Raw genomic sequence first — 57,671 nt, forward strand, 5'->3', positions numbered from 1 at the left:
TTAGTCCATCTCTCTCCTACGAATTGGAAAACAAACGGACTTTATTCTCCCATCAGTCCATCTCTCTCGAACCAATTGGAAAGCAAACAGGCTTTCCCCCCATTCGCTCGTCTCGTTTGCCTCTACAGAGCAGTTCAAACAAAAGTTGTACTCTCGGTCAATGAAGATTATTACCAGTTAATTAAAAAACTGGAACATAACTATTCTACTATGGATAAAATAGCTATGTTCCAGTCCTATATTTAAACTTGTCTATCAATAAAGATGTTTATCAAAAAAGCTGTTCATGGCTTCAAGGTAACCTTCGCGGTCGAGGACGATGGATTCGCCGTGGTTTGCTCCGGGTACGATCAGCATCTCTGTATCTGTTTTCGTATGTTCAACAAGTGTTTTCGTCATTTCGGTTGGAACGAAGGTGTCTTTTCCACCGTGAATGTAAAGGATCGGTACCTGAGCTTTTTCAACCTGATCAAGTGCAGATGCTTCTTTCAATGAATAACCTGCTTGAAAATCCGTTACCATTCCCATTGTTGGAAGGATCGGGAAGCTTGGTAGATTAAACATACGATCCAACTGATAATCAAATAAATCATAGACACTAGAATACGGACTGTCCGCTACGGCAAGCTTCACATTATCTGGCAGTTCTTCTCCAAGCGTCATTAAAACCGTTGCCGCCCCCATCGATACACCGTGAAGTATTATTTCTGTATCTTCACCGAGTTCAGCAATAATCCGATCAATCCAAGCGACATAATCAAGCCTGTCATGCCAACCGAAACCATAATAATCTCCTTCGCTCAAACCATGCCCACGGCTATCTGCGGTAAACATATTAAACCCAAGCTCTTCATAATAATATTGTCCAAATAAAGCCATATCCTGAGCGCGCCCAAGATAACCATGCGCGAAGACAACCGTCTTATTTGTCGGTTCTTCTGCTTCTAAAAAATAACCTTGAAGTGTAAGTCCATCGAACGACTCCATTTGCCAATATTCAAAGTCCTGGGTATCGGCCCACGAACGCCAATCCCCTTTCGTAAATACATCCATCGCCTCAGCAGAAACTTCCAAATCTGCGTTTCCAGTCAAGAATTCCTTTGTTCCCCGTTCAATCGCCAATTTATAAAAGAAGACTCCAGCTCCAACATCCAATATCACTAGAATGACAAGTAAGATTCCGACAACTTTCAACCAACACTTCTTTCTCTTCAAACTCTTGCTCCTCTCGATTTCTATTAGTCTATTATATTAGAAAAAGAAGGTATCCGCCACACCTCCTGGGCAAATACCTTCCATTTATCGTTGAATGTTTTAAAAGTGTTCAAATACATGTTTAAATATGTATTTTTTCTTTACGAGTTATCGATGCCGCGAAAAAAGCGATGCCAAACAAAATGAGCTGGCTGATTAAAAGCATCACGCCACCTTGCATTTGTTCTTCTTCCGGATTGAACGGCAAGAGGGCTGCTGCAAATTCGGGCGGTAATTCTTTTATATTTGGCATACAGACCGTGAGGGATTGCATAAACAATTCAACATCTGTATAAACAAGGTAGAGACTCTTGTCTGATAACAACAAAACCAGGCTATACGGTATAAAGAAAAGAATGCAGAATAGGATATACAGCTGTTTTTTCTTGGTGTTTAAAAAGCGCTGTGACACAATCGGCATCCATAATAGAATTCCTGCGATAAGCAATGCAAGCATAAAGAAATAATTAATATATAAATCCAGTCGTGCAAAATTAAATACACTTGCAATATGGTAAGTATAGAAAAGGATAAAGAAGCTTAAAAATCCGACAATCGGTTTTGCTAAAAAGTTAAGTGTTTTATCTAAGATGTTAATTTTCTTTGCATGTTCAAATATCTCTATTTTAAAACCAATGATAATCAATGGAGGCGCTACAAGCACCAATAATACAAGCTGAATAATATGATAACTATATTTAATTCTTGCAATTACATTAATCGGACTGCCAAGCGCTGCAAATACAGCAATCATACCTGCGACAAACATAATTTGTTTCCCAACCGGATATTTTTTATTCTGTGGCAATAATAAAAAATAAATAATAAAAATAAAACCGATATAAATTAGGATTCCACCATTCCAAAGCGTGGAATAATGAAATTCATCCAAAATAATTTCCAGCATAGATTCACCTTCTCCTGTGAATTTATGTCTATAGTATAGCGTAATTTTCCGGAATCCTGCCTGTGAACTTCTAACAAACTCATGACAACTAAGTTAGATTATTTCTCAATTATAATCGTCCAATTCACCCCAGAACGGATATGATACGCATCGGCAAAGGACCCCTGATTGATCGCTATTCCCAGATTATCAATGGAATTCACAAATAATAAGGGCTCACCAAGGCGCCTGTCTGCAAATGATCGATCAAAAGTAATTAAATTTTTATATACTTTTGTCGAGTTATGCACAATCGTCACTTCAACCGCGTCTCCATACTCAATGCCTGCTTTTTTAAAAAGTTCGCGATTGATATTCGTCCATAAGTTACCAAAACGGCTATCGAGAATATCAATATTTCCATGAATAATACCGTTTGAATATGTCGCTTCAGGGATTCTTAGCTTTATCACATCGTCAAGTGAGAGTTCCGGACCGACTTCCTCAAAACTAATTACACCAGCCGCAAGTCTTGCTCCCGTAAAGGCATATACATCACGGCCATGGAATGTATACGATTCACCAGATCGGGGGAGGCGATTTATATTTTCATCAATGACGCGAGCCGCAACAATCCCCGTGCTATGTGCAAGATGGGTAAGTGTCCCATTATTCGGTGTTACGATATAATGCCCGTCCTTTGTTTTCGCCACAATGCTTAAACGTTCCGTTCCGACACCAGGGTCGACAACGGAAATAAACACGGTCTCTTCTGGCCAGTAAGCAACCGTTTGGTATAAACGATACGATGCTTCCCAAATATTATATTGCGGGATTTCATGTGTTAAATTAGATATCCTAAGTGTTGAATCAACGGAAAAAGCAACCCCGTTCATTGCACTAACTGCCCCATCATGTAATCCGAAATCTGTTTGTAGAACGATATGTTTATTCAACTAAATCCTCCCCTTCTTCGCAAAACATAAAAAACCCACGTCAATATCATAATTGATAAGGACGCGGGTTTACAATTCGTGGTACCACCTTATTTCACTGTAAGTTCACACTTACAGCCTCATTAAGTACAACATCTATACTTTAGTTTTGATAACGAGTCGCCAACTCGGCACAACCTACTAGATTCCGTTCAGTCTGCAGCTCGGAGGCCATTGTTCGTGACGTCAATTTTGCTTCTTTTCACCAGCCGAAGCTCTCTATCCAAAAATCGACTATCCTACTTTTCCCTCTTCATCGCTATTATTTGCTTTTTCGAATTACTGTTATTATATGCAAAAGACAGAAACATTGCAAGAAAAAATAAGAACACGACGAATTTACTAATGAAGCGTCATGTCCCTTCCTCCTTCTTCCGCTTTAATTTATGGATCTGTTCTAGTAGTTTTTTATATTTCACTCTAACATCTGGTGATTGCACAAGGTAAATGATCAGGCGAACGGTTAGAAATAACATCCAACCAACAAGATAAATATGAATAATGAACGTAATCCGGGCCCAAGTGTTTCCAGCCCCTACCTGTTCCATTAAGTAACTAAATGCACCGGCTTCTTTCTTTTCCCGCTGCGCAACCGTCAACAGGAGTAGAAGAGGTGCCAGCAATGCAAAGATAAGCGATAATACCGAGAGTATCCGGTACTGATACCTTACCCAAAAGATAATTCCGGTACTTAAGGCAAGCACAATAAATATGATGTAAAATATTAAAAAACCACCCATAATCCCACTCCCAACATCTGTAAAACGCTCTTTTTTCTATATCTCGATTATAGGTGGTGAGATCCGTTCTGTCTATGGATCGGAATGAGCATTTTAACCACGATCAAAGTGTTAGCGTCCTTACAAGCTAAGTATGTGATTGTCTTCGCAACGTCTGTACGAACAAACAAAAAAAGGCTAATCTCCAGTAAGGAAATCAGCCTTTTATAATATGTAGGTACAGCCACAATTGCCGTATTTCTGAAATAAAAAGTTTTAAACCACTCACTTTGTTCAAGTGGGTGTTTGCAGAAGCCTTCTTGTCTTCCGTTCAAAGACGGCCCGACATTCCAACTTCGATATAAAACTCCCTATTCATTATTTAGAGGTTAAAACTTAATTCCATACGAACATTGTAGCTTGTAATCATATTCTATACCTTATCTTAAAAAAACGCAATGGTAAAAGTTTACTATTGTTAATTTGGCTGTCTGAGTCCAATAATATCTAGGTTCGTAATGATTCCAATCAAGGGCTCCGTTTCCTTACCACTTTCCGTAATGAGTAAGGCTTCCAGGCGATTCCCTCTGCCAAATTGTTTTTTGAAAATATCGATCGCTTCTAGTACAGATGTATTCTTTGCAATAAAGCGGTAATTATCATTCGTTTCATATTCGAGGACTTCCCCCGCTGTCACTTCCATTGGCATTTTATTTGCTGCGTACATATTGCCGGCGAGCCAAAAAGTGATCGCCCGTTGACTGATCAGCCCCTTGAATTCCTGATGATCATAAACCGGAAACTTTGATATTTTCTTTTCATGAATAAGTGCAAGTAGATTGGTTAATGGTTCGTCATGCTGAAATGAAATGACCTCTTTAATAAACTTCGGTGACACGATCCTTGGTTGGAGCAATTCTTTTTCAATTCGTTCCACCCACTTTACTGTAGACTCATGCGGTTCTGCTATTACATGAGCCATATCGACTTTATTATGAACAATCGCATTTCGTAATTCTGCAAATTCAAGCAGATCATCACTATATCTTCCAACAATCGCATTTCTATTCTTCAACATATGTACCATTTTGGAAAAACCAATATTCCGTCCATTATTAATAATTGCCCGTAACTTCTTCTCGATTCGATTAAAGGCAGTCAAAAATCGTTCTGAATTCTGATACATTCCTATTCTCCTAGACTATTAATAAAGTGAAACTCATTCAGTGGGGGTTTCCTTACCACTCCCACTGAATATTAGTTTCTTATACACTGAAAAATGAGACAGCAACCATACTGTCCCATTAAGCCATATAAATAACAAATGCGATAATCGAGAGAACTGTTGCAACGATATATATCCAAGACATAATAGGTACATTACTGCTCCAAGAAGATGTTTCATATTCCAAAGATCGCTGCAGTTCGTCTTCTATCGTTTGACCACTTTCTTTGTATGCCTTTTGCTTGTGTTCTTCTTCTTTTAAAACCCTATATGTCAGAACCGTTGCAATAACACAAACGACTATAATCAAACCAACTGTAAAAGCATTAAAATCAAGCATCATTTTCCCCCTTAATCAAGGTCCATTGTGACCTGGTCTCCTCCATTCAATGAATAACTTGCTGTAATTTCCGCGTTCAATGAATAAACAACGGAGCAATATTTATTTAACGATAACTCAATCGCCCGGTATAATTTATCTTCCGGGATGTCACCGTTCACTGTGTAATGCAGATGTATATCCTTATAACGACGCGGATGACTTTGAGATCTGTCTCCTTTTGCCTTGACATGGAAGGCCTTCGGTGCAAGTTTCATTTTCTCTAAAATCGAAATAATATCAATTCCGGTGCAACCAATCACCGTTCCAAGCAACATTTCCATTGGAGTCGGTCCGCGCCCCTCTCCACCAAACTCTGGCAATCCATCTGTAATGAATGGATATCCTGAGGGAGTTACACCGCTAAAAGCTCTTTTCCCTTCCCATTCCATCTTTAATTCCACAAGAAGCCCTCCTCCTTCAGTTGAAATATATCTAATAGACCACTGAATTTAATAAGGTATTTCCTGCTTCTATTACAACACAAACGAATTGAAAATACTACACTTTGACCTTAGTTTATCATCGTAATTACAATTATAATATATCTTTCTTCATTTGTAAGCATCCTCATCATAAGCTAAAACAACGGCACTTCGATTTACCTCCAATTGTTCAGCTCATTTTCTTTCAGAAGGTAATTTTTCCTTAAGGGAATTCACCATCTGAAATCTTCCTTTCTAGTTCATCAACGATTTGTAAATATAGTAGCTGTTCACCCTTTCAATGAACTTTCCACATAAATGATGTCTTCTTTCTCCGTTTTGAAATCAATTATTATCATTATAACATTTGGCTTATCATTGACACTCCACTTTGTTTGTCAGATGAGTGACGATTGTAAAGCTTTAAATTGGTGGACGGGAATGGCCGAGCGTATAATATATTGTTAAGAGGTGATTAGTAGTGTGTTTAATTCATTTTCATTTACAAGACCATCCGAATTATAAATTAATTGTTGCCGCAAATCGGGATGAATTCTACGACAGACCTACCGAGAAAGCTCACTATTGGCCTGATGCACCTTTTCTTCTTGCCGGACGTGATATGCTCCAGCAAGGGACTTGGCTTGGCATTACGAAAGAAGGACGATTTGCTGCTCTCACAAATATTCGTGATTTCTCCCTTGAAGGGAAAGATAAAAAGTCACGAGGGCATATTGTGCATGAATTTCTATCGACAACCACTTCTCCTAACCAATTCCTTGAAAAAATCCGTAACGAGCGAGATGCCTATGCCGGATTCAACATTCTCGTTGGTGATACAAGCGGACTCTTTCATTATAATAATGCAGACAATACGATTACTGAAGTGCCAGCAGGGCCACATAGTTTAAGCAACGCAACACTAAACACACCGTGGCCGAAAGTCGTTAAAGGAAGAACAAGGTTGGACGATTATCTACGTCAAACCGACCATGTAAAAACAGACGATTTATTCCATATTCTCGAAAATGAAGAAGAAGCTCCTGATTCAATGCTGCCGAATACGGGTATAGGATTAGAACTTGAACGAAAATTATCCGCATCCTTTATTAAAACGCCTAACTACGGTACTCGCTCAGCAACGGTCGTTCTGATTAACCGGGAGTATGATGTTGTATTTAGTGAACGAACCTATAAAGATGGAGAGCTGACAGCGGAAGAGAATTTCACCTTCACGTTGCCAATTTCCACAAAATAAAGTAATGATAATAATTCCCGTTGCTTTGTGCAAAATAAAGTAACGGGTTTTTGAAAAATTGTCATAAGTAGATGAGTCTTTCGCGTCGTTTATAAGCTACAATAGAGAGACGAAACTAGTTTTTACTATCGAACATAAGTAAAAACTGTTTTTCCTTATGTTCAATAGTACACGAACTTATAAAGAGAGGAAGGGAAAAGCTTATGTTTCATGATCCTGTATTTGCGAGCAGGATGCTGACACTGCTAACATTATCGTTTCATATTATTTATGCAACTATCGGTGTTGGGATACCACTTTTTATTATGATTGCACAGTGGCTTGGAATTAAAAAGAACGATGACCACTATATCCTTATGGCTAGACGCTGGGCTAGAGGATATGTAATTACAGTTGCTGTAGGTGTAGTTACTGGAACGATCATCAGTCTACAGCTTGCCTTATTGTGGCCAAACTTTATGGAACTTGCAGGTAATATCATTGCTTTACCTTTATTCATGGAAGTTTTCGCCTTTTTCTTTGAAGCTATATTCCTTGGTATTTATTTATATACCGGCAACCGATTTAAAAATAAGAAGACTCATTTTCTTCTATTGATACCTGTTGCCATCGGTGCTGGGATGTCAGCGTTTTTCATTACAACAGTGAACGGCTTTATGAACGCGCCGCAAGGGTTTGATATTGTAAATGGAACACTCGTTAATGTTAACCCAGTCCTTGCCATGTTTAACCTGGCATCACCTACGAAGATTGCTCACGTGCTTGCCGCGTCCTATATGACGGCTGCCTTTATATTAGCGGCAATAGCTGCATTTAAACTAATTAAAGGTTCGAAGCATACGTATCATAAAAAAGCATTGCATATGACGATGAAAATCGGGTTAATTTTTGCTGTTGCAGTAGCATTGATTGGTGACTTCTCTGGTAAATACCTGGCAGAATACCAACCAGAAAAACTTGCAGCTGCCGAATGGCATTTTGAAACGGGAGAAGGTGCTCCACTTCTGTTATACGGAGTACTCGATGAAAATCAAGAACCAAAATATGCAATTAAACTTCCTTACGTTTTAAGTATTCTCGCCTTTGGAAGTCCATCTTCTGAAGTGATTGGTCTCGATGAATTCCCTGCAGAGGAACAACCACCGCTTGAAGTGCATTATTACTTCGACACTATGATTACGATTGGTATGGTGATGATTGCAATATCCTTCTTATATTGGCTTGGATCACGGATGAGATACACATTTGTTGAATCAAACTGGTTCCGCTGGCTCATTGTTTTAGGCGGTCCACTATCCATGTTAGCTATTGAATCTGGTTGGTGGCTCGCGGAATTCGGCCGTCAGCCGTGGATCATGCGCGGTATTATGACAGTCAGCGAGGCTGCCACGACAAGTGATTATGTTGGATTAATGTTTGTGCTATTCGCTCTTCTTTACCTTATCTTGGGAATTGGAACAATTGTTATTCTACGTAAAATGTTTGCAAATAACCCGCTCGAAAAAGAATTAGCGAAAGTTCAATCTACACAAGGTGGTGAGCAGTAATGAGTTTAGAAATATTAGGGATTTCCGTACTGTGGACCTTCTTATTTGGATATGTCATCCTCGCTTCCATTGACTTTGGTGCTGGATTCTTCAATGCTTATAGTATATTGATTGGTAAAGAGAAAATCCTATCAAAGGTTATTCAGCGGTACCTATCACCAGTATGGTCCGTGACGAACGTGTTCTTTGTATTTTTCTATATTGGGATTGTTGGATTTTTCCCGAAAACGGCGACTTACTTCGGAACAATCTTACTAATTCCAGGCAGTATCGCTTTGATCTTGATGGCAATCCGCGGTTCCTACTATGCCTTTGAATCGTATCGAGCCGGTCATAAAGGGTATGCCACCATGTACGGTATTGCAGGATTGCTTATTCCGCCAGCTTTATCGGTTGTGCTTGCAATTGCTCAAGGTGGATTTGTAACCATTGAAAATGGAACTCCACAGCTTGACTATTTTGCATTATTTACGAGTCCATTATCCTGGTCCATCGTCGTTCTTGCCATTATAGCTGTATTATACATTTCTGCAGTATTCCTAACATGGTATGCAGATAAAGCGCAAGATGCTGATGCGAGAGACTTGATGCGCAGATATGCGTTAATTTGGGCTATCCCATTAATCGTAGCAGCTTCGGGGATTATTATTGAACTCCGCTACCATAACTACATGTTGTTCGAAAATCTGCTGAACCTATGGTGGATGTTTGCCGTTTCCTTTGTGCTGTGGGCATTGACTACGTGGTTCATTTGGAGAAAAAGAAGTTATACAGCTGCGTTGTGGTTGTTAGTCGGTCAATTTGCATTTGCATTTTTCGCATACGGTATTGCCCATTATCCTTACCTGCTTTACCCGCACTTGACGATTCATGAAGGCTTCACCAACCAAGCAATGGCTATTTCGCTTGTTATCGTCTTCGTACTCGGGCTCGCATTACTGATCCCGTCGATCTATTTATTATTAAAACTGTTCTTGTTTGATGAGGAATATATCCAAGGTAAGAAGGAGTGAACGAAATGTTTAATGATTTTCTAATGTTTGTTGCTCCAGGATTAGTGATTATCATAGCCATCATCCTCGCTTTTATTGTTGCCGACAAAGATGATGCTTTTGGAGATAAGGAAAATTGAACCTCTTATGACTGAAGTTACGAGTGTTCTTGGTTTATTCATAAAGTGAAACTTCAGTCAGTGGGGCTTTCCTTGCCTCCCCCACTGAATGTTAGTTGAACAGAATCAGGGTTTTACGGACTGTATATCCCCCATCTTCACATGTAGGGCTACCCTCATATTTAGAGGTGGGGGTATTACAGACCGTTAATACGTGATATTAAAAAAGTGATTGCCCAAAAGAGCAATCACTTTTTTATTATGCGTGAAAAACGCTTTGTTCAATTTGTTTCAGTTCGTAAAAATAACCTTGCATTTCCAACAATTGTTCATAACTGCCGACTTCAACAACTTTGCCCTCTTCCATAACGACAATTTGATCCATTGTTTCCAGTCCATTCAAGCGATGGCTAATGAGGATAAGTGTATCATGTTTCGCTAGTTCAAATAATTCCTGATAAATATTAAAACTCGTAAGGGAATCCATTGATGACGTTGGTTCGTCAAGTAGCCAGAGATAGGAGTTCTTAAGCATTGTACGGGCAAGCGCCAGCCGCTGTTTTTCCCCTCCCGATAGATTGGCACCTTTTTCAAGCACCGCATCGTCCAGTTTGAACTGGCTTAATTCAACTTTTTCCAATACTTTCAGCAAATGCTCATCCGATACTTCATCCGCAGCGATTTTCAGATTATCTCGGATTGTCCCAAAGAAGAAATGGTTTTCCTGAAGGACGACATTTGCATATTTCCAAATGCTTTCTTGATTCAGCCCGCTAATCTCTTCTCCGTTAATCAGAATTTCTCCTGAATCTGCAGAATTAAAATTTAGCAACAAGCTAAGAATGGTTGATTTCCCAGAACCACTCGGGCCAACGATTGCCGTTTTCGAACCTGCCGGAAAATAGAGCTGAACATCATTCAAAGTTTGTCTTTCTTCTTCTGAATAAGTAAATGATACATCATTAAACGTTATAGCTGGGGAAGAAGTCAAGATTAGGTCTTCCTTCTCTTCTACTTCAACTGGTTCACTACCAACTACTGCTGATAATCTAGCTGCCGCTCTTCTATTATCCTCGAGATGACTAGGGAAAATCGCCATCGATGTCGTGTCTTCAAAGACAGTTAAAGAAATCATTAACAGCATCGCTAAGAAAACTCCATTCAAGCTGCCTGCTGCGATTAAATAAGCACCCATTCCAAGCACAACGACCGAGATGATCAGTGATACAAATGTATTTAATGATTCACTGTAAAGATGATGGACACCCGCTTTCTCCTGTTCCCGAACATAGGTTTCAGCCATTTGCTCAAGTGCTTCCTCTTTTTCTTCCAGCCGCTGATATATTTTCAAATCACGGAAACCGTAGAAGAGCTCTGTCACTTCTGTTGATAATTTTCCGCGTTCCTCTCTTAATCCCTGGTCGACCCGACGCTGCCTGATAGCGAAATACACTGGGACAAGCACCGTCGTTAGAAGAAACCCGACAAAAATAATAATGGCATGCGTAGTAGAAAAATATGCCGTGAAAAATATCGTACAGAAGAACACAAGAAATAGTACAATTGGCGGATAAAAGACCCGCAAGAAGAAGTTCTGTAATGTTTCCACATCCCCGACAATACGGGCAAGCAAGTCCCCACTCCGGAACTTCTGGAAAATCTGTGGAGCAAGCGGCTCTAATCTTTCATAAAAAGATACCCGTAAATTACTAAGCATCGTAAACGTGCCACGGTGCGAGTAATAACGTTCTCCGTAGCGGCTAATGGCGGAGATGATTCCAAAGAGTTTTACCGTACCGACAAGCACCATCAAGGTATAGATTGGCGGAGCGAGTGCTGCTTGGGAAATTAAATACCCACTCGCTGAAAACAATCCGACAGCGGTAATCCCACCGATAAATCCACATATAATCGAGAGGATAATGTCTTTTTTCTCTTTAAATAATAGATGGATCACTGTTGTTAAATCCCTCACTTCCGCTCACCTCCTTGCTCTGCTGAGACCATAGAACGATAATCCGGATTCGTTCTTAACAATTCTTCGTGCTTCCCTTTTGCCACGATCTTTCCGGAATCAAGCAAGACAATCTTGTCCGCATGTTTAATCGTGTGCAGGCGATGCGCTACCGTAATAATGGTTGCATGCTTCGCCAATTCTTCAATCGATTGTTGTAATATCCGTTCGGTTCGTAAGTCGAGTCCTACAGTAGGTTCGTCAAATAGGATAATGGAAGGCCGCTTCAGAAAAGCCCTTGCAAGGGCGACCCGCTGTTTCTCTCCACCGGACAGTCCGCGTCCCGCTTCACCGACCGGAGTGTCATATCCTTTTTCCAAAGAGGCAACGAGCTCTGATATTCCAGCTTTTTCACCTGCCGCCTCAATTTCTACTCTCGCTCTCTCCCCTCTCCCGCCAATAGCTATATTATCCGCAATTGTTCCAGAGAATAAATATGGATGCTGGGAAATATAGCTTATTTCGTTAAACCATGCCTTTTCTTCATACTCTGAGAGAGGTTTTCCATTAACGAGAATCTCCCCCTCTGTATTAGCAACGAGACCTGCGATAACATGCAGCAAAGTGGATTTTCCTGAACCAGTTTTACCAATAATGGCGATTTGTTCATAAGGAGAAATCTCTACCGAAATATGATTTAAAGTAAAACCATTCTCTTCATAACGGAAGCAAACATCCTTTAATTCAATGGCAGGCGGTTTTCTTACCTCAAATACATTACTCCCCCATTCCACCGGCATGTCCGGTGTGTCGAGTTCCTTCTGCAACTTGTTGAAAGCACCACTACTGCCTCTTCCAGTATGAAAAGCATTTCCAAGTTCCTTTAACTTATTGTAAAATTCCGGTGCAAGCAAAAGCATAAGAAAACCGGTGAAAAAACTAATGTTTTGGAAAATGATCAAACGGAATGCAACTTCAAGTGCGATCAATCCCATACTAAGCATCGAAATGAATTCCAGTGCGAACGAGTTCGCGAAAGCCGTTTTGAGAACAACCATCGTAGCATCCCGAAAGTTCAGACTGCTTTCCTCTATTTCTGCTTTTTGTTCTTTTGAGCGACCATATAACTTAAGAGTCGTCAGTCCTTGCAGTGTATCAAGGAACTTTCCTGAGAATGCCGCCATTTTATCGAGCTGTTCCTCCGATTTATCCTTCGTATTAAAACCGATAATTACCATAAAAATCGGGATGAATGGTGCGGTAATTATAATGATGATTCCAGTCGTGAAATGTTCGGCAAAAATCGTAATAAGCAGCATGATGGGAATGATAATAGACTGGATAACTTGGGGGATGTAGCTACTATAATAATCGTCTATTTCATCTACCGTATCCATCATGACACTCACTTTCTCGCCGGACCTTCCGTACATCGCTGCTTGCATATTCGTCTTGGAATATTTACGAAGCAGCTGGCTTCTCAGTCCTTGCTTTACAATTGCTGCAAGACGGACCCCCGTTTTTCCATTTCCATAATTAAATAAAGTTCGTCCGAGCAATGCTGCAAGTAATAAGGCAAGATATGGTAAAAGGTCAGCAAAAGCTGTTCCTTGTAAAAACGCTTCATTTACGATATACACAAGCAAGTAGGCTTGAGCAATAATACTGATCCCACTAAGCAGTGAAAATAAAATCATCAGAATCAGTCTGCCTCTATAGTCTTGTGCCAGATCCTTCCAACTGTGCATGTATTGTTCCTCCTACTAAGAAGTGAAGTCTTTCACATAAGTATAACCGATTCATCACCCCACAGTAAAACAAGAGACCCTACGTTAACAAAGCTGTCGAAATTACAAAAAGGATGAACATTTTCTGTCCATCCCTTTTTGTGCTTACTTTCATAAAGCTTAAGTGCAACTTTCTTCTGGAGGTCCGCAGTCCAGACACCTCTCGCACCTGCTGAGCGGCTGGTGAGCCTCTTCGCGGGCAAGCCCGCTGTGGGGTCTCGCCTAGGCCTATCGACGAACAGGAGGTTCTAATGCCGGCATTGGTCACAGGACGTGACCGTACTTAGCCGGCCTCCCGCAGGAGTCTCGAGGTGTCTGTACTGCTCTGAGGAAAGGCCTAATTTAGAACACTATTTCATATTCTTATCTCATTCGCATGTTCAACTTTCAGTTTTATCTTTCCATTAGTGTTTCATCTAGCTTTATGAGAAAACAACTGAGGGTTATTTTCCCATCAGCATGTTCTTCTTACTTTAATGGGAAAACAACTGGGGTTTTTTCTCCCATTCACATGTTTATCTTACTTAATTGGGAAAGCATCCGTCCACCGGGCAACTGAACGGCGATTAGAGCGCCTTAATTAGTGAAAGAGCAATAGGACTTACCCTGTATGAACGGAATCCACTGTTCAGGCAGCGTATATTCAGTTATTATTCAGTTGAAACTTCCCAAGCTTTCTTTTAGTTTAAGTACTTCTTCTTTTGTCAATGTGATGCCTTTGCCCATTTTTTTGTGATCTGGGGCCCAGTCTCTAAGATCATATTTCGGATCCCTTCCATTCCAGCTGACGAGATTGAGCTCTTTCGTCCAGCCTTTTGGTGATTCGGATAGGACGACAATATTTTCAATGATTTCATATTGGATATCCATTACTCTACCTCTTTCCTATTTAATTACTAAAACTTTACTTGCTGCTCGTTGTACAATCGTGCTGCTGACGCTCCCGAGGAAGAGTCTTTTTAAATTGCTGAGTCCACGATGACCAACAACTACCATATCAATCGCATGTTCTTCTACATAATCACAGATTGCAACTCCCGGATTTCGTTGGGAAAAATCGGTTATGATTTCGGTGTGCACATTAAATCCGTTACCTTGTAACTCTTTTTTTATTTCTTCCAGTTTCGGATAGATGAGCTCGGCATCATTCATCGATAAATTACCACTTGCAGCCGTGCTATTACTCGTAATCCCCGGGGTTACTACCGTCACAATATAAAGATGGGAATCTTCAACTAATTTCGCTTGGATTTTTGCTTCATCAATTGCTTTTCTACTTAATAGAGACGTATCATAAGCAACAAGGATTTTCCGGCCCATGGACTTCTCTCCCTTCCGTCTCTTTATCTTACCAAACAATTAGACATTCTTACAATAACTACACTGGTACTAAAAATGCAATTCATTTTCTTATTTCCCTTGCTTCTAGTATGCTTCATGTATACTACACACAACCATCAGAATGGAGGGATAACGTGAGACAGGTAGTTAGCGATGTCATTCAATTTCGGGGAAGCCATGATGATTTTGGTCGATTTCAAGGAAAAGAATTACAGGACTCTCCCATTTTAAAAGCCCGCAGAAGACAATTGAAAAGCCGGTCAAAACACCATTATATCGTGGATGAAGAAAAAATCAGGCCAATCATCCAATATTTTAGTCCCGGCATCTGGAATGAATTACTCGGGCTTGCCGATGCCCTGGAACTATCTACTGAAGAGGCCCTCCGAGAGTTTGGCGGTTATTATTTTGAATACGGGAAGAGCGGCTGCTCAATATTGACTGGTAATCAGTTTATGATCCGAAACTATGACAATGACCCCATCACCTATGAAGGGCGTTACGTCCTTTATGCACCAACTGATGGCGGATATGCAACGATTGGTCCATCCATGCAAATTACTGGCCGGACGGATGGTCTGAATGAAAAAGGACTCGCCATGGGCTATAACTTTATTAATCGCCTCCGCTCAGATGATGGATTTGTTTGCAATATGATTGGCAGACTCGTACTGGAAAATTGCGCAACCGTTGATGAAGCAATTGAACTGCTAAAGGAAATTCCCCACCGTCACTCCTTCAGTTATTCCCTCGTCGACGCAACCGGAAAAACACTCGTCGTTGAAGCTTCTTCAAATGAAGTCGTAACAAGGGAAGGTACAATCTGTACGAACCACTTCGAGAAATTAACAAAGGAGAATCGTTACCGGATGGACGATTCCTTGCGCCGTTACGAAGCAATGGTCGATCAACAAGCAAATATCGACAATGTATATGATGCGTTTCGCATATTAAATGATGCCGATAAAGGGGTTTTCTCGAAGAATTACGGCGCTTGGGCAGGGACGATTCATACAGCAGCCTATTTACCAGTGCATATGCAAGCTTGGATCTCCTTTGGCCATGATCGCTTGCCACTTATTTTTGATTTCAAGAAATGGCTTGCTGGAGCCGATATAAATGCGAAACAAATCAAGGGTAAGTTGGAATCGACGAACGGATTCATCAATCGTTAAGCTTTTAACCTTCACCTTCATCCTTCATTTTTATTTCTTTTCTCCAAAAATATGATATATTTTAAAGAAAGAATTTTAGAGTGAAGGAGAATGGTATATGAGTTTACAAGATTTACTTGATTTCAATAAAAAATTTGTAGAAGAAAAAAGTTATGAGCCTTACCGGACAGATACATTCCCGAACAAGAAGATGGTTATTTTCACTTGCATGGAATCAAGGTTACTAGAGCTTTTACACCGGGCACTTAACTTGGAGAACGGTGATGCGAAAATCGTTAAAAATGCCGGCGCAATTATCCGTAAACCCTTCGATAGCATTACAAAGAGTATTCTCGTTGCTATTTATAAATTAAAAGCGGAGGAAGTAATCGTCATCGGGCACCATGACTGTGGCATGTCTGATGTAAATATTGAGGCGTTAAAACAAAGTATGATTGATCGCGGAATTAGTGAAGATCGTATTCAAACGTTAGAACATAGCGGTATCCATTTAGAAGAAGAATTTCACGGTTTTACGACGGTAGAAGAATCAGTAATGCAAAGTACAGAAATTATCCGTAATCATCCCTTACTGCCTGAAGGTATCAAAGTGCACGGCCTCGTCATTGACCCTGACACAGGTAAAGTTGATGTAGTAACACGGGATGAAGAATAATAAAAAGACTGAGTTGAAGTTAACATTTCAACTCAGTCTTTTTATTTGTATAAGAAACTATAAAATAAAAATGCTGTGATAACATGGGTATCTAGGGCTAGCCACGTCCGGCTCCAGCGCCCAACAACTATCAAACTTCACACTCCTCCAATCGATAAGTCAACATCAACTCACTGCCGTTCGTTGTGTTTCCTTTATCTCATTCCGGAGTGCTCCAGTTTGTACGTTGCTAAACGGGCGCTTTCGCCTTTGCATTTTATACTCTCCGATCTTTAATATAGAACGACATGATAAGGCCGATTAAGGATATAATTCCTGAGAAGATAAAGGAGATATTTACCCCATGAATCATTCCTTCAATCCCCTCTTCGGGTATCGTGAATGTTGTCATAATCGTTACCGGAAGTGCTGTTCCTATTGAACCTGATACCTGACGGAGTGTATTATTAACTGCCGTTCCGTGGGATATAAGGTCCGTAGGCAATACGTTAAGTCCAGCCGTTGTGACTGGCATCATCACCATCGAAATACCAACCATACGTAAAGCATGCGTGACCGCAATGTACGTAAATGACGTTTCTGGTGTTAAAACTGCAAACATAAATGTCGAAACAGTTAAGATGACCATCCCTGAAATCGCCAGCCATCTTGCTCCGTATCTGTCAAACAGCCGACCTGTAATCGGATTTAACAACCCTTGAATGACCGCTCCAGCAAGGAGAGCAAGTCCTGATTCAAACGCCGTAAATCCGAGCATCGTCTGCATATATAATGGTAATACAATTGCTGCTCCGATTACTGCGATGAACGTAATCATCCCGAGGATTGTCGAAAGAGTAAACATTTTATATTTCATTACCCGGAATTCTAAAATCGGTTGATCTAACTTGAACTGACGGGTAATGAACCAAGCGAGCGTGGTAATCCCTACTCCAAAGCCAATCAGGACTTCCATGCTTCCCCATCCGGCACTTCCAGCAATACTGAATGCATAAAGAATTCCTCCGAAACCGAATGTCGACAGAATAATCGAAAGCACATCCAACTTGGGCTTCGTCTGCTTCGTTACATTTTTTAATATAAAATATGCGAGAATGATGTCAACTATTGCGATTGGAAGAATCATCCAGAACAGCCAACGCCAGGATGCTGCTTCTACAATATAGCCGGAAAGAGATGGTCCGATTGCCGGTGCAAACGCAATAACAAGCCCGAACATTCCCATTGCTGTTCCCCGTTTTTCAATCGGGAAGATAAGCATGAGAATCGTCTGCATAAGCGGCATCATAATTCCAGCACCTGCTGCTTGTAAAATCCTCCCTAACAACAGTACTTCAAAGCTTCCTGATATTGCAGCTGTTAATGTCCCTAATGAGAATAAACTCATCGCTGTTAAAAATAAACTGCGGGTTGTAAACCGTCCGATAAGAAACGCAGTAATCGGAATCATAATCCCATTTACAAGCATGAAAACGGATTGCAACCACTGAACAGTATTCTCCGTCAAATCGAGATCAACCATTATTTTAGGTAATGCCGTTCCAAGTAATGTCTGGTTTAAAATTGCTACAAAGGCACCAGAAATAAGCACAATAACCAATGGTACACGATTGAAATTTTGGACACTTTGATCCTTTGTTAAATTTTCTCCCATATATTTATTCCTTCTTTCCTCATACGAATAGCTACACGTAACTTTATATTTTAGCATTATTTTTCTTTAGAAACAATCTTAACGACCACTAACCCTTTTTACTTTCTTAAAAACTTACGCTGTATTGAAGTAGTTAGTTTAGTTCTTCCCATTTTTGGATAAGTTAATAGATATCACGATGAAAAGGAGTTAAGCCTCTATGAAGAAAATAATGACATTATTTTTGATTCTGCTGCTATCCGCTGTTCTTGCAGCTTGTGGGAATAGTAATAAAGCGACAGAAACACCGAATAACGATACAACAACGGAAGAACCAAATGATGGTGCAGCTGGTGGAGACATAAATGATGATAATCAAACAGATGATAACAACGGAGCCAATAATAACCAAACGAAGGGAGACAGTGATCAGGCCGATTTCTCAAATGATTACGTCTTTACGAGTTTCGATTTAGAAGTTGATATTGAAAATAACGATGATGCAATCGATGTTGATTATGAAGTGGACATAGATGAGAATGAAACCGAAGCATCTTATGAGAACAAACCTGAAAACATCAATTTACGTGGAAACGAAGCAATGGAAGAGCTTGACAACATCTTCACTTCCTTCCAGTTTGATGAAAATACACCAGATGAAGAAGTGATCAACGAAGTGCTCCAAGCTTTCAACATCCCAGAAGATGCTGCCAAAGTCGATTTGGAAATTGAATATGGAGATAATGTGGAAAAAGAATATAGAAGGTAAGAAATAATAAAGTGAAACTTCATTCAGTGGGGTATCCTTTCCCCCCACTGAATGTTAGTTGAACAGAATCAGGTATTTACGGACTGTTTACCCCTCCTTCACATATTGGGCTTCCCTCATGTTTAGTAGGGGGTATTACAGACCGTTAATACGTGATAAAACAATCGCACGGTGCTCTGGGAAGGGCGGTGCGATTGTTTTTGTCGATTTATTATAAAAAACCATTCTCCGTAACCAGATAATCGACGGGGATATCAAATGGCTCAGCTGGTACTTCCTCCACTAATTGGCCTGAATATAGTACCGAAACGGTTCGGTTAGGGAAATCTGTAAGGAAACGGTCATAATATCCCCCACCAAATCCAACCCGATAGCCGCGCTTATCAAATATAAGGCCCGGAACGATAAGTAGATCAATTTCCCGCTTTTCCACCTTTACTGTCTCATGCGGATTCGGTTCACGGAGATTGAAGTAACTTGCTTCCAATTGTTCAAAATCATCAAGCTGATAAAAATCAAGCCTTCTCTCCTCAGGGACACACTTCGGAACCGTGACCGTTTTTCCTTCTTGCCATCCCTTTCTAATCAGGGGTTCCGTATCCCATTCCAAACCACCGGAAACCGTGACCCCGACGGTACTGGCCTGATTCCAAAGGTCAGAGGAAGTGAGATTTTGAACTATTTTCTCCTCAATTTCCGCTCTTTCCACGCTGCTGAGGTTCGTTAATCTATCCTTTGCAAGATTCCTTAAATTGAGCTTATCCAACATCTCGCCCCCTCTTTATCATTAAAATAAACCAACAATTTTCCCTTCCGGTGTAACATCAATATTTTCAGCTGCCGGGATCTTCGGCAAGCCCGGCATTGTCATGACTCTTCCCGTCAAGACAACAAGGAAGCCCGCTCCCGCAGATACTTTCACTTGTTGGATAGTAATATGAAAATCCTTCGGCGCCCCTCGTAATGCAGGGTCATCTGATAAAGAGTACTGTGTCTTTGCCACACAAATCGGGAGCTTATCATACCCAAGCTTAACAAGCCTTGTAATCTCCCGCTCCGCCTCCGCTGAAATCTCAATTCCCCTTCCACCGTACACTTTCTGCACAAGCTTTTCAATCTTTGTTGGGATGGGATCTTCCAGACTATATGGATGACGCAAGGTGCTCTCCGTTTCACAAAGCTTTACGACTTCCCGAGCAAGGTCTTCCGCCCCTTTTCCGCCTTTTGCCCAGACATCGGAAAGAACTACATTCACACCGATTTCTTCACATTTTTTCCTTATCACATGAAGTTCTTCCTCTGTATCTGTCGGGAATTTATTAATCGCGACAACGGAAGGAATACCGAAAACATCCTGCATGTTTTCAATATGCTTAAGCAAATTAGGCAGACCTTCTTCAACTGCTTGAATATTTTCTTCATTCAAATCAGAGGCAGCTATTCCTCCGTGCAGTTTCAAGGCTCGGACAGTTGCCACAATTACAGCCGCATCAGGTGCGATATTAGCCATCCGGCTTTTAATATCAATAAATTTCTCTGCACCCAGGTCCGCCCCGAATCCAGCCTCGGTCACCGTATAATCCGCATATTTCAATGCAAGTTTTGTCGCCATAATACTATTACAGCCATGGGCAATATTTGCAAACGGTCCACCATGGATAAGGGCTGGTGTTTTTTCCAAGGTTTGCACAAGATTCGGCTTTAATGCATCCTTAAGTAAGGCAGCCATCGCTCCGTGAGCCTTGAGTTCGCCAGCTTTCACCGGTTCATCATCGTAATTGTAACCGATAATAATTTCTCTTAGTTTTTCCTTTAGTTCGTTTAGATCATTGGAAAGACAAAGGATAGCCATAATTTCGGAAGCGACTGTAATATCGAACCCATCTTCCCGTGGCACCCCATTCTTCTCCCCACCCAGACCATTCACGATATGGCGGAGTTGTCTATCATTCATATCGACTACACGCTTCCAAGTGATTTTCCGGGTATCAATATTCAATTTATTTCCTTGATGGATGTGGTTGTCGATAAGTGCAGCAAGGAGATTATTAGCAGCTCCGATTGCGTGAAAGTCTCCTGTAAAATGCAGATTTATATCTTGCATCGGCACAACTTGCGCATATCCACCACCGGCAGCACCGCCCTTTATTCCGAAAACCGGACCAAGTGATGGTTCCCTTAAAGCGAGCATTGCTTTTTTACCGATTCGCTTTAAGCCGTCACCGAGACCAACTACAGTCGTCGTCTTTCCTTCACCTGCGGCCGTCGGGTTGATTGCCGACACAAGAATGAGCTTGCCGTCGGGAGCTTCGCGCATTTTTTGTAAAGCGGTAAAATTTACTTTCGCCTTATACTTCCCATACAATTCAATATCACTCTTGTCAAACCCTGCTTGATCGGCAATTTTCGTTATCGGCTCCATTTCAACAGATTCCGCAATTTCAATATCTGTTTGATAGGTCATCTGCTTACTCCTCCTTTATAATCAACCTTGCTAACTATTTTTCATTACTCAAATTGGATTACTTTTATCCCTAGGATGCGCATCCGTTAACCGAGCAACCGAATCGCTATCATGGCTCTAAAAAAAGAAACGGGCGAAGTTATTTTCGCTGCTGAATATAAGCAATTAGCAGTATTTATTCATGTATATTCCATACCATTCGAATTGTATGTATAGTATGTCCTTCTAATTCATCATCAAATTCAGAAATCTTATAAAATCCTTTCCGTTTGTAGAACTGGATTGCTTTTATGTTCTGACGTTCCACATGAAGGGAAATTTTTTCCGCAGCTAATTGATCGCTTCCAATCTCTAATAGGGCACTGCCGATTCCCTTTCCCTGGTATTCCGGATGTAGATAGATCGCGTGTAAGTGAACGCTGTCATCTGAGTATACTTGCGAATAATTAGCAAACCCAATCAGTTCTTGATTGATCAATGCTACATAAAAGTTCGAATTTCTCCGCTGCTTTTTCAACATCTTCACGCTGTACGCCTGATTCAAGAAACTTTCCTGAATTTGTGACGGAATAATTCCTGTATAAGTAGAATTCCAGCTGATTTTAGCAATATCCTGGATTGCCGGAATATCTTTTCTCTTCATCTTCCGAATCGTTAAGTCCATCCTACTCACCTTGCCATTTATTTCCTCGTTCTTCTTCATTTCCGTTTCGCTTTCCGTTCGTGATGCTCTTCAAGTATGGCCTGGCCGACTGTTGAGGCCTCAATTCCTTTCTTCACCCCAGCAGCGATAACAAAGTATAAAATAATAAATGGGACAACAAAGACAAACAAATTTAATAACGATGCCAAAACATTCACAAGCTTACCCCCTCTCTATTATTATACTTATTTCTCCAGCTCTGTTCCATCTATTTCTATCCTTGATTGTTTTGCAAGTTAATCCAGTAATCCGGGTCAGTCATTTGAATTTCTTCTACAATGTCATCAAGATCCATCGGTGTAATAAAATAAATCGGATAATCTTCGTTTGTTTTCTTTGCCGCCTCATAAAAATAACGGACGCTCCCAGGGTACTCTTCATCCATCAGCAAAAGGCTCGCATCACTTTTCTCAACAAACCATGCATCCCGTGCTCGGAATTGGTAAGGACCTTTGTAGTCGCCAACATATAACGGCTTATAAAAGTCTGCTGTCATCACCATTTCCTGATATTTCTCCTGAAGCATTTCAGGCCAGCGCTTGTCCTGATTTTCAAAAGCAGGGAAAATCGCCAGTTGAACTTCATACTCCTCTTCTTTTAAATCAAGCACAACTTCAGCTGTCCAGAGCTCCACCCCCATCTGACCGGATACGATCACCCATTCCAGTCCCTCTTCGATAAATCCGATAATTCTCTTCCTTATCGCTGCTTTGATAATATGAACTTTCGGATCATTCTCTTTAAAAATTCCCATTTCAAGTGATTTATAGCCACTTACATGTAATACTTTCATTTATTCACCTCTTATCAAATAGTCCACTAATTAAAAATAGGCTGAAACGATTAAGTTCCAGCCTGACTTCGCTACTATCTTAACACCACTTACCGTGCTTATGCCAATGATGACCCTGATGCATTCCATAACCCGGCTGAGTTGCCCCCATGACCTGGCCTGGTCCTGCACCAGGACCCATGCCATATCCAGGTCCCATGCCATACCCACCTGGGCCTCCCGGAGGACTATACGCACCCGCTACTTGATTTGGTCTTGGTGGGGTTTCGAAAGCTCCGCCGAATTGGTCTACACTGCTGCAAGTGTTTTGCACGGAAGTTGAATGCGGATAAAAATGCTTATTTTTCACAAGATGATGCTTCATAACAGTGGTGTGCGATGGATGCACATGGTTTACTGTACTCTCAGAGAATTTGTTGACACAGTTATGCTTTGTTGGATATACAATCGTTTTACATGCATGACAGCCACAATGCTGCCCGTGATGATGCCACATGATTTAATCCCCTTTCTGTTATAGATTCACTACTAACCTATGACAGTAGCCGGCAGAGTGTATAAGCAAGTACCCAGCTTTCAGGAAAATATATATGTTCGCCCGTTTCACCAAATCATGATTCAATAATGGGCAAGTAATCCTTTTTCCATCGCCACTCTTTCACAATAAATGAATACGCCAAGTCCAAGAGCGAAATAGAACAAGGCACTTGCAAGCAGAACAAGGAAATCATTCATGGCAAATTGACTGAGGCTGACACCATGAATCATCACTTCCCGGACCATATCGAACCCTTTAACAAATGGCAGGAACTGGATGATTGGTGACAAGGATAACGGGATAAAGGCGAGTGCCATTAAGATGAACTGCAGAATTTGCAAAAATGCTTGCACCTGCTTCAATATAATGGAAATACCTGCGATGATGAAACTGATGCCAAACATACCAACAAGGGTGAGCAGCATAATCGGCACCAGTGTTACTACATCTATATTCAACCACTGACCGGCAGTTGCCATCGACACGTAAAGCAAAGCAATAACAATCGTTAAATTGATGACCGTCGTCGATAGGAGCCGTGCTGCCATTATTCGCCAGATTCCCATTGGCGACATCGATAGCTGCTCCAGCGTTCCCCGCATTGCCTCATTAATGACTTCGTATCCGATACTATTGATAATTGTAATTGTTAAAAACCAAAAAATGTAATTCACAATTACATATTGCGTATTCGCATCCTGGGTTGTCGGATCGCCAACCATCTGGATCACTCCGAACAAACCTAGAAAGATAATGTAAAAGGTTAAAATCATCGCAATTGTATTTGGTAAATAACGTTTTAATTCCAGATACTCTTTTTTCAAATTTGCCTTAAGAAGGTTGAGCCAAGCCATTTCCGCCTTCCCCCTTTACTATTTTCATAAAGATCTGCTCGAAGTTCACCATTTCCCTGTCAATGGACTCCACCGGTGTTTTCGCCAGCTTTAATAGATCAAATAGATCATAGAACTCCTCATTCCCTGCTAAATCCACTTCAATGACTGCTTGTAAATGGTCTGTTTCTTCATATTGATAAGCTGGGAATTTCTCACGTAAAAGACGTTGCTGTTCTGTAGTAAGCGGCGCACCTAATGTGAGCTTATAGTTTCTCACGGCAAAAAGTTTTAATAAATTATCGATTTTTTCATCAATGACAATTTGTCCTTGATTGATAATAACCGTGCGTTCACAAATATCCTGGATCACATCCATATCGTGGGAACTGATAATAATCGTTTTCTTAGCACCCTTCACAATCTGTTTTAAAATTTCCCGGACCTCATAGCTTGTTTCTATATCGATTCCAAGGGTAGGCTCATCAAGTAAAATGACCTCCGTATCAGCAAGCATCGCCACTGCAATCGCCAGCTTTTGCTGCATGCCGCGGGACAATCTATTGACGAGTTCATGTTCCTTCTCTTTCAGATGGAAGTCACGCAAGAATCTCTCAATTTTTCCCCGTACTTCCCGGTTACTCTTTCCGCGGTTCCCTGCAAAGTATTCCAGATTCTCTCTTACCGTCAAGCGCCAATACAAATTACGGTTTCCTTCGAGCACAGCACTAATATGCCGGAGAGCTTTCAACCGATTCTTTTTGTTATCAATCCCCTTGATGGTAATTGTCCCTTCATCCTGACGCAGCAGACCACAAATCATTTTAATCGTTGTCGTCTTCCCCGCCCCGTTCGGACCAAGCAACCCAAGTATTTCACCAGGATACACGGCAAAGGAAACATCTGACACCGCTTGGGTGAATTCATTTGTCTTCCGCTTCTTGTATTGTTTATGGAGATTATGTACCTCGACAATCGGCTCCATCCTTCCATCCCCTTTTCGTATCATTTACATGTATTGTAAGATAAGAAAACATCTACGAATACACCCCTTGGCAGGAACACTTCTCCGCCTTAAGACTGAAATTTGTTCTTTTGAAATAACGGACCGTCATATACGTACGTATGGTACTCGCCCGATTCACCAAGTGGACAAACATCAAGCTTCACAATGTCCTCGATAAAATGTTGATCTATCTCTCTTCCAAGCCAATCTTTTGGAAGCTTTTCTTCATCCAGCTTTATGATTTTACTTTTATAGCCGGTCTTTACAAAGTCATGGAGCAAATCAATCGAACGCTCCTTCTTCGTCCATAACGGATAGATTGCTTCGAGATTCACCGATTGTGCAAGTTCTTCCCCCCACTTACGGTGCCCTTCCAGATAAATATCACCAAAAGCAATTCCGTCCAACTGATACGTTTCCTTTATTTCTTCAAGTCTTCGTTTATAATCCGCCGTGTAATTTTCAAAATCGGTAACGACCCATTCGATTGGTATATTTAAACGTGCCGCCTGATCTTCCAGCCGCTTTAATTTCTCGCCGTGAGCAACTGTTTCCCCGCTCTCGTTCCACACAGTCGTCATAAGGCAAACGACCGTAATCCCTTGTTCTATCATCCGGTGCAGGGCGAACATAGAATCTTTCCCACCACTAAAAGATAATACTGTATTTGTCATTTTTTCTTTCTCCTTTCCGTTATATTACCTATTCTACAAGAAATATCGATTCCCTTCCCGATCGGTATATTACTGTTCACCAGCCCCCCACTATATTTTTCGGCAGGGGATGAATACAAGGATATAGGCGAAAGAATAAATATTTTATTCCTCCATTCCCGCTAAATATATAGAAAAATTATTATTTCTCCTATAATGGCAAAATTAACCTAATTAATCAATTACATCCCGGCCAAAAATTTAGCTCTGGTGATGGATTAAAAAAAGTGAAATTCATTCAATGGGGGTATTACAGACCTTTAATACGGGATAAAGGTGAGGGGGCAAGAGATTTTATAGATAAACCCTCCCCCCTCTTGGCAAGAGTAACCAATTAAATGTTATTCTTGCCAGGAACTTTTACGCCTCTTTTGTTTAGAGCTGGAGCGCCTTTTCAGTTCCTCTTCTAGTTGATAAATAAAATGCGGGTCCAGATCCAGTTTTTTGGCTTTGTTATAAGCGCAAACAAGACCGCCATTTGATAACTTCCTCAGCTCATTCATGATCACACCCCCTTTCTTAGGCTTAAGATACGGGTTGTTTACGCAAAAAGCGAGGATGAGTTTACCTAAATCGACAATTTATTTACACGTGTTTAAATTTATTCTACAAAATGTGGGATGAAAAAATGGACAACAAAAAGGAACGAGAAATGGATCGATCTCGTTCCTTGTAAAATATAGGTATTTCTATATTTTCTTTTCAGAAACAAACAGGCAGGCGGTATCTAACTGCCTGTTTGTTTGTTAGTTTTGTCCATTTTGCTCTTTTAACAAATCGCGGATTTCGGTAAGTAATTGTTCCTGTGCATCAACTTCATCTTCTTCCTCTTCTTCTTTCCGCCTAAACTTATTCAAAATCCGGATTGCCATGAAGATAGAGAAGGCAATGATTAAAAAGTCAACAAATGACTGGATGAAACTTCCATACATCACTTCAGCATTCCCTACGGTTATTTTCAAACCAGTGAAATCAATTCCTCCCGCAAGCATACCAATCAGTGGTGTAATAATATGATCAACAAAAGAAGTTACGATTGCGTTAAATGCAGCTCCAATCACAACTGCTACCGCTAAATCAACGACATTTCCCTGAAAAGCAAATTCTTTAAATTCTTTCCACATCTAAACTCTCTCCATTTCCTTAAGACTAAATCGAATAAACCAAGAACACTCGTGACTTCAGCCATGAGATGAATTGGTTTGGTTTTGACTTTTTTCTCACTTTTTCTACGTTCTGTATACTAGTAAATAAAGTGAGGTGAATGTCGTGTTAAGACATAAAGCATATAAGTATCGAAAGTATCCAAATCAAGCTTAACAATTTTTAATTGCTAAAACAATGGGTTGTTCCAGATTTGTATATCATCACTTTCTTGTCCTTTGTAAGTGGAATAAGCTCAAAAAGGCTTATCCTACAACGCTTGTTCGGCTATACTCCCAAAAATGAAACGGGAAGAAGCTAAATGAAGTCGGGCAGCATTGCCCTTCAATCTTTCATCAGAAACCTCGCTGATTCTTCCTCCCGTTTCTTTAAGAAACAAAACAACAAATCAAACTTCAAAAGTAAAAACAATCCGGCGTAAAGCTATACAACAAAAAACGTGAATCGCACATGAGAGGTTCAAATCATCATTCAATGAAAAATGCACTTATTTAAGTACTTCCCATCTTCTATGGTATCATAGTTAGTAGCATGAAATAGGAGCTGAAGTGAAATTGTTGAAAGACAATCGATTCAAAGGGTTAACTGCCAATGATATCAAGCAGGATGTGATTGCTGGTATTACAGTTGGTATCGTAGCAATCCCTCTTGGAATGGCATTTGCAATTGCGTCAGGAGTGAAACCGGAATATGGCTTGTATACGACGGTCATTGCGGGGATTCTTGTTGCATTGTTCGGGGGGTCAAGATACCAGATTGCCGGTCCAACAGGAGCCTTTATCCCTATCCTGCTTGCGATTGTTTTAGAATTCGGTTATGAGGATTTGCTGATTGCAGGATTTATGGCCGGAATCATCCTCTTGATTATGGGTTTTTTCAAGTTAGGGAATCTGATAAAATTTATTCCTCGTTCTGTCACGATTGGGTTTACTGCCGGAATTGCCGTCATCATATTTTCAGGACAGATTGAAAACTTCCTCGGTTTAGCAGGCATGGAGAAGAAAGAATATTTTCATGAAACAATGCTGCAGATTTTTGATAAGTTGCCGACGATGAATTGGTACAGTATTTTAATCGCCGTTCTTGGGGTTGTTATTCTTGTTTTCGTGCCTCGTATTTTCCCGCGTGTACCAGTATTGCTAGTAGCACTCATTATTCCAGCACTAGTTGCGTATATATTTTTCCCTGGAAAAGTTGATACGATTGGAACAGCTTTTGGAGGAATTTCGCAAAGCTTACCAAGCTTGCACATTCCGGAAATTACGTGGAATAAAATCATTAATCTCCTGCAACCAGCGTTTGTTATTGCGATGCTTGGCGGGATTGAGTCCTTACTATCTGCTGTTGTCGCCGATGGAATGACCGGTAAACGGCATAATTCGAATCGGGAGCTTGTCGGGCAAGGTCTTGCCAACGTCATCACACCTTTGTTTGGTGGGATACCGGCAACAGGCGCGATTGCCCGGACCGCGACAAATATTAATAGCGGTGCAGTCAGTCCATTATCCGGCGTGTTTCAGGGTGTATTTGTCTTGGCTACGATTCTTGCCTTTGCCCCTTTCGCCTCCCATATTCCGCTTGCCAGTATGGCACCGATCCTTATGCGGGTTGCTCTTAATATGAGTGAATATAAATCGTTCGCCCATATTATTCGCTTGAGATCGAGTGACTCTTTAGTCTTAGCGGTTACGTTTTTGCTTACGGTATTCGTTAATTTGACGGTTGCAGTACAGTTCGGTTTACTGCTTGCAATGGTTTCCTTTGTGAAACGGATGAGTGAAGTGCTTGGTGTAGAGAAAGTCATTCCGAGTCATTTGAAAGATGAGCAGGCTTTAGAAGACGAGAAATTGGCTGCCAAATGTCCACAGCTTGCATTTTTCACCATTGAAGGTCCATTGTTCTTTGGAGCGGCTGATAAATTTGAATCCACAATCACCCGCTCGATCAACCAGAAACCGGAAGTACTCATTTTGAAAATGAAGCATGTTTCCTATATAGATGCAACAGGCGGCAATAACTTCACTAGCCTTATCCGCGACTTCCGGAAAACCGGGGGAACTACTTTACTTGCAGAAGTCAATCCTGATGTGCTCGAAGCAATGAAGGTAAGTGGATTATATGAAGAAATTGGTTCTGATCATATCTTCAATGACGCAAGCAAAGCAGTCGACTACGCACTGCATATCATCAACGTACCAAAATGTTCCCGCTGCGGTAAAAAAGGAGCAACCGCCTGTCAAGTCTTCCAAGAAAGCCAAAAACTCCAATCTTCATAGCGGGACACTGGGGTCAGAGCATTTGTCCCAATTTCGGTTTTTCGAAAAAAATTAAAATAAGTTTGCAATTAGTAAATAATAGTGCTATACTAATGGTAATTATTTTGGTTCGGTGATTATAAGGATAGAAAATAACACTGGTTGTTATCGTCTTGAATTGGCAACTTGAACAAAATAGTAATAAACGTGCAACACGCACATGGAGGTATTTTAATGAACACAGGTTCAGTAAAATGGTTTAACGCAGACAAAGGTTTCGGTTTTATCGAAGTTGAAGGTGGAGACGATGTATTCGTACATTTCTCAGCAATTCAAGGCGAAGGATTCAAAACTTTAGAAGAAGGTCAATCTGTTTCTTTCGATATTGAAGAAGGTAACCGTGGACCACAAGCTGCAAACGTTGTTAAATTATAAGACGCGCTAAAAAAAGCCTTTCCGAATTTCGGGAAGGCTTTTTTTATGTTTCATTTTTGTTTTAAGTGGGACAAAACCTCTGACCCCACTGTCCCATTACTTCGTGTATTCATCTGTTAATGTGGTGACGATTTGTTTCTTACGAGAGACGACACCTCTTAGTAAGGCACGGTTATTTTCAAGGTTCACGTTGAATCCGGTTGCGACATTCGCTTGTCCGTTTCCAAGTGCAAGGACTTCTGAATCATTATTTAAAATATCCGTTACGACGAATAAGAAAAGATCGAGATTTTTCTCCTCAATGATGTTATTGATTTCAGCCTCAATCTCACCTTGTTTTTCATAAATTGCATTTAAATCAACCGTGTTAATCTGGGCGATTTCAACTTTCGAATCCCCCATTGTAAATTCTTTTGCATCCATTGTAAGCAGGTCAACAATCGATTTATCACTTAAGTCCGCTCCAGCCTTCAACATGTTCAAGCCATAAGTTTCTAGATTCACTTCCGCAATCTCAGCTAATTCTCTTGCAGCGGCTACATCTTCCTCTGTACATGTCGGTGATTTAAGCAGTAGCGAATCTGAAATGATTGCTGACAGTAGTAAACCTGCCATTTCTTTAGAAAGTTCCACATTATTTTCTTTGTACATTTTATTTAGAATCGTTGCCGTACACCCAACTGGTTCAGCGCGGAAATAAAGCGGCTCTTTCGTTTCGAAGTTAGCAACGCGGTGGTGGTCTACCACTTCTACAATTTTCGCATGTTCAATGTTGTCTGCACTTTGCTGGAACTCATTATGGTCGACTAATACGACTTCTGCACCATCCTCTAGCCTTTCTAGTAATGCTGGTGCATCCACTTTGAAAAACTCAAGTGCATACTCGGTTTCTTTACTCACTTCTCCTAATCTGCGGGCTTCCACATTTTCACCAAGTTTTCCCTTTAAATCTGCATAAACCAGTGCCGAGCAAATCGTATCGGTATCTGGATTTTTATGTCCAAAAACTAATTTCGCCATGACGTCTTCTCCTTTATATACGTATTCATTATGTAATTTCGATTGAAATCTAATCAAATTCTATCACACGAATCTCCCTCTTTCAATTATCGGCAAATAGGAGCTTAACGAAATTTAACTAATCCCAGCACAATATTTTACATTTTATTTGTGAAGGGCTAAACTAGGTTAAGAGTACGTACAACGTGAAGAACTTATTTTTTATAAGGAGGATGCACAATGTCAAGAAAACAATTCAACTTGGCAAGAACTGCTTTAATTAATTTTATGGATCATATAAACGAGGAAACGGCAGACGTTCAGGCAAAACCGTTCAACAATACATTACGCTGGCACATCGGCCATGTTCTCACCTTTTCTGAAAAATTGTTATTCCGCTATCCGAAGAAATCAGACAACATTCCGCAAAATTATGCGGATCTATTTGGTCCAGGTACAAAACCAAGTGACTGGACAGAAGCAGCCCCAACATTAGAAGAATTGAAGAAACATTTACTAGACCAGCAGGAGCGCGTAAATAATTTCGATGACCTGTTCTGGAAAACAAATGTAACCTTTAAAGTACCATTCGGCAGTATTGAAACATTTGGTGACTTGCTCATCATGCTCGGTCATCATGAAACGGAGCATCTTGGAAAAATGAAAGCCATGCTTCAAGTTGTGAATGCGGAAGTATGACGAAGAAAATAATTATAATCGGAGGCGGTATCGCCGGTGCAAGCTCTGCCTATTACCTTTCTAAAGAAGGGGTAGACGTAACGCTTATAGACCGCGCCGATACTGGACAGGCAACCGATGCCGCAGCAGGAATCATTTGCCCCTGGCTTGCCCAGCGCAGGAATAAAGCATGGTATAGGCTTGTGAGGATGGCTGCGAAAATGTATCCAGATTTAATTAAAGAACTGGAAGCGGCCGGCGAAACCGATACCGGTTATAAACAGGTCGGTGCCTTAAGCCTTCACAATGATGAGAAAAAATTGCACGCAACAATCGAGCGCGTATCGAAGCGCCGGGAAGAAGCCCCCGAAATTGGCGCGATCGAACTGCTCGATGAAGCTGCTGCAAAAGAGAAATTTCCGCTTCTGAACGACGGATATCATGCCATATTTGTCAGTGGTGCTGCCCGAGTAGATGGTCGTAAATTAAGAGATGCATTGATCCGCCGCGCGAGGAAAAATGGTGTAAAACTCATTCAAGGAAACGCTGAGCTTTTAGTAGAAAGAACGCACGTCCGCGGTGTCCATGTGAACGGTGAAAAGCTAGCCGCTGATCAAGTAATTGCAACAACAGGAGCCTGGATGAATGAACTACTGGAACCTTTTGGTGTACAAGGATTATATGTAAGGCCGCAAAAAGCACAAATCCTACATCTCCATTACGACAAATTGGAAACAGGTAATCTACCAGTCATTAAGCCACCAACGAATCAGTATTTACTGAGCTTTGACGATCATCGCTTCGTCATGGGCGCTACTACTGAAAGCAAGGTAGGTTATAATACAGATGTGACTGCAGCTGGAGTCTATGAGATTTTAACGAAAGGCTTAGAAGTTGCCCCCGCTTTAAAGGATAGTGCAATTATTGAAGCACGGGTTGGTTTTAGACCAATGACAGAAGGGTCACTTCCAGTAATTGGTTCATTACAAGGACTAGACGGTCTACTCTATGCAAATGGTCTCGGTGCTTCCGGACTTACTGCCGGTCCCCTGATGGGCCAGCAACTTGCAAAACTTGCCATTGGGGAAGAACCCGATCTAAACTTGGAAGATTATCACCTATAGAAAAATGTGGGTCGCTTAAAAGTTGGCCCACATTTTTTATTGACAGATAAATACTGGACAATTTGACTGCTCTCTCAAGCGAACGGAATCCCCACCCATCAATCGCGTTTAAAGGCAGTTAAACATTTTCCCATCTTCCAGTAAGATTTGCCTTGAGTATACAACGAAATCAGCTCAATTCTTTCTTTACAGGGACTCGAGCTTCCCCATCTAATTTCCCTTCGATCTTTTTAATCAATGACTTAAAAAAGAGGTAAGATTGCTGGAATATTGGGCTTTGGATAAATGTGAACAGGAAAGTGAAGATAAACACCGGACCACCTACAACAATACCAAGTACAAGAATGAGCGTCTCCACGATAATTCGCACCCGACTGATTGAGATTCCTGTTTTATCCGACAATGAAAGCATAAAGCCGTCCCTCGGACCAGAACCGACTCCACCAGCATTATACATACCACCACCGAAACCCATCACAACAATTCCGGCTAAAATAATCAGGATGTCTATCCAACGATTCGTAGCTGCGGGTAGAAAGTCCAGCCACATATAAAAGTCTACAAATAATCCAACGAGAAAAGCATTAAAAAACGTCCCTAACCGAATATACCCCCGGTCCATTATGAGGGTAATCAGGATCAGTAATCCGGAAACGATAATCGCCCATGAACCGATCGATAAGCCAAAATGATGGAAGAATGCAACATTCAGAACATCCCACGGGTGGATCCCAAGATGTTGCACATTAATCGTTAATGTAATTCCCATACTGAATATCATAACCCCGACAAGAAAAAAAGCCCACCGAATCGTCTGCTTCAAGACCTAATCCCCCTTTTCCGATTATACCTTTGCACATACTATACCATATTCAGACTATCTTTCGGATTGCTTTTTATTCTGGCCCCCTTCACGCAAAGTTTTTATCACGTATTAACGGTCTGTAATACCCCTTCCCTAAACACGAGGGAAAACCATTATGTAAAGGCCGGGGATAAACAGGCCGTAAATACCTGATTCTGTTCAACTAACATTCAGTTGGGGAGGTAAGGATACTCCCGCTGAATGAGTTTCACTTTATCGAAAAACAAAATAGGCACCGCCTGCATAGGATAACAAGAAAAGTATAATTGAAAGGAAATGATAGAAATGTACCATAGTTACTATCCATACCCCAACTATCCTCAAGGCTACTATCCATACCCTTACCCTTATGAACAACCGGTTTATCCAGATATGGACGAAGACAGGGATTATTATCCGTTACCTGAAGAGGATATGGAAAGGCAGGGGGACCAAGGTGGGCAGCCGTACGTATTTAATATTGAACATGCAACCGAGCGGAACCGGGCATTCCGGCGGGCAATTTGGACTGGTACTCATCTCCAGCTCACCCTGATGCGGATTATGCCGGGAGAAGACATCGGGCTTGAAATTCACCCAGATACAGACCAGTTTTTACGAATAGAAGATGGACGCGGAGTTGTGCAAATGGGGCCCCAGCATAATCAATTAACATTCGAACGGCGGGTTCGTGAGGATGACGCAATTTTAGTTCCAGCCGGTACATGGCATAACATTATAAATACCGGAAGAAAGCCTCTACTCCTTTATTCCATTTATGCACCTCCAGAGCACCCAAAAGGAACGGTGCATCAGACAAAGGAAATAGCGATGCAGGAGCACCGAGAAGAATAATAAATCCCCCTTATATGAAACAGCCGTATGCTCTTTACCTTGCATACGGCTTGTCTAATTATCGATTTGCGAAAAATTCTTCTGCGCGCTGGAGGAATACTTCCTGATCTGGTGATAGATCGTATTCTTCCTCAATCGCATCAACTGGGCACACCGCTTTACAAGCTGCACAGTCAATACATACATCAGGATCTATATAAAACTGATCGGGACCTTCTTCAATACAATCAACCGGACATACGCTTACACACTCTGCAGCTTTTTCCGACTGACATGGTTCTAGAATAACAAAAGCCATTTATTTTCTACCTCCTTAATAGCTATAGTCTCTCTTCTATTTATGATAGAACTTTATTTAATGAATGTAAATAAAATCGATTGATTGCAAGGATGAATTTTGAGTAGCCAAATACCTACAGTACATCTGTAAAGTAAAATTCGAAGAGTTAGGAGGCTTCTTATCGATCGAATGGGTATAAAATTTAACTTACCCGAAAGGCTAGGGAGCTCTTTATCAGAGCAAGGTAAGCGCCCTAATAGGAAAATAGTTCCTATTGTTTTCCCATCAAAGTAAGATGAACACGCTAATGGGAAAATAAAACCCAGTTGTTTTCCCATTAAAGTAAGATGAACATGCTAATGGGAAAATAAAACTCGGTTGTTTTCCCATTAAAGTAAGATGAACATGCTAATGGGATGAAAATATGAAATAGTGTTCTAAATTAGGCCTTTCCTCGGAGCAGTCCCGACACTCGAGACTCCTGCAGGGGGAAAGGCATATGTGGGACCCCTTAGCGCTCAGCCCAAGGCAGACTAAGAACGCTCTCGTATGCGGCAACGTCTGCATTAGCACATCCTATGCGTCGAGGCTCACCAGCCCCCTGCGGAAAGCGAGAGGTGTCGGGACTGCGGATCTCTAGATAGCCAAGGAATACATAACTGTTTCAGACTGCGAATGTTGAGTTATTATTTCATATGTCCACATACCATTCGATAATATGGTCGCTTGATTTTGCATCAAAGTGGGTGTCATATCAATATCTAGAAAAATATCATCCGGTTCTTCGCGTAAAATAAACTTTTCCCTTCCAGCGGGTTAATGACTGAACAATTACTTCAACTCCTGCTATTTTTACTAACTGCCGTTTCAGGTAACTTAAGGCTAACTGTTCATCATCAATATAAACAACACGCATGTCGAACCCCCTATATTACTAGTTATATTTCACCATATTTATAATCAAAAAAGGGGGTAACGTTATCAATTGTCGGAATTCCACCACGTAGCTTTCTCCGCACATCCCTCCTCTATTTTCATACAATACTTTAGATATGAAAAAGGAATGGATGCGATGCTTTATTATACTGGTTTATTTTTATTAATTATTGCAGTAAGTCTTGATGGACTTGGGGTTGGCATAAGTTATGGAATTCAGAAAACCCGCGTCCCGATGTTTGCAATAACGATTATTATGCTTTGTTCAGGGGTTACCGTTTTTGCCGCGATGTCAATTGGTGAGGGATTAAAAGTTATCATTCCACCAACTGTTTCTGAAAATATTGGGGCACTAATACTAATTTCCCTAGGTATTTTTACCTTATACAATATAATCCGGAAAAATAAAACAAAACAAGAAGAAACCCAAAATAATTCGATGCTTACAAATGTAAAAAAAGTGTTTCGTTCACCTAAGCAAGCTGACTTGGACCGTTCCGGAACAATTTCAAAGCCAGAAGCAATCCTTCTTGGCATGGCGCTCTCACTCGATGCTTTCGGGGCAGGGTTTGCAGCAAGTCTGCTGCACTATTCGGCATTCCTTACAGCTGGGCTCGTCGCAATGATGAGTGGGATTTTTCTTATCGTCGGATTAAAGATCGGGCTGCTTCTATCGAAATACGAAGACATCCAATTCTTCACCCTACTCCCATCCCTCCTCTTAATTGGCATCGGATTATTCAATTTAATAACATGAAATCTAAAAAGCTAGGATTTTCTTATTCAAAAGAATCCTAGCTTTTATTAACATAAGTGAATTAAAATAAAATACACTGGATAACTGGAATTACTAGCAACCCCATCCGGTTCCTGCACCTGTTTTTACAATTGCAATAAATTCAATACGACGGAAATAGAGATGACACTGACGACCGTCGCTATAAAGGTCATACTTGAAACGAGTTCTGGTTCACTATCGAACTCAATTGCATACATCGTCGTCGTTGCTGCAGTTGGCATTGCAGAAATAATGATTAACACTACCCCGACAAGTGGATCGATATGAAACAGTTTCACGAACAGATAAGCAATAACTGGTGCCCCGACCATTTTCAGCGTTACACTGGAAGCAATCACTTGCCAATTCATACGTAAAGAGGTCATAGATCCGAGCTGCATACCAAGCACAACCATCATCACTGGGATTGAAGCCTCCCCGACCATCGAGAGCATGGAATGGATCGATTCCGAGATTGGTACCTTCAGATATTGAAAGGCAACACCAAGTATTGCTGCATATGTAGTCGGCATTTTCATCACATTAAGAAATGCCGTCTTCACTCCGTCCCTTCCCCGGGAAGCATAATAGATCCCGAAGAAGTTATTCATCAACCCTTGAATAACCATAATGAATACGGCATATGGAAGGGCAACCGTTCCGACACTAAAGAGAACAACCGGCAACCCGTAGTTCCCCGAATTCATAAATCCTGTCGCAAGGATTGCTGCACTTTCCGTTTTATCTGGCCATTTGAATATTTTACCTAAAATTTTATTTAAAATAACCATGATTCCAAATAAAACGAGCATATAAATAATAATTACTAAATAACCACTGTCAAAATCCGTATCATACAATGTAATAAAAACAAGCGCCGGTGACAAAATATAAATCGTCACTGCCGAAACAGAACGCACACTCATCGGGCGTAATCGCTGCAGGATAAAGCCTGATAAAAAGACTAGCATAATTGGGATAATAACTTGAATAAATAAAGCCAAAACTCATCGCTCCAGTATTTTTTAGTCACCTCCGTCTATTTTACCACAGTATAGGATAGGATGAATCTCTTCTGCTTTTTTCTGTACTATGATACGATGAGAAAAACAGCTAAAATAGATGTTCAAAAAGGATGAACAAAAGCTTAAAGAAAGAAGTGTGAAAGATGCATCTTCCATTAGGTAATCATATAACGATGACCGTACTCAGGAAAATCGAAACCGGCTATGTACTTGTAAAGGATGATAGTGAAGCCCTTCTTCATCACAATGAGACAGATAGAGAATTAGAAGAAAACGAAGAAGTTGAAGTATTTCTTTATCGTGATAAAAAGGGGAACATTGCAGCAACAACTTCACTGCCAACCGTAACGACCATTAATTATGGCTGGGCAGAAGTTGTCGAGGTCGTCCCAAGGCTTGGCGTCTTTATCAATATCGGAATCGCTAAAGAGATACTCATTTCAAGTGATGACCTCCCTAAATTTCGCTCGGTTTGGCCAAAGACAGGAGACAAGCTTTTTGTCCGTCTTGACTTAGATTATAAAAATCGTCTCATTGGCCTTCTCGCTACAGGAAATGTTATAGCTGAATATTATGAAGCAGCACCAGAACATTTATTAAATAAAACGGTATCCGGGAGAGTTTATTACTCGAGTAGAGAAGGTTCCGAAGTCTTCACAGAAGATAATTATCGTGGGTTTATCCATCACACGGAACGTAAAACAGAACCACGATTAGGAGAACTCGTAACTGGTCGGGTCATCGATGTAAAAGAAGATGGCACGATAAACATCTCCCTTCGTCCAGTAAAGAAAGAGAGCATCCCACTTGATGCAGAAGATATTTTAGTGCATCTTGAAGCAAGCGGTGGCGTTATTCCATTCAACGATAAGAGTGATCCTGAAGAAATCCGCGCAACATTCAATATAAGCAAGGCTGCTTTTAAACGCGCACTAGGGAAATTAATGAAAGAAGGAAAGATTGAACAACGCGACGGGAAAACATTTTTACTTTAAAATAAAAAACATAAAACATTTCTTCGATGAAATGTTTTATGTTTTTTGCTTTTACATTGTTAACTTTTTATGCTTCAACGTTCTGATATGCATCAAGGATCGATGTAATCATGAAGCTGACTGCTGCTGCGAATAAGGATGCAATTCCCCAGCCTCCAAATCCTGCACCAAGCAGATCAACTTTTGGAGCTACGGAAGCAATTGCTAATAGTAGCAAACCTACGATAACAAAGAAGAAACTTAAATAATAGCAGGCCTGTGAACTTTTGTTTGCTCGCAGAATAACAGCGTTAACGACAAGGGTTACTACTGTAAGAATAATTCCTGCTAAAATAACTGTTTGTACCATGCTTTCACCCCATATATTGATATAGTTCTTATTATAGACTATATCCAAAGAGAATTAAAGTCAATTCATTAGAATGACGAAATTTCATATGAAATATTATCCTTTCGTTAAGATGCATGGAAATGAAACTAAATATGGTATAATAAGATAGGAATATAGGTAATAAAGGAGAATAACATGAGATATAAAGCAGTATTTCTAGATATTGACGGCACTATATTAATGCCGGACCATACCTACTCTTCCTCTACCGTAGAAGCAATCAAGCAGTTGCAAGCGCAAAATATACATACATTCATTGCAACTGGGCGCCCTCTGCATGAAATCAAGGGACTGACGGAAGAGCTGAATATTACGAACCTAATTGGCTATAACGGGGCATATGGGATTGTTCAAGGGAAAGAAATTGTAAACGAACCATTCACACCAGAAACAGTAGAGCGTTTCAGAAAAACAGCTGAAGAGAAAAAGAATGAAATGGTCCTCTATGCGAATGGCGAGAACTATTTCACGGCCATCGATGACCCCTTCGCACAAGGATTTATTAAAACTTTTGAAATGAAAATAAATGTGGAGCTAGTGGCCCCTAAATATGACAACATTTTAGGAATGACATTGATGAAACTTAAAGAGTCAGAAGTCAATACATATCAATCGGATAAAAACATTCACCTCTCTCAAGTGAACGTTCCTGGTATGCAGCATGCTTACGATGTCATTCGTACAAATGTAAATAAAGGAAAAGCAATTAAGCAAGTTCTTGATCATTTGGGAATCGATAAAGAAGAAACAATTGCTTTTGGAGACGGAATGAATGATAAAGAAATGTTTTCAACCGTTGGAACTAGCTTTGCAATGGGGAATGCCGACCCTGAGCTCTTCCAATACGCAACACACCGGACGACTACGGTGAGCGACTCAGGAATATTTAACGGCTTAAAGCAGTTAGGTCTTGTTGGGTAATTTAAAAAAAGTTCCGAGTATCAGATTGATACTCGGAACTTTTTTATTATTGCTGGCAGTTCCTGTTATTAAGGCAATATAGGATCTTCCTGAGTTACAGCAATTTCATGTCGTATAAATGGATTAATATGTGGCTCAATGTTGTAGTTCACCACACGGTTATTAACAGGGACTAGCTCCGCACGGTAATTCGTCGGGAATACTGGAATCTCTTCCACCATCAATTCTTGCCATTCGCTGTAAACTTCAAAACGATAATCATCATCAAGCGCCTCAGCAGAGACCCCTTCTTCTAACAGACGCGTGTTCTCGTCACTTTCATAACGAGGGAAGTTAAATAATTCTTCCGGTCCATATAGACCAGTCGGGTCAACGTCAGAACCTACTCCCCAGGCTCCTTGATAGATGTCGATTTCAGGATCATCTTCACCGCTTTGCCCTACACGGTCATAGAATGCGTTGAACTCTTGTAAGCGCCCATCAAGTAATTCCACTTTAATTCCAATATCATTCCAAGCTTGGATGTAATAGTTAGCGATTGGCTCAGCTACGTCACTACCTTCCATGGAAGCAAAGTTGAGTACTAACTCTTCCCCGTCCGGAGTTTCACGTATGCCATCACCATCTACATCTTCGTAGCCAGCTTCATCTAAAATACGATTCGCTTCATCTGGATCATAAGTTGGCGCTTCAATTGATGGATCATGGAACAGACCATGTGATGGTGGAATAAGTGTTGTTGCATTCCAACGTAATCCATTATAGAAACGTTCGCCAATAGCTTCATTATCCACTGCATACCACATTGCACGACGTAATTCTACATCTGCCACTTTTGAATCCGGATCCATCTGGACACGTTTGTTTTCCGCATCCCATGAACCTAATTTAAATCCAATATACGTGTAGGATAGATCGGTTTGACCTAAGAATTCCACGTTTGTTAACTGATCATGCACGTCAATATATTGGTCTGCTGGGAATTTATCAACTAAGTCGATTTCTCCAGTTTCGAGTGCTTCAGCAATCGTTTGTGGACTAACTACTTTTAATGTCACACCATCAAGTTTCGGTGCACCTCGCCAGTAGTCCTCATTCGCTGTATAAGTTACAGACTCTCCAGGAACAACAGACTCGACTTTAAACGGTCCGATTCCGATTGGATTCACACGAACTGCATCTGATTCAGACATTTCTGCCACTGGAATTTCTTCAAAAATATGCTTCGGTAAAGCATATTCCCAAATACCGCCAGCCAGCAAGGAAGGTGTTGCGTGTGTAAATGTGATTTCTAATGTCTTATCATCAATAATATTCAGCCCTTCAATTGTACCTGCTTCAGCTGCATACTTTGTTTCCGCTTCCTCTTCTGCCTCACGATATTCTCTCGCACCGACTACGTTCGTAATGTTACCGAAACGAACTCCGTCATAGTCTGGGTGACCAATTACTTCAAAGGCATATACCCAGTCTTCTGCCGTTAGAGGCTCACCGTCATGCCAGTAAACATCATCACGGATTGTGAATGTGAATACATCACCTTCATCGTTTGTTTCAAACGTGGCAACACCGTCGTTTGTATAGTAGAAATTCTCATCCATTGTGAGTAACGGCTCATCAAACCATTTAAGAACCTCTGCATCATCTTCTCCTGAATAGAAGTTAAAGTTAAGCGTTCCTTCAAATACGGATGACGCTACTAAACCAAAGTTCAGCGTACCACCTTCGATAGCTTCCCCTTCATTTGTTTTTTCTGTAGCGAAATCATCGATAGAGAAAACGTCGTCTCCGCCTTCAGCAGAATCGTCACCTTCATCTTCTGTGCCTTCTTCATCATCCGTTTCCTCTCCGGTAGTATCTGTATCAGAACCGGTACCTGTATCGCCCGATTCATCATCAGAATCTCCGCTACAAGCCGCCAGTACTAAGAGTAATAGTAACATCATAGCTACTAGCCATTTACTAAAGCTTGCCTTCTTCATCCTTTTAACCTCCCCTTTAATTCTTTTATTTTTTTGCTGTCCATCCCATTGGCGCGGACAGCTTATACTAAACACCAATACAAGGATTGATATTGATGTAAGTAATGGAATAAATAAAGATTTTTTTTAAAAGCTATCCTCTTCTCTGCCTTGAATCAGCTGCTCGTCTTAATGCTTCGCCAACGTTTCTTACCGCTAGCATGAGCAGCAGAATCAAGATGGCTGCAGGGATCCAAATCCACCATCTTGATTCAAGCGTTTGCGGATTCGTTGCATAACTTAATAGTGTACCTAAACTTGGCGTACTTTCGGGTAAACCAAATCCTAAGAAGGACAATCCGGATTCAATCCCAATATTCGCAGCCAAATTAAGCGTCATCGTTACGACGATAAGTGAAGTGATATTCGGCATCACTTCTTTGAATATGATTTTAAAATGCGATGAACCGAGAGTTCTCGATGCCTGTACATAATCAAGTTCTTTTTCCTGCAAAGCTTTTGACCGGATCAATCTGGCGATTCCCATCCATAAAAATATTGTCATAATTAACGAGAACGTGAGCGTATTATACTTTGGAACAAGTGAAACAAACACAATAACGATCATCAGGAAAGGAAGGACATTGAAAAAATCCAAAATACGCATCATCACGTTATCGACATGTCCGCCAAAATAACCGGAAACGAGACCAAAGACAATTCCGATTATTCCACTCATTAACGTCACTAGAAAACCAATCGTCAGGGAATTTCGAGTTCCGATAATAAGTTGCCCAAACACATCACGCCCCCCGTAATCCGTTCCTAATATAAACTCATCATTGGGCGGTTGGTGGATCGCGAACAAATCTACTTTAACAATATCATCTTGATCCAGGACAATTGAAATTCCATATACTAAGGCTGTGACTAATACTAAAAATATTAATGAAATTAATGCTAGTTTATCCCTAAATATCTCGCGCCAGAGTATCCGGAGTGCAGTAGGGTTCTCCGCCTTCGCTGCCTCCATCTGAACATTTTTTATTTCCATTTTATATTCACCTCAGAGTTGTTCGACTTCTATTTTATGCGAATACGCGGGTCAACAATGCTTAAAATAATATCCGATAGCAGAGCACCTAAGATCTGTGCAATACCAAATAATAAGACGAGTGCAGTTACTACACTGTAATCACGCATATTAATAGACTCTAAAAACAGTAGGCCCATACCAGGATAACTGAATATACGTTCAATAAATACTGTTCCAACAATAAGAGTCGTAATCTCCCAACCGATAAATGCTGCAATCGGCAGTAATGAGTTTCTAAAAATATGCCTATTATAGACCCGGGATTCAGAAGCCCCTTTCGCTCTTGCGGTAATAATAAAATCTTTCTGCTTCGTATCAACGATTTCGCTTCTTAAATATTGGACCGTTGATACCGTTTGGATTAATGCCATGGAAAGCGCTGGTAACATCACGTGTTTTAATTTACTTACCCAGTACTCGAATGTGCCCGGAACCATGCCAGGTGCAACACTTCCACTTGTCGGAAACCATCCTAATTGATAACCAAAAACAAATAACATAATAAGCCCGAATATAAATAATGGTGTAGCAAAACCAACGTACGTATAGCCTGTTATCGCTTGGTCCAGTAACGTATCATTATAACGCCCACTGGTAATTCCTAAAGGTATTGCTAAGAGATATGTAAATATTAATGTAACAATTCCAAGTAGTAGCGTATTTTGCATTCGTTGGGAAATAAGTTCGGACACATCCATTTTAAAACGGAAGGATTTCCCTAAATCCCCTTGTACTACACCACTAATCCAATTTGCATATTTAATATGCCATGGATCGTTTAGCCCCATTCTTTCACGCTGCTCTTGAATGGTTGATTGATCCACGTTCGGATCTAGCATTCCAGTTAATGCATCACCAGGCATAAACTGCGCCATTAAGAAGATTAATATACTTAGTAATACAATTTGCGGGAATGTGATTAATAGTCTTCTAACGATAAATTTCCACATATCGAATCAACCTCTCTCCGGTAATGCGACTCTATGGGTTTCAGAGATATTCTGTAAGTTATACGCTAACCCTTCCGCATCGAAGTAGTCATCGAATGAGTCTTCATACTCTTTCTTCACTTCTTGGCGAAATGCATATTGTGCATCCCTGTTACGCGGATTAATATCCGGAATTGCCGCAATGAGCCGCTTTGTGTAAATATGCTGCGGATTTTCAAATATATCTTCACGTGTACCTTGTTCAACGTAGCGTCCCCTATACATGATTGCGATTTCATCACACATATGCTCAACGACACCTAAGTCATGGCTAATAAATAAATACGTTAAATCAAGTTCTTTTTGAATATCCTGCATAAAGTTCAACACCTGTGCTTGTACGGATACATCAAGTGCAGAAACCGGTTCATCTGCAATAATCAGCTTCGGTTTTAAAGCGATTGCCCGTGCAACTCCGATTCGCTGTCTTTGTCCACCAGAGAATTGGTGTGGGAATTTCCATATACTTTCCGGGTTCAACCCTACTAATTCTAATAATTCATATACTCGTTGCTTTTCTTCATTTTTTGTTAATTTTTCATAGTTTCGTAGTGGTTCTGCAATAATATCGCGTACTCTTTTACGCGGATTCAATGATGAATACGGATCTTGGAAAATCATCTGAATATCTTTTCTCATATCTTTTGTTTTACTTTCTCGTGAGGTGATATCTTCTCCTTCGAAAAGGATTTTGCCGGCTGTGATGTTCTCTAATCCAACAATTGCTCTTCCAGTCGTCGATTTACCTGAACCAGATTCACCTACAAGCCCATATGTTTTACCTTGCTCGATCGAGAAGGAGACATCATCAACGGCTTTGATATGCCCGATTGTACGATTGAATATTCCACCTTTAATCGGGAAATGTACTTTTAATCCGCTAACATCAAGTATCGCCATGTGTGATTTCCTCCTTACCTTTTTCTGGGAAGTAGAAATAACTGTGACAAGTGCAGCGGACGAAATGCCCTGGTGTCACTTCATGTAATAACGGGTTTTCTTCATGAACAGATTCATCAATCCATGGAATCCGTGCGGCAAAGCGACAACCTGTTCGAGGTAAGTGTTGTAAGCCTGGTACAATTCCTTGAATGACGTGAAGCCTATCTTGCCCTTCAGTTGGTACCGAATTAAGTAATGATCTTGTATATGGGTGTAAAGGGTTTTCAAATAATGTATGTACATCAGCGATTTCCACAATTTGACCTGCATACATGACAGCAACACGGTCTGCCATTTCTGCAACAACACCGAGGTCATGGGTAATTAAGATAATTCCTGCGTCCATTTCATCCCGCAATTCCCGAATCAAATCAAGTATTTGCGCTTGAATGGTCACATCGAGCGCTGTTGTCGGCTCGTCAGCTATAAGTAATTGCGGTTTGTTCGCAATCGCAATAGCGATGATGACACGCTGCCTCATTCCCCCCGAAAGTTCATGTGGATATTGCTGGTAGACGTATTCCGGTCCTGTAATGCCTACTAAATCCAATAATTCAATCACGCGATCATAGCGTTCTTGTTTTGACATTTTCGGTCGATGGAGAATGAGCGTTTCATCGATTTGTGCACCAATTTCCATTAATGGATTAAGTGCAGTTAACGGGTCTTGGAATATCATGGAAAGTTTATCCCCGCGAAGCTTATTCAAATCACTCGTTGACGCTTTTGCCAAATCAATTCCTTCAAGTTGTATTTTTCCTTCAATCTTTGCACGATTATGTAATCTCATTATGGAAAATGCCAGTGCACTCTTTCCCGAACCGGATTCACCAACAACTCCTAAAACTTCATTTCTATTAACGGTTAATGACACATCATCCACTGCAGCATAGTACGCATCACCGATTTGGAATGAAGTGGTTAGATTTTCTATTTCCAGTAGTTTTCTGCTCAAATTTATCCCCTCTTACGTAGCAAATTTCTAATGAATAGATGTCCTTCTAAGGGCTTTTCAATCACACGTAATATCGTAAAGTTCAGACAATTTTGATTTAGTTGTATATTATTTTATCATTTTTAACAATTTTTGCAACTATTTTTCATTCCTTCTGAATCATCATTCAGCTGATACAAGAAAAAGAGTTCATTTTTGGCTTTTGTTACATAATATTAGCACCTCTGTAACTTTCGTAATAGTAGTGAAAAATTATAGTAATGTGATTATAATGGAATTATTTGAAAAAAGCAATATTATAAAATCAATTTAATTCCAGTATTTTTCCAAAACTCAGCAACAAAAGATAAAAAGCCTTGCTAGGATAACCTTTCTTATCACTCCGCCTAAATATGGAATAGTTTATTTCTTTACTAAAAACGTTGGAAATTGCTCTTTGAGACTAGATAACGAATGTTCTTTTCAATTGTTTCTTTCCTTTTTATGTATTTCATTTCCCACCGAAATGCATCTGTAATAACCATTTCCTATTATAGTAATGGTACAGTTAAGCCTTCATTCAGCCTAAATAAAAATAAATCCGAACAATTATCTCGATCATTGGAAAATGACACTTCGAATTGTTCGGATTTGCGTATTTTTATCACGTATTAACGGTCTGTAGTACCCCCATCTCTAAATAAGAGGGTAAACCAAAATGCTAAGGTGGGGGTTATACAGTCCGTAAATACCCGATTCTGTTCAACTAACATTCAGTGGAGGAAGGAAAGAAACCCCCACTGAATGAAGTTTCACTTTATATTTTTCACTTCATGTTAATAAGCCATTTGTTCCTTTTCCTTTACCTCAACGGGAAAAAAACCTTCTGCCAGATCTTGTATTTCGGCCATTCGTTTAATATCGAAGTTTCCGCCACTTACAATGACACCAGTGTGCCTGCTCGGAATCTCTTTATGATAAGCGAATAATCCAGCTAATGCAGTCGCTCCCGCACCTTCCGTAAGGGTTTTATTCCGTTCCAGCATAAATAAAATACTTGCAGCAATCTGTTCATCGGTAACTGTAACAATATCATCAACATAATCTCTAATGATCGGAAATGTTGATTTCCCAGGTTCTTTTACAGCAATTCCGTCTGCAAGCGTGTTTACCTCGGTCGAATGCCGCATCTCTTTCGAATGGTAGCTCTGATACATTGCATCTGCCCCGCTTGCTTGGACACCGATTACTTGGATATTACGGTTGATGTGTTTACAGGCAACTGCAATTCCAGCAATGAGACCGCCGCCGCCAATTGGTACAAAGACAGTGTCAATCCGGTCTTCTTGCCGCAGCAGCTCCATAGCAATCGTTCCTTGTCCTGTCATCACATCATAGTCATCAAAGGGATGGACATATACACTTCCGCTTTCCTTTTCATATTCCATCGATGCTTGATAAGCCTCTTGGAAACTTTCACCAGTAAGTACAACATCTGCTCCGTAATTTCTTGTTGCATGTACTTTAGCAAGCGGGGTTCCTTCAGGCATGAAAATCTTTGCATTGGCGCCGAGCTTTCTTGCTGCATAGGCAACTCCCTGTGCATGATTACCAGCTGAAGCGGTTATTACACCTCTTTGCAATTCTTCTTTCGTCAGTTGCATGAGCTTGAATGTTGCCCCGCGAAACTTAAAGGCACCTGTCTTTTGCTGATTCTCCATCTTGCAATACACTTTTCTGCCAACCATATCATCAATTGTATGGGAGGTAAGCAATGGTGTTCGATGCACGATCGGTGCCAACCGCTTCCATGCTTGATAAATTTTCTCACCAGTTAATAAATCTCCTACTAAATCCCCAAAGAAAGCCACACTCCTTATTATCAGTTTCCTTCTATATACATTTACAATCTTCCATATCTTCCTTTATCACGTATTAACGGTCTGTAATATCCCCATCTCTAAACATGAGGGAAACCCAGTATATGAAGCGGGGATTTACAGTCCGTAAATACCTGATTCTGTTCAACTAACATTCAGTGGGAAGGTAAGGAAACCCCCACTGAATGAAGTTTCACTTTACGTTACTACTCTATTTTTTCCAATTCTATCTCTTGATTAAGCTTGGGCACCATTTTCAAACTCTGAAATCTTTTCTTCCATTAATAAAGTTAGAGCTATGTCATCCCAGCCATTGATTAGCTTTTCTTTATGATAGGCTGGAATTTCAAATCCAACAACTATACCGGCTTCATCTGTAATCGTCTGATTTAGCAAATCCACACTCAACTTCAATTCGCCATCTTCCGACTGATTCTGCCACTCTTTTATTTGCGCTTCATCCAGCTTGATAAGGATAATTCCATTCTTCAGCGCATTATTGTAGAATATATCAGCAAAGCTCGGAGCGATGATCACTTTGAAACCATAATCTTCAAGCGCCCATGGTGCATGTTCTCTTGAAGAACCACAACCGAAATTCTCTCCGGCAAGTAAGATAGATGCTCCTTCATATTTCGGATCATTCATACTAAAATCTTCTCTTAAGCTTCCATCTTCGTTAAAACGCCAATTATAAAAGAGGAATTGACCAAAGCCTGTTCGTTCAATCCGCTTTAAAAATTGCTTTGGGATTATTTGATCGGTGTCAATATTGGCGCGGTTTAGTGGGTAAACCAATCCTTCATGCTGTTCAATTGCTTCCATTATAATATCTCCCTTCCTATTGCGCTACACCTGCAAAATGACGGACATCGACAAAACGACCTTCAATAGCAGCTGCTGCAGCCATCTCCGGACTAACAAGGTGCGTTCGTGCGCCGTTCCCCTGTCTTCCTTCAAAGTTACGGTTAGAAGTGGATGCACAACGGCCACCGACCGGGACGATATCATCGTTCATTCCTAGACACATACTACAACCGGAGTCACGCCATTCAAAACCTGCCTCTTTGAATATTTTATCAATGCCTTCTTTTTCAGCTTGAAGCTTAACGCTGAAGGATCCTGGAACAACAATTGCTTTAATCGTGTCTTTTACTTGTTTCCCTTCTACAATCGCCGCCGCTTTCTTCAAATCGCTAAGGCGCGAGTTCGTACAAGAACCAATAAAGACATGATCGATTTCAATGGAGGTAATCGGCTGATTTTCTTCAAGTCCCATATATTCTAGCGCACGTTCTACCTCGTACGGGTTATCCGATTCCGCAACACGTGGGGTTGCACCACTAACTGGAACCCCCATTCCTGGGTTTGTTCCCCAAGTGACCTGTGGTTCAACTTCTGCTGCATTGATTGTAACCGTATGGTCGTAAACTGCTCCTTCGTCGGTTGCTAAGGCAAGCCATTCCTCACTTACTCTATCAAACTCTTCATCTTTCGGAACATACTCTCTGCCTCTTAAGAATTCAACAGTTGTCTCATCCGGACTGATTAAACCAGCTCTCGCACCACCTTCAATTGACATATTACAAATCGTCATCCGTTCTTCCATAGATAGTTTACGTATTGCCTCACCAGTATATTCCATTACATAACCTGTACCGAAGCGGACACCAAATTTTGCGATAATCGCTAAAATAAGGTCCTTTGCTGTAACACCTGGCCCGAGATCGCCTTCAACTTTTACATTCAATGTTTTCGGGCGGTCTTGCCAGATTGTTTGTGTTGCAAGAACATGCTCCACTTCACTTGTACCAATTCCGAAAGCAAGTGCTCCAAAGGCACCGTGCGTAGATGTATGACTGTCCCCGCAGACAATTGTTTTACCTGGCTGCGTTAGACCAAGTTGTGGACCGATGACATGCACAATTCCCTGATCCGGGTGAAACATATCCGCAAGCTTGATTCCGAAATCCTCGCAATTCTTGCGTAGTGTTTCCATTTGCTTACGGGAGATTTCATCTTTCACGACATCCCTATTTTTTGTTGGTACGTTATGGTCCATCGTCGCGTAGGTTAAATCCGGTCTACGGACCTTGCGATTTGCAAGGCGCAGACCTTCAAAAGCTTGAGGAGATGTTACCTCGTGCACTAAATGCTGGTCAATATATAAAAGATCAGGCTTCCCTTCTTCTCGATGAACGACATGCTGTTCCCAAACTTTTTCAATAATTGTTTTCGGCTTTCCCATCTTCCTCACCTCTTACGTTTTCTCTTATAGGGGGATATTCAAAAAGTCCGGTAAAAAGGACACTCCGAGAAAGAGAAGGTTCTACTAAAACCGTCCACGTCCTGTGGACAATGTAGAACTCACCACACACGCGAGAAGCTCGTTTGCTCGCGTTTCCGCTCCTCATGTACTTAAAACGTACATTCCGGTGCCGGGAACTTTCGCCGCCTCGAACTTCGACGCACAGGACGTGCTAGTGCCGGCGTTGCAAAGACGATCGCGAACTTAGCCGACCTCGGTCCTTTTTATCCTCCCTTTTGAATACACTCTTACACATACATATAACAAATATCGTCTGAAATACTTCGTGCAGATAGACTGCCTATTACAACATCCGTCATTTCCTTCGTCGAAACTAAAGTTCCATCTTTCAAGTCCAGATCTGCTGTATGATAGCCTTGCTCTAAAGCTTCATTCACTGCTTGTTCCATTGCATTTGCTTCCACTTCGAGTCCGAATGAATCTCTTAGCATAAAGCTTGCAGACAAAATCATCCCTAATGGATTAGCAATTCCTTTACCAGCAATATCAGGTGCAGAACCATGGATTGGTTCATATAACCCTAATCCATCTTCCCTGACACTCGCTGATGGCAACATACCTAATGAACCAGTAATGACAGATGCTTCATCGCTTAAGATATCACCAAATAAATTTTCCGTCACAATCGTGTCAAAGGAGGCTGGGTTTGTAATTAACTTCATGGCTGCAGCATCGACAAGTACATGCTCTACCGTCACTTCCGGATAATTTTTTGCCTTTTCTTCTACAATTTCTCGCCACATTCTACTGGATTCAAGCACATTGGCTTTATCAACAGATGTCAGATGCTTTCTGCGGGACATTGCTGTTTCGAAGCCTTTTTCAATAATCCGCTCCATTTCGTAGCGTTCATAGCTTAGAGTATCTACTACAGAATTCCCGTTATTCCGGCGTTCACTTGGTTTTCCGAAATATAATCCCCCGGTCAATTCACGGATAATGACAATATCACTTGCTGCCACAATCTCCTCTTTTAATGGTGAGGCATGAATTAACGCAGGGATTAATTTAATCGGGCGTAAGTTTGCAAATAAACCCAAGCTCTTACGGATTTTGAGCAGCCCCTGTTCAGGTCGCTGATACACCGGATGGTTTTCCCATTTTGGGCCACCTACCGCACCGAGTAATATTGCATCGCCTTCTTCAGCAGCTTTCAATGTCTCTTCCGGGAGGGGCTCACCATAGGCGTCAACTGCATTTCCACCAATAGCATGTTCATGAAATATAAAGTCATGATTGAACTCTTCAGCAATGACTTGTAATACTTCTTTCGCACTCTCCATAATTTCTGGACCGATACCGTCACCTGGAAGCAAAGTAATTTGTTTTTTCATGATTGGTTCCCCTTCCTGTAGTTTACATACTCTTTTTTCTTACTTTAGTGGCTGACTGCTCGTTTCTGGTTCACCGGGCTATGTTTTAAGAAATAGCGGTTTACCGCATTAATATATGCGTTGGCTGATGCCATTAATACGTCCTGATTTGAGCTGCGACCATTCATTACCTCACCATTCACACTCAATTGGACGTACGCTTCTGCCAATGCGTCTTGTCCGCCGCCAACTGAATTTAATTGGTAATCGATGAGTTTCAATTCTTCTCCAATTAAACTTTCAATCGCTTTGTAAAGTGCTTCCACACTCCCATTTCCTGTTAACGCCGCTTCAAATTGTTCTTTATCTGGTGATATCAACCGCACAACTGCGGTTGGTGAATTTTCTGTCCCATAGTACACTTGGAAACTTTCTATCTCGTATTTATTCATTTCATCTGAGTCTGTTTTGATTTCCATAATAATCGTGTAAATATCATCATCCGTCACTTCTTTATTATGATCGGTTAATGCTTTAAACTTCTTGAAAGCCTGTTGTAGCTCTGTATCCGATAATTCGACACCAAACTCCTGTATTTTCTCTTTAAATGCATGTCTGCCGGAGTGTTTACCAAGGAATAACGTATTCGCTTCTTGGACTCCAACCATTGCTGGCGTGATGATTTCGTATGTTTCCACATTTTTTAGTACACCGTCTTGGTGGATGCCTGATTCATGACTATAGGCATTTCGTCCGACAATTGCCTTATTTGCCTGAACATGCATTCCAGTTAACTTCGCCACAAGGTCACTCGTCCGTTTAATTTCATTTAAGACAAGTCTTGTTTCATAAGGGTAAAAGTCAGAACGGACTTTCAGTGCGACAGCTACTTCTTCCAATGCCGCGTTCCCTGCCCGTTCGCCGATACCATTAATTGCACCTTCCACCTGGGTTGCACCATTCTCTACCGCTGCAATCGAGTTCGCTACTGCCATTCCAAGATCATCATGACAATGACAAGACAGGCTTACTTGATCAATATTTGGCACGTTATCCTTCATATACTTGAACATTTTCCCGTATTCTTCTGGCGTCGCATAGCCTACCGTATCTGGAAGATTTACGACCGTTGCCCCAGCATCGATCACTTTTTCAATGATTTCTGCTAAGAAATTCAAGTCGGAACGGGATGCGTCTTCAGCTGACCATTGCACTTCCGTAAATTTCCGCTTTGCATAGCGAACCATTTCAACCGAGGTTTCGATTACTTCTTCTGGGGTTTTACGTAATTTATATTCCATATGGATTGGTGAGGTTGCCAAGAACATATGAATTGCTGGCTTTTTAGCTCCTTTTAAAGCTTCCCAAGCTGCATCTATATCCGATTTTACGGTTCTTGCTAAGGCAATTACAGATGTTGTTTCAATCGTGTCCGCAATTTCTTTCACTGCCTCGAATTCACCTTTGGAAGAAGCAGGAAATCCTGCTTCTATCCGGTCTACACCAAGACGTTCAAGTTGTTTAGCGATCTCTAATTTTTCTAATTTATTTAGATTTACTCCAGGTGACTGTTCGCCGTCTCGTAGTGTTGTATCAAATATTTTAATTCTGGACATATTCTTTCACATCCTTTTGTTTTTCTTGAATAGGCTGTTTAACAAACGGCATCAGGTCACGTAACTCCCTTCCAACTTTTTCAATCGGATGATTATTTTCCGCGCGGTTGATTGCATTGAACTGCGGGCGTCCTGCCTGGTTTTCAAGAATCCAGCCTTTAGCGAATGCACCGTTTTGAACTTCTTTTAGGATTTCTTGCATACGCTCTTTCGTTTCGTCATTGATGACGCGTTCTCCAGATACGAAGTCACCCCACTGTGCTGTGTCAGAAATGGAATAACGCATGTTCTCGAGTCCACCTTCATAGAGCAAGTCAACGATTAGTTTCATTTCATGGAGACACTCAAAGTACGCAACTTCTGGTTGGTATCCCGCTTCCGTTAGCGTTTCAAATCCAGCTTTGATTAAGCTTGTTACCCCACCGCAAAGAACTGCCTGTTCTCCAAATAGATCTGTTTCCGTTTCTTCTTGGAAGGAAGTTTCTAGTACTCCAGCGCGAGCAGCTCCAATTCCTTGTGCATACGCAAGGGCAACATCTTTCGCTTTACCAGTTACGTCCTGATACACTCCGTATAATGCTGGTACACCTGCACCTTCTTCATATGTTCTTCTAACTAAGTGACCCGGTCCTTTTGGAGCAACTAGGAACACGTCAACGTCTTGTGGTGGAACGATTTGTGAATAATGGATGTTGAATCCATGAGCGAATGCTAACGCGCTGCCGGGTTTCAAGTTTTCTTTAATGCTTGCTTCATATACTTTTTGCTGCGTTTCATCTGGAAGTAAAACCATAACAACGTCTGCCTGTTTTACTGCTTCTTCAACCGGGAATACGTTGAATCCATCTTCTTCCGCTTGCTCCTGGGATTTACCTTTACGTAATCCAATCACTACTTCATATCCGCTGTCACGTAAGTTTTGTGCATGTGCATGACCTTGGGAACCGTATCCTACAACTGCAACTTTTTTCCCTTCTAATACTTGATTATTGATGTCCTTTTCGTATAATACTTTTGCCATTTTTAAATCTCCCTCTCCTGATTTGATTTGTTTTTTTATATTGTAAGTGAGCTTACTTCAGCCACATATGGTTTCGCTTGTTGGCCTCTAAGTAATGCTGTTACTCCTGTTCTAGCAATTTCTTTAATACCGAATGGTTTTAATAACAAGATGAACGCGTCAATCTTATCTGTTTTTCCAGTTACTTGGATGGTCATCGTTTCCTTACTGATATCAACAACCGTCCCACGGAATGGATCAATCAGTCCTTGTATTTCAGCTCGCAATTGGCTGGTCGCTGTCACTTTCACTAATGCTAGTTCGCGAGCAACGACAGATTTCTCTGTAATATCGGATACTTTAATAACGTCAATTTGTTTGTGAAGCTGTTTCGTCAGCTGTTCAAGCTTATGCTCATCTTCCACATTAACGACGAAAGTCATTTTCGCCATTCCTTCTGTTTCTGATTCGCCAACGGTAATGCTTTCGATATTGAAATGTCGCTTTGAAAACATTCCGGTAATTCTATTTAAAACTCCACCGCGATTTTGAACGGTACAACTTATAATCCGCTTCACGGCTTCACCCCCACCATTTCGTTAATACCTTTTCCAGGTGCCACCATTGGAAATACTTTTTCTTTCCAATGAATTCTGAAATCAACAAGTACTGGACCGTCATGGGCGAAAACCTCTTCCAGTACACCTGGCACATCTTTTTCTTTATCGACGAGCACGCTACGGATACCGTAACCTTCTGCTATTTTCAAAAAGTCTGGATTTTGAGTTAATAATGAACTGGAATAACGCTCGCCATGAAACTCCTCCTGCCACTGCCTTACCATTCCAAGTGCTTCATTATTCACGATAAATACTTTAACCGGCAAATTACGTTCATGGATAACAGCTAGTTCCTGGATGGTCATCTGAATGCCGCCGTCACCGACAATCGCCACAACTAAATCATCTGGTCTACCGAGCTGTGCACCGATCGCTGCTGGTAAGCCGAAGCCCATCGTCCCTAACCCGCCGGACGTAAGCCAATTATGCGGCTTATTAAAAGCATAGAACTGCGCGGCCCACATTTGATGCTGTCCAACATCCGTCGCGACAATTGCTTCTCCTTTTGACTTTTCACAGATTTGTTCAATCAGCCATTGCGGAGAAACCTGCTTCTCGCTCCGGTTATACCAATATGGGTAGTTGACTTTGTTTTCCATCAGTCGCGTTACCCACTCTGTCGTTTCCGGTTTTTTAATATCCATAGCGAGTAATGCTTGTAAGGCTGTTTTCGCGTCACCTACAATCGGTACGTCTGTGCGGATAATTTTCCCAATTTCTGCCGGGTCAATGTCAATATGTGCAACTTTTGCCCCTGGTGCGAAGTTTGCGACTTTTCCGGTTAAACGATCATCAAACCTTGCTCCGATATTGATAAGAAAGTCCGCTTCATAAATCGCCATGTTCGCAGTGTATGTTCCATGCATCCCGCCCATTCCAAGGAATAGCTCATGTTCGCCAGGGAAACTTCCAAGTCCAAGTAAGGTATTTACAACTGGAAGTTCATATTTTTCGACAAATTCCTGTAAATATGTTGCTCCGTCTGAAAGTAACACGCCTGCTCCTGCCAAGAGGACTGGTCGTTCCGCTTTTTCAAGCAAGCTTGCTAACTTCTGCAGCTGTAATGCATTCGGTTTAACATTCGGCTGGTAGCCTGGTAATTCAATCGCGTTGCTCTCATTCCGGACAGTCAGTTCTGCTGAGATATTTTTCGGAATATCGATGAGAACCGGCCCTGGACGTCCTGTTGTTGCAATGTAGAATGCTTCATTGATGACTCGTGGTAATTCCTTTGCATCCTGGATTTGATAATTGTATTTCGTAATTGGGGTTGTAAGACCTAATACATCTGCTTCTTGGAAAGCATCTGTTCCAATCACTCCTTGCGCGACTTGCCCCGTAATGATAACTAGTGGCAAGGAATCCATCATCGCATCCGTAATTCCTGTGATCAGGTTAGTCGCTCCAGGACCTGACGTTGCAACGACTACTCCCGGCTTTCCTGTTACTCTTGCATACCCTTCTGCTGCATGGATGGAGCCTTGCTCATGGCGGCAGAGTATGTGTTCAAAGGGAAATTCGTGGCGGAACATCGCGTCATAAATCGGTAATACTGCACCGCCTGGATACCCAAAAACTTTTTCGACTTTTGCTTCCACCAGGGCTTCAATGAGTAAATCAGCCCCCGTCACGAACTCCTTTCCTGCTTCCGTCTTCTGCCTAGCTTCAACCGCCATTCGTATACCTCCCTTATTTTTTAAAGAATTAGATATTTTAATATTAAAAAAGACGCTATTCACCCCACAACACGCCTACTTGCATGTATACTGGGGAGAAAAGCGTCTACTCTTCACGGTACCACCCATATTCACAGCACCCTTACGGATACTGTCTCATCAAGCTAATAGCAGCTTGATTGGATAACAGGTGCAATAGGATGCACCTGGCACAGCTTAATGAATCTTTTAAAGCAAGATCGTTCAGCTGGGCACTCGGAGATGATGTCAGAACAATTGGTACTTCTGGGCTTCCAGCAACCCCAGATCTCTGTGAGTACCAGGACCATGTTCCTTTATTCTCGTCATCGATTTTTAAGTATTAGATTTAGTATTTCATTGTGCACTATTAATTCCATTTCGCTCGGCTTCATGCCTTAAGCGGTTGTGCTTTATGATGTTGCCGTTTATCATACAACGTATTTTTTAAAAGGTCAACAGCTTTTTGTAAAGTTATTCGACACTTTTGATAAATCAAACACTTTGATTGCGCTTACATTATTGATTCAATCAACTTTTATATTTTTAAAAAATATTTTATTTTTTTCTGATAAAAAAATAAAACGGGACAGAGGGACAGAGCGAGGCCACTGAAAAACTCCTGTTTTTTAGTGAAAGTTAGGGCGAAATAAAAAAAGAGAGCTTTTTTATGTGGTATTTTCATAAAAAGCTCTCTTTTTTGGCTAATATTCCCCTTATTTTTGGTTTATTAGCTTCATGATTCTCTTTAAATTTACCGCGAATATCGTGGTCGCTCCTTGTATCTCCATGCCAAATAGACCCGAGTCAGTGGCTTTATCGTACCCGTGTCGATTTTTTAATTCACTATTTTTAGCTTCAATCATATAACGATCTCGAGCTAATTCTTGGAACACTTCTGTTTCTTGGAATGCTTCCTGTTCCTTGTGCTCCGTAGACTTTAAGGTCACCGTGTATGTTTTTGATTTGGCACCTTCTTTGTAACATCCCTCGCGCAGTGGACAGACCTTACACTTCTCGATATCAAATCGGTACTGGACTTCTGAATTCCTGTCTTTTCTTTTTGTGGTCCTTTTCCCAGTAGCTAAATGACCCGCAGGACAAACATACAAATCGGCATCCTTATTAAATTCAAACCCTGTATCTTTTCGTTCATTTGTAAGGATCGGGTGAAGTTTCGAAACCAATTGAAATTCCTTTTCCTTGGCTAGAATTAAATTATCTTTCCCAGAATAGGCTGTATCCCCAATTACTGCTTCGACTTCCAATCCGGCTTGTTCACTTTTTTCTACTAACTCTTCTAAGTACTTTCCATCACTTTTCTCACCAGAGGTAACTTTTGCGGCAACGATTAAACGTTCTTTTGTCATGGCTAGATGTGTTTTGTAACCAAAGAAACTCGTGTCTTCGGATTTATGACCGATTCGGGCATCGGGATCGTTAGAAACTTCTGC

General features: G+C 41.0%; 58 protein-coding genes, 1 other RNA gene, 1 pseudogene and 1 other annotated feature (1 of these 61 cut by a window edge). Of the genes and pseudogenes, 16 read left to right on the top strand and 44 right to left on the bottom strand.

Translation table 11 applies throughout. From position 1 onward, the window contains the following. Positions 1–255 precede the first annotated feature (255 nt). The 8 genes from GN217_RS01870 to GN217_RS01905 all read right to left on the bottom strand — a co-directional run bounded on the left by GN217_RS01870 (position 256) and on the right by GN217_RS01905 (position 5,862). Positions 256–1,215 carry an alpha/beta hydrolase gene (locus tag GN217_RS01870; protein WP_156854713.1) on the bottom strand — a complete coding sequence of 320 codons (960 nt, stop codon included), beginning with the start codon at positions 1,213–1,215 and terminating at the stop codon, positions 256–258. Between the two features lie 121 nt (positions 1,216–1,336). Then, complete coding sequence (locus GN217_RS01875; protein WP_156854715.1) at positions 1,337–2,161, bottom strand: cytochrome c oxidase assembly protein; 825 nt, start codon at positions 2,159–2,161, stop codon at positions 1,337–1,339. A gap of 98 nt (positions 2,162–2,259) precedes the next feature. Beyond that, positions 2,260–3,096 carry an SAM hydrolase/SAM-dependent halogenase family protein gene (locus GN217_RS01880; RefSeq protein ID WP_156854717.1) on the bottom strand — a complete coding sequence of 279 codons (837 nt, stop codon included), beginning with the start codon at positions 3,094–3,096 and terminating at the stop codon, positions 2,260–2,262. Positions 3,097–3,150: 54 nt separating this feature from the next. Beyond that, positions 3,151–3,401, bottom strand: a binding site (T-box leader). A gap of 87 nt (positions 3,402–3,488) precedes the next feature. Then, positions 3,489–3,875 (bottom strand): hypothetical protein, encoded by a 387-nt coding sequence (locus GN217_RS01885; RefSeq protein WP_156854719.1) that lies wholly within the window; start codon positions 3,873–3,875, stop codon positions 3,489–3,491. 216 nt (positions 3,876–4,091) lie between these two features. Beyond that, a non-coding RNA gene (gene ssrS, locus GN217_RS01890) (6S RNA) lies at positions 4,092–4,279 on the bottom strand. 53 nt (positions 4,280–4,332) lie between these two features. Beyond that, positions 4,333–5,040: a CBS domain-containing protein gene (locus GN217_RS01895; protein WP_156854721.1), complete on the bottom strand. Its 708-nt coding sequence runs from the start codon at positions 5,038–5,040 to the stop codon at positions 4,333–4,335. Between the two features lie 118 nt (positions 5,041–5,158). Next, positions 5,159–5,419 (bottom strand): hypothetical protein, encoded by a 261-nt coding sequence (locus GN217_RS01900; RefSeq protein ID WP_156854723.1) that lies wholly within the window; start codon positions 5,417–5,419, stop codon positions 5,159–5,161. Positions 5,420–5,430: 11 nt separating this feature from the next. Beyond that, the gene (locus GN217_RS01905; protein WP_156854725.1) at positions 5,431–5,862 is read right to left on the bottom strand and encodes an OsmC family protein; all 432 of its coding nucleotides are present in this window, start codon (positions 5,860–5,862) and stop codon (positions 5,431–5,433) included. Between the two features lie 502 nt (positions 5,863–6,364). Between GN217_RS01905 and GN217_RS01910 the strand changes: the two genes are divergently transcribed. The 4 genes from GN217_RS01910 (at position 6,365) to cydS (ending at position 9,820) form a co-directional block, all read left to right on the top strand. Next, positions 6,365–7,141: an NRDE family protein gene (locus GN217_RS01910; RefSeq protein WP_156854727.1), complete on the top strand. Its 777-nt coding sequence runs from the start codon at positions 6,365–6,367 to the stop codon at positions 7,139–7,141. Positions 7,142–7,344: 203 nt separating this feature from the next. After that, the gene (locus tag GN217_RS01915; RefSeq protein WP_156854729.1) at positions 7,345–8,688 is read left to right on the top strand and encodes a cytochrome ubiquinol oxidase subunit I; all 1,344 of its coding nucleotides are present in this window, start codon (positions 7,345–7,347) and stop codon (positions 8,686–8,688) included. Beyond that, on the top strand, positions 8,688–9,701 hold the full coding sequence (locus GN217_RS01920) for a cytochrome d ubiquinol oxidase subunit II (RefSeq protein WP_156854731.1): 1,014 nt from the start codon (positions 8,688–8,690) through the stop codon (positions 9,699–9,701). Before GN217_RS01915 ends, GN217_RS01920 begins: the two co-directional genes overlap by 1 nt. Before the next feature lie 5 nt (positions 9,702–9,706). Next, the gene (gene cydS, locus GN217_RS19515) at positions 9,707–9,820 is read left to right on the top strand and encodes a cytochrome bd oxidase small subunit CydS family protein (RefSeq protein WP_373290785.1); all 114 of its coding nucleotides are present in this window, start codon (positions 9,707–9,709) and stop codon (positions 9,818–9,820) included. Positions 9,821–10,058: 238 nt separating this feature from the next. On the opposite strand, the gene cydC is transcribed toward cydS, so the two are convergent. From cydC to GN217_RS01940, 4 genes are all read right to left on the bottom strand, one after another. Next, complete coding sequence (gene cydC / locus GN217_RS01925) at positions 10,059–11,774, bottom strand: thiol reductant ABC exporter subunit CydC (protein ID WP_156854733.1); 1,716 nt, start codon at positions 11,772–11,774, stop codon at positions 10,059–10,061. Further along, a complete protein-coding gene (gene cydD / locus GN217_RS01930; protein WP_156854735.1) occupies positions 11,771–13,501 on the bottom strand; it encodes a thiol reductant ABC exporter subunit CydD in 1,731 nt (576 codons plus the stop codon). Before cydD ends, cydC begins: the two co-directional genes overlap by 4 nt. 693 nt (positions 13,502–14,194) lie before the next feature. Next, a complete protein-coding gene (locus GN217_RS01935; protein ID WP_156854737.1) occupies positions 14,195–14,410 on the bottom strand; it encodes a YdbC family protein in 216 nt (71 codons plus the stop codon). A gap of 15 nt (positions 14,411–14,425) precedes the next feature. Beyond that, positions 14,426–14,860, bottom strand: a complete 435-nt coding sequence (locus tag GN217_RS01940) for a universal stress protein (protein WP_156854739.1) — start codon at positions 14,858–14,860, stop codon at positions 14,426–14,428. Between the two features lie 155 nt (positions 14,861–15,015). On the opposite strand from GN217_RS01940, the gene GN217_RS01945 reads away from it, so the two are divergent. Both GN217_RS01945 and GN217_RS01950 read left to right on the top strand, forming a co-directional pair. Next, on the top strand, positions 15,016–16,056 hold the full coding sequence (locus GN217_RS01945) for a C45 family autoproteolytic acyltransferase/hydrolase (RefSeq protein WP_156854741.1): 1,041 nt from the start codon (positions 15,016–15,018) through the stop codon (positions 16,054–16,056). Positions 16,057–16,153: 97 nt separating this feature from the next. Further along, positions 16,154–16,711, top strand: a complete 558-nt coding sequence (locus GN217_RS01950) for a beta-class carbonic anhydrase (protein ID WP_156854743.1) — start codon at positions 16,154–16,156, stop codon at positions 16,709–16,711. A 256-nt stretch (positions 16,712–16,967) separates the two neighbouring features. Here the strand turns inward: GN217_RS01950 and GN217_RS01955 are convergent, their stop codons facing one another. Further along, a complete protein-coding gene (locus tag GN217_RS01955; protein ID WP_156854745.1) occupies positions 16,968–18,365 on the bottom strand; it encodes an MDR family MFS transporter in 1,398 nt (465 codons plus the stop codon). Between the two features lie 199 nt (positions 18,366–18,564). Here GN217_RS01955 and GN217_RS01960 point away from each other — a divergent pair, with 199 nt between their 5' ends. After that, positions 18,565–19,113: a YusW family protein gene (locus tag GN217_RS01960; RefSeq protein WP_156854747.1), complete on the top strand. Its 549-nt coding sequence runs from the start codon at positions 18,565–18,567 to the stop codon at positions 19,111–19,113. 211 nt (positions 19,114–19,324) lie between these two features. Here GN217_RS01960 and GN217_RS01965 read toward each other — a convergent pair whose 3' ends face one another. The 11 genes from GN217_RS01965 to mscL all read right to left on the bottom strand — a co-directional run bounded on the left by GN217_RS01965 (position 19,325) and on the right by mscL (position 27,287). Next, positions 19,325–19,882 carry a 5-formyltetrahydrofolate cyclo-ligase gene (locus tag GN217_RS01965; RefSeq protein ID WP_156854749.1) on the bottom strand — a complete coding sequence of 186 codons (558 nt, stop codon included), beginning with the start codon at positions 19,880–19,882 and terminating at the stop codon, positions 19,325–19,327. An 18-nt stretch (positions 19,883–19,900) separates the two neighbouring features. Beyond that, complete coding sequence (locus tag GN217_RS01970; protein ID WP_156854751.1) at positions 19,901–21,577, bottom strand: formate--tetrahydrofolate ligase; 1,677 nt, start codon at positions 21,575–21,577, stop codon at positions 19,901–19,903. A gap of 175 nt (positions 21,578–21,752) precedes the next feature. Continuing rightward, a complete protein-coding gene (locus GN217_RS01975) occupies positions 21,753–22,280 on the bottom strand; it encodes a GNAT family N-acetyltransferase (protein ID WP_232334297.1) in 528 nt (175 codons plus the stop codon). Then, positions 22,277–22,438: a hypothetical protein gene (locus GN217_RS01980; protein ID WP_156854753.1), complete on the bottom strand. Its 162-nt coding sequence runs from the start codon at positions 22,436–22,438 to the stop codon at positions 22,277–22,279. The genes GN217_RS01975 and GN217_RS01980 overlap by 4 nt, the downstream gene beginning before the upstream one ends. 56 nt (positions 22,439–22,494) lie before the next feature. After that, positions 22,495–23,073, bottom strand: a complete 579-nt coding sequence (locus tag GN217_RS01985; RefSeq protein WP_156854755.1) for an SLOG family protein — start codon at positions 23,071–23,073, stop codon at positions 22,495–22,497. A gap of 79 nt (positions 23,074–23,152) precedes the next feature. After that, on the bottom strand, positions 23,153–23,569 hold the full coding sequence (locus tag GN217_RS01990) for a spore coat protein (protein ID WP_156854757.1): 417 nt from the start codon (positions 23,567–23,569) through the stop codon (positions 23,153–23,155). A gap of 122 nt (positions 23,570–23,691) precedes the next feature. Further along, on the bottom strand, positions 23,692–24,465 hold the full coding sequence (locus tag GN217_RS01995) for an ABC transporter permease (RefSeq protein WP_156854759.1): 774 nt from the start codon (positions 24,463–24,465) through the stop codon (positions 23,692–23,694). Beyond that, positions 24,443–25,429, bottom strand: coding sequence for an ABC transporter ATP-binding protein (locus GN217_RS02000; protein WP_156854761.1), 987 nt, complete (start codon positions 25,427–25,429; stop codon positions 24,443–24,445). The genes GN217_RS01995 and GN217_RS02000 overlap by 23 nt, the downstream gene beginning before the upstream one ends. Positions 25,430–25,518: 89 nt before the next feature. After that, positions 25,519–26,124 carry a Dph6-related ATP pyrophosphatase gene (locus GN217_RS02005; protein WP_156854763.1) on the bottom strand — a complete coding sequence of 202 codons (606 nt, stop codon included), beginning with the start codon at positions 26,122–26,124 and terminating at the stop codon, positions 25,519–25,521. Positions 26,125–26,504: 380 nt separating this feature from the next. After that, the gene (gene sda, locus GN217_RS02010; RefSeq protein WP_156854765.1) at positions 26,505–26,666 is read right to left on the bottom strand and encodes a sporulation histidine kinase inhibitor Sda; all 162 of its coding nucleotides are present in this window, start codon (positions 26,664–26,666) and stop codon (positions 26,505–26,507) included. Positions 26,667–26,909: 243 nt separating this feature from the next. Continuing rightward, the gene (gene mscL / locus GN217_RS02015) at positions 26,910–27,287 is read right to left on the bottom strand and encodes a large conductance mechanosensitive channel protein MscL (protein WP_156854767.1); all 378 of its coding nucleotides are present in this window, start codon (positions 27,285–27,287) and stop codon (positions 26,910–26,912) included. A 205-nt stretch (positions 27,288–27,492) separates the two neighbouring features. On the opposite strand from mscL, the pseudogene GN217_RS19520 reads away from it, so the two are divergent. The 3 genes and pseudogenes from GN217_RS19520 to GN217_RS02030 form a co-directional block, all read left to right on the top strand. Then, positions 27,493–27,745 (top strand): annotated as a pseudogene (locus GN217_RS19520) (helix-turn-helix domain-containing protein); the annotation flags it as partial. A 130-nt stretch (positions 27,746–27,875) separates the two neighbouring features. Continuing rightward, a complete protein-coding gene (locus GN217_RS02025; RefSeq protein WP_232334299.1) occupies positions 27,876–29,603 on the top strand; it encodes a SulP family inorganic anion transporter in 1,728 nt (575 codons plus the stop codon). Between the two features lie 213 nt (positions 29,604–29,816). Beyond that, positions 29,817–30,017, top strand: a complete 201-nt coding sequence (locus GN217_RS02030) for a cold-shock protein (protein WP_156854769.1) — start codon at positions 29,817–29,819, stop codon at positions 30,015–30,017. A gap of 96 nt (positions 30,018–30,113) precedes the next feature. On the opposite strand, the gene GN217_RS02035 is transcribed toward GN217_RS02030, so the two are convergent. Beyond that, entirely contained in the window at positions 30,114–31,037 is a 924-nt protein-coding gene (locus GN217_RS02035; RefSeq protein WP_156854771.1) for a manganese-dependent inorganic pyrophosphatase, read from the bottom strand. A gap of 219 nt (positions 31,038–31,256) precedes the next feature. Here GN217_RS02035 and GN217_RS02040 point away from each other — a divergent pair, with 219 nt between their 5' ends. Both GN217_RS02040 and GN217_RS02045 read left to right on the top strand, forming a co-directional pair. Then, positions 31,257–31,715 (top strand): DinB family protein, encoded by a 459-nt coding sequence (locus tag GN217_RS02040; protein ID WP_156854773.1) that lies wholly within the window; start codon positions 31,257–31,259, stop codon positions 31,713–31,715. Beyond that, positions 31,712–32,818, top strand: a complete 1,107-nt coding sequence (locus GN217_RS02045; protein ID WP_156854775.1) for an NAD(P)/FAD-dependent oxidoreductase — start codon at positions 31,712–31,714, stop codon at positions 32,816–32,818. The genes GN217_RS02040 and GN217_RS02045 overlap by 4 nt, the downstream gene beginning before the upstream one ends. Positions 32,819–32,987: 169 nt before the next feature. On the opposite strand, the gene GN217_RS02050 is transcribed toward GN217_RS02045, so the two are convergent. Further along, positions 32,988–33,641, bottom strand: a complete 654-nt coding sequence (locus tag GN217_RS02050; RefSeq protein ID WP_156854776.1) for a YczE/YyaS/YitT family protein — start codon at positions 33,639–33,641, stop codon at positions 32,988–32,990. A gap of 327 nt (positions 33,642–33,968) precedes the next feature. Here GN217_RS02050 and GN217_RS02055 point away from each other — a divergent pair, with 327 nt between their 5' ends. Next, the gene (locus GN217_RS02055) at positions 33,969–34,517 is read left to right on the top strand and encodes a cupin domain-containing protein (RefSeq protein ID WP_156855013.1); all 549 of its coding nucleotides are present in this window, start codon (positions 33,969–33,971) and stop codon (positions 34,515–34,517) included. A gap of 58 nt (positions 34,518–34,575) precedes the next feature. Here the strand turns inward: GN217_RS02055 and GN217_RS02060 are convergent, their stop codons facing one another. Both GN217_RS02060 and GN217_RS02065 read right to left on the bottom strand, forming a co-directional pair. Beyond that, the gene (locus GN217_RS02060) at positions 34,576–34,815 is read right to left on the bottom strand and encodes a ferredoxin family protein (protein WP_156854777.1); all 240 of its coding nucleotides are present in this window, start codon (positions 34,813–34,815) and stop codon (positions 34,576–34,578) included. Positions 34,816–35,569: 754 nt separating this feature from the next. Continuing rightward, positions 35,570–35,713, bottom strand: coding sequence for a hypothetical protein (locus GN217_RS02065; RefSeq protein ID WP_156854778.1), 144 nt, complete (start codon positions 35,711–35,713; stop codon positions 35,570–35,572). Positions 35,714–35,782: 69 nt separating this feature from the next. Here GN217_RS02065 and ytaF point away from each other — a divergent pair, with 69 nt between their 5' ends. Then, the gene (gene ytaF, locus GN217_RS02070; RefSeq protein WP_232334300.1) at positions 35,783–36,490 is read left to right on the top strand and encodes a sporulation membrane protein YtaF; all 708 of its coding nucleotides are present in this window, start codon (positions 35,783–35,785) and stop codon (positions 36,488–36,490) included. 125 nt (positions 36,491–36,615) lie between these two features. On the opposite strand, the gene GN217_RS02075 is transcribed toward ytaF, so the two are convergent. Further along, complete coding sequence (locus GN217_RS02075) at positions 36,616–37,515, bottom strand: AEC family transporter (protein ID WP_156854780.1); 900 nt, start codon at positions 37,513–37,515, stop codon at positions 36,616–36,618. A gap of 164 nt (positions 37,516–37,679) precedes the next feature. On the opposite strand from GN217_RS02075, the gene GN217_RS02080 reads away from it, so the two are divergent. Then, positions 37,680–38,531, top strand: a complete 852-nt coding sequence (locus GN217_RS02080; RefSeq protein ID WP_156854781.1) for a CvfB family protein — start codon at positions 37,680–37,682, stop codon at positions 38,529–38,531. 67 nt (positions 38,532–38,598) lie between these two features. On the opposite strand, the gene GN217_RS02085 is transcribed toward GN217_RS02080, so the two are convergent. Beyond that, positions 38,599–38,880 carry a hypothetical protein gene (locus GN217_RS02085; protein WP_156854782.1) on the bottom strand — a complete coding sequence of 94 codons (282 nt, stop codon included), beginning with the start codon at positions 38,878–38,880 and terminating at the stop codon, positions 38,599–38,601. A gap of 177 nt (positions 38,881–39,057) precedes the next feature. Here GN217_RS02085 and GN217_RS02090 point away from each other — a divergent pair, with 177 nt between their 5' ends. Then, positions 39,058–39,843 (top strand): HAD family hydrolase, encoded by a 786-nt coding sequence (locus tag GN217_RS02090; protein WP_156854783.1) that lies wholly within the window; start codon positions 39,058–39,060, stop codon positions 39,841–39,843. A 68-nt stretch (positions 39,844–39,911) separates the two neighbouring features. Here GN217_RS02090 and opp4A read toward each other — a convergent pair whose 3' ends face one another. The 14 genes from opp4A to GN217_RS02160 form a co-directional block, all read right to left on the bottom strand. Next, positions 39,912–41,825, bottom strand: coding sequence for an oligopeptide ABC transporter substrate-binding protein (opp4A, locus tag GN217_RS02095; protein ID WP_156854784.1), 1,914 nt, complete (start codon positions 41,823–41,825; stop codon positions 39,912–39,914). Positions 41,826–41,958: 133 nt separating this feature from the next. Further along, entirely contained in the window at positions 41,959–42,858 is a 900-nt protein-coding gene (locus GN217_RS02100) for an ABC transporter permease (RefSeq protein ID WP_156854786.1), read from the bottom strand. 29 nt (positions 42,859–42,887) lie between these two features. Continuing rightward, positions 42,888–43,850: an oligopeptide ABC transporter permease gene (gene opp4B / locus GN217_RS02105; protein WP_156854788.1), complete on the bottom strand. Its 963-nt coding sequence runs from the start codon at positions 43,848–43,850 to the stop codon at positions 42,888–42,890. A 6-nt stretch (positions 43,851–43,856) separates the two neighbouring features. Next, positions 43,857–44,789 carry an ABC transporter ATP-binding protein gene (locus tag GN217_RS02110; protein WP_156854790.1) on the bottom strand — a complete coding sequence of 311 codons (933 nt, stop codon included), beginning with the start codon at positions 44,787–44,789 and terminating at the stop codon, positions 43,857–43,859. Further along, positions 44,776–45,786, bottom strand: a complete 1,011-nt coding sequence (locus GN217_RS02115; protein WP_156854792.1) for an ABC transporter ATP-binding protein — start codon at positions 45,784–45,786, stop codon at positions 44,776–44,778. The genes GN217_RS02110 and GN217_RS02115 overlap by 14 nt, the downstream gene beginning before the upstream one ends. Positions 45,787–46,601: 815 nt before the next feature. Next, a complete protein-coding gene (gene ilvA, locus GN217_RS02120; protein ID WP_255454333.1) occupies positions 46,602–47,636 on the bottom strand; it encodes a threonine ammonia-lyase in 1,035 nt (344 codons plus the stop codon). A gap of 246 nt (positions 47,637–47,882) precedes the next feature. Next, positions 47,883–48,470 carry a 3-isopropylmalate dehydratase small subunit gene (gene leuD, locus GN217_RS02125; protein ID WP_156854794.1) on the bottom strand — a complete coding sequence of 196 codons (588 nt, stop codon included), beginning with the start codon at positions 48,468–48,470 and terminating at the stop codon, positions 47,883–47,885. A 16-nt stretch (positions 48,471–48,486) separates the two neighbouring features. Continuing rightward, positions 48,487–49,893, bottom strand: coding sequence for a 3-isopropylmalate dehydratase large subunit (gene leuC / locus GN217_RS02130; protein ID WP_156854796.1), 1,407 nt, complete (start codon positions 49,891–49,893; stop codon positions 48,487–48,489). A gap of 308 nt (positions 49,894–50,201) precedes the next feature. After that, positions 50,202–51,308 carry a 3-isopropylmalate dehydrogenase gene (gene leuB / locus GN217_RS02135; RefSeq protein WP_156854798.1) on the bottom strand — a complete coding sequence of 369 codons (1,107 nt, stop codon included), beginning with the start codon at positions 51,306–51,308 and terminating at the stop codon, positions 50,202–50,204. A gap of 44 nt (positions 51,309–51,352) precedes the next feature. Then, on the bottom strand, positions 51,353–52,903 hold the full coding sequence (locus GN217_RS02140) for a 2-isopropylmalate synthase (RefSeq protein ID WP_156854800.1): 1,551 nt from the start codon (positions 52,901–52,903) through the stop codon (positions 51,353–51,355). Then, positions 52,890–53,951 carry a ketol-acid reductoisomerase gene (gene ilvC / locus GN217_RS02145; protein ID WP_255454337.1) on the bottom strand — a complete coding sequence of 354 codons (1,062 nt, stop codon included), beginning with the start codon at positions 53,949–53,951 and terminating at the stop codon, positions 52,890–52,892. Before ilvC ends, GN217_RS02140 begins: the two co-directional genes overlap by 14 nt. 8 nt (positions 53,952–53,959) lie before the next feature. Continuing rightward, positions 53,960–54,481 carry an acetolactate synthase small subunit gene (gene ilvN, locus GN217_RS02150; RefSeq protein WP_156854804.1) on the bottom strand — a complete coding sequence of 174 codons (522 nt, stop codon included), beginning with the start codon at positions 54,479–54,481 and terminating at the stop codon, positions 53,960–53,962. Beyond that, a complete protein-coding gene (gene ilvB, locus GN217_RS02155) occupies positions 54,478–56,199 on the bottom strand; it encodes a biosynthetic-type acetolactate synthase large subunit (protein ID WP_156854806.1) in 1,722 nt (573 codons plus the stop codon). The genes ilvN and ilvB overlap by 4 nt, the downstream gene beginning before the upstream one ends. A gap of 734 nt (positions 56,200–56,933) precedes the next feature. Then, positions 56,934–57,671: the 3' portion of an IS1182 family transposase gene (locus GN217_RS02160; protein ID WP_156854808.1), read on the bottom strand. Its footprint extends 711 nt past the window's final position; 738 of the gene's 1,449 nt are visible here — the last part of the coding sequence; its start codon lies beyond the right edge, outside the window; it ends in the stop codon at positions 56,934–56,936.

The sequence above is a fragment of the Oceanobacillus sp. AG genome, from assembly GCF_009746545.1.
Taxonomy (GTDB): Bacteria; Bacillota; Bacilli; order Bacillales; family Amphibacillaceae; genus Oceanobacillus; species Oceanobacillus indicireducens.

Coding starts and splice junctions, on each gene's coding strand:
- GN217_RS01875 (WP_156854715.1), bottom strand. CDS start 2,161: ATGCTGGAAATTATTTTGGATGAATTTCATTATTCCACGCTTTGGAAT.
- GN217_RS01885 (WP_156854719.1), bottom strand. CDS start 3,875: ATGGGTGGTTTTTTAATATTTTACATCATATTTATTGTGCTTGCCTTA.
- GN217_RS01895 (WP_156854721.1), bottom strand. CDS start 5,040: ATGTATCAGAATTCAGAACGATTTTTGACTGCCTTTAATCGAATCGAG.
- GN217_RS01900 (WP_156854723.1), bottom strand. CDS start 5,419: ATGCTTGATTTTAATGCTTTTACAGTTGGTTTGATTATAGTCGTTTGT.
- GN217_RS01915 (WP_156854729.1), top strand. CDS start 7,345: ATGTTTCATGATCCTGTATTTGCGAGCAGGATGCTGACACTGCTAACA.
- GN217_RS01920 (WP_156854731.1), top strand. CDS start 8,688: ATGAGTTTAGAAATATTAGGGATTTCCGTACTGTGGACCTTCTTATTT.
- cydS (WP_373290785.1), top strand. CDS start 9,707: ATGTTTAATGATTTTCTAATGTTTGTTGCTCCAGGATTAGTGATTATC.
- cydD (WP_156854735.1), bottom strand. CDS start 13,501: ATGCACAGTTGGAAGGATCTGGCACAAGACTATAGAGGCAGACTGATT.
- GN217_RS01935 (WP_156854737.1), bottom strand. CDS start 14,410: ATGGATATCCAATATGAAATCATTGAAAATATTGTCGTCCTATCCGAA.
- GN217_RS01940 (WP_156854739.1), bottom strand. CDS start 14,860: ATGGGCCGGAAAATCCTTGTTGCTTATGATACGTCTCTATTAAGTAGA.
- GN217_RS01950 (WP_156854743.1), top strand. CDS start 16,154: ATGAGTTTACAAGATTTACTTGATTTCAATAAAAAATTTGTAGAAGAA.
- GN217_RS01955 (WP_156854745.1), bottom strand. CDS start 18,365: ATGGGAGAAAATTTAACAAAGGATCAAAGTGTCCAAAATTTCAATCGT.
- GN217_RS01960 (WP_156854747.1), top strand. CDS start 18,565: ATGAAGAAAATAATGACATTATTTTTGATTCTGCTGCTATCCGCTGTT.
- GN217_RS01965 (WP_156854749.1), bottom strand. CDS start 19,882: ATGTTGGATAAGCTCAATTTAAGGAATCTTGCAAAGGATAGATTAACG.
- GN217_RS01970 (WP_156854751.1), bottom strand. CDS start 21,577: ATGACCTATCAAACAGATATTGAAATTGCGGAATCTGTTGAAATGGAG.
- GN217_RS01975 (WP_232334297.1), bottom strand. CDS start 22,280: ATGAAGAAGAACGAGGAAATAAATGGCAAGGTGAGTAGGATGGACTTA.
- GN217_RS01985 (WP_156854755.1), bottom strand. CDS start 23,073: ATGAAAGTATTACATGTAAGTGGCTATAAATCACTTGAAATGGGAATT.
- GN217_RS01990 (WP_156854757.1), bottom strand. CDS start 23,569: ATGTGGCATCATCACGGGCAGCATTGTGGCTGTCATGCATGTAAAACG.
- GN217_RS01995 (WP_156854759.1), bottom strand. CDS start 24,465: ATGGCTTGGCTCAACCTTCTTAAGGCAAATTTGAAAAAAGAGTATCTG.
- GN217_RS02000 (WP_156854761.1), bottom strand. CDS start 25,429: ATGGAGCCGATTGTCGAGGTACATAATCTCCATAAACAATACAAGAAG.
- GN217_RS02005 (WP_156854763.1), bottom strand. CDS start 26,124: ATGACAAATACAGTATTATCTTTTAGTGGTGGGAAAGATTCTATGTTC.
- sda (WP_156854765.1), bottom strand. CDS start 26,666: ATGAATGAGCTGAGGAAGTTATCAAATGGCGGTCTTGTTTGCGCTTAT.
- mscL (WP_156854767.1), bottom strand. CDS start 27,287: ATGTGGAAAGAATTTAAAGAATTTGCTTTTCAGGGAAATGTCGTTGAT.
- GN217_RS02030 (WP_156854769.1), top strand. CDS start 29,817: ATGAACACAGGTTCAGTAAAATGGTTTAACGCAGACAAAGGTTTCGGT.
- GN217_RS02035 (WP_156854771.1), bottom strand. CDS start 31,037: ATGGCGAAATTAGTTTTTGGACATAAAAATCCAGATACCGATACGATT.
- GN217_RS02040 (WP_156854773.1), top strand. CDS start 31,257: ATGTCAAGAAAACAATTCAACTTGGCAAGAACTGCTTTAATTAATTTT.
- GN217_RS02045 (WP_156854775.1), top strand. CDS start 31,712: ATGACGAAGAAAATAATTATAATCGGAGGCGGTATCGCCGGTGCAAGC.
- GN217_RS02055 (WP_156855013.1), top strand. CDS start 33,969: ATGTACCATAGTTACTATCCATACCCCAACTATCCTCAAGGCTACTAT.
- GN217_RS02060 (WP_156854777.1), bottom strand. CDS start 34,815: ATGGCTTTTGTTATTCTAGAACCATGTCAGTCGGAAAAAGCTGCAGAG.
- GN217_RS02065 (WP_156854778.1), bottom strand. CDS start 35,713: ATGCGTGTTGTTTATATTGATGATGAACAGTTAGCCTTAAGTTACCTG.
- GN217_RS02080 (WP_156854781.1), top strand. CDS start 37,680: ATGCATCTTCCATTAGGTAATCATATAACGATGACCGTACTCAGGAAA.
- GN217_RS02085 (WP_156854782.1), bottom strand. CDS start 38,880: ATGGTACAAACAGTTATTTTAGCAGGAATTATTCTTACAGTAGTAACC.
- GN217_RS02090 (WP_156854783.1), top strand. CDS start 39,058: ATGAGATATAAAGCAGTATTTCTAGATATTGACGGCACTATATTAATG.
- opp4A (WP_156854784.1), bottom strand. CDS start 41,825: ATGAAGAAGGCAAGCTTTAGTAAATGGCTAGTAGCTATGATGTTACTA.
- GN217_RS02100 (WP_156854786.1), bottom strand. CDS start 42,858: ATGGAAATAAAAAATGTTCAGATGGAGGCAGCGAAGGCGGAGAACCCT.
- opp4B (WP_156854788.1), bottom strand. CDS start 43,850: ATGTGGAAATTTATCGTTAGAAGACTATTAATCACATTCCCGCAAATT.
- GN217_RS02110 (WP_156854790.1), bottom strand. CDS start 44,789: ATGGCGATACTTGATGTTAGCGGATTAAAAGTACATTTCCCGATTAAA.
- leuD (WP_156854794.1), bottom strand. CDS start 48,470: ATGGAAGCAATTGAACAGCATGAAGGATTGGTTTACCCACTAAACCGC.
- leuC (WP_156854796.1), bottom strand. CDS start 49,893: ATGGGAAAGCCGAAAACAATTATTGAAAAAGTTTGGGAACAGCATGTC.
- leuB (WP_156854798.1), bottom strand. CDS start 51,308: ATGAAAAAACAAATTACTTTGCTTCCAGGTGACGGTATCGGTCCAGAA.
- GN217_RS02140 (WP_156854800.1), bottom strand. CDS start 52,903: ATGTCCAGAATTAAAATATTTGATACAACACTACGAGACGGCGAACAG.
- ilvB (WP_156854806.1), bottom strand. CDS start 56,199: ATGGCGGTTGAAGCTAGGCAGAAGACGGAAGCAGGAAAGGAGTTCGTG.